The organism is Magnetococcales bacterium (assembly GCA_015232395.1).
Taxonomy (GTDB): Bacteria; Pseudomonadota; Magnetococcia; order Magnetococcales; family JADFZT01; genus JADFZT01.
In genome coordinates, this window is record JADFZT010000039.1 from 1 (window position 1) to 41,462 (window position 41,462).

Consider the following 41,462-nt stretch of genomic DNA (forward strand, 5'->3'; position numbering starts at 1 on the left):
TTAAAAGATTAAAAGATTAAAAGATTAAAAGATTAAAAGATTAAATTCAAAATCAAAATCAAAAGACAGACCTTGGGGGGAAAGAATTCCCCCCAAATCCCCCCATCTTTTTTTTTAATAGTATAAAGTCAAAACCTATTTGAAAGCACTCCCCCAACCCCGCCAAAACACCACAATCCCCAACCCAACCAAAAACAAATTAAACCCCTCCTGAGGCATCCCAGTCACCAAATCAAGCCCCATATCCCCAACACCCAACACAAACAATACCCCACCAAAAGTCCGCATCTTAAAACCAGGAGCCGCCGGAACCGGTCGAATCCCAGATACTTCAGAACCCCCACTCATGGCACCAAAAAACCCAAAATAAAGGCCTTATAATAAACCATCACACCCGAAACATTCAGCCCGGCCAAAACCACCAATACCCCACCACAAACATCCAAAACCAACCGCTGCCGCCGAATCAACCAATCCTTCAAAGCAAAAATAAGTGCATAAGCCACCAACCCCATGGCAAAACTCATCCCAGACCCATAAAAGAAAGCGTAAAAAGCCCCCTCCAAAGCGGTCTCAGGACGCGAACCAATCCCCAAAATGATGGAAAGCTCCGGCGTAATACAGGGGGAATAGACAAAAGAAAAAGCACAACCAATCAAAAAAGCCATGCCCGTGCCAACCCATTTACCCCGAAACCCTTCAGGCCAATCCACCCGACCACTCAACAAAAAATAAAGACTCACCACCAACAAAAACCAACCCGAAGCCAACCCCAAAACGCTCAGGTTATAAGCAATCTCACGACCAATAGACCAACCCCTGGCATTCAAAGGTGCAAAAAGGATGGAAAACCCAATCAAATAACTCAAACTCGGCAGCAATACCCGAGCCTGCAAACAAGGAGCCCCCTGCCCCCGATAACCCACCAGATAAAGCCCCACAATAAAAAACATGAAGAAAGGCGAAATCTGTAAAATGCACACCTGCCAGATGGAAAAAAAGTTACCAAAGCCCCCCATCAACGCCTGAATACCAGTCACGCTACCAACTCCTCAATCCACAGATAATAATCCTCCACCACATCCTTGATATTGCCGTAAAAAATCCGCTTCACCAAACCATCCTTGCCAATAAAAACCGTGGTGGGCGGCGCGCTGACACCATAGGTGCGGGAGATCGGCTCCCCATCATCAAAACCAGCCGGAAAAGGAGGCGCCTGCTTTGCAACAAAATCCTCAAACTTACTCTCGGCATCCTGCAAACCCACCATCAGGAACTCAACCCCACGGTCGCTGAAACGCCCATGAGCTTCCTTGGTGAGAGGAATCGAATCGTGAGAACAAGGGCACCAGGAAGCCATGAAGGTGATCACCATGGGCTTGCCAGCATGGTCCGCCATGTTCCAGGTGGTTTTGCCATCCACCAGCTTCAGGGTAAAGGGAGGAGCCTGGGAGCCCACCTCCAGCAACGTACGCTTTTCACCCCCACAGCCACTCAACACCAGGCCGACGACCAAAAGCGCCGAAAAAAATCTAGATAAGCTTGTCCAGTTCATATTTCAACAAAGCCTCGGTCACCCCCCCCGCATGGAGATAGCTGACCCGGCCCTCCCGGTCGATAAAATAGGTGGTAGGCATGCCGTAGACCCCAAAATCATCCTTGATCTTGCCGGTCATATCGATGCCCGTAGGGAAGGTGATGCCCTTCTCCGACACAAACCCCTTGGCCTTCTCTTCAGTATCCTGCAAGGCCACACCCAAAAACTGAACCCCCTTGGGGCTATACTCCTGATATACCTTTTCCAGCGCCGAAGCCTCCTCGCCACAGGGAATACACCACGAAGCAAAAAAGTTGATCATCACCGGACTCCCCAGCTTCGTGGCCAGAGAAAATTCCGTACCGTCAAAAAGCACCAGATCCAACGGGGGAGAAGGCTCCCGGGCGACAGGCGACTCACCATTGGGACACCCCCCCAAAGGCAGGGCCAGGGTAAGCAGAAAAATGAGCGTCAAATGTTTGCGGACCCATTTCAACATCAAGGTTCCTCCTCAAAGGGGGGGACAGGCAGTTTCCAGTAATAACGTCTTGGCCGCATGGAGGGGGGTTGAATGATCAACTCCGCCCCGTTGGCCGTGCGGGCTTTTTCAGCCGCTTCCAAAGGAAAAGTGAGAATCCCCTGGCGATGATGACGTTGGACATCTTCATAGAGCATCTGCCACTCCGTCGCCTGAATCGGCTTGCCATCGCCATAATCGATGGAAGTGATTTTGGCCAGGTCCCAGTTGGGAACTATGCCGGAATGGGTGTTAAAATAGATCACAAAAAGCGGCCCATCGCCCATCTTTTCCGGTGTTTGCAGCAACAGATAGCGAATCAAACTCCGGTGGATGGTGGGAAGGTGGATCACATCGAAATAAAGATCCTCATCGCCAAAATCCATCTTCCACAGATGGCTCTTCAAAAACCGCATGATATTTTCCGGAAGCATCGTCGGAATATTGCTCAAAAAATGCTTCTGGAGATAACCGATAATCCCTTCAGCCTGGGGAGGGGTCAGATCCGCTCGATCCAATGCCCCCATGCGAGTGACGATCCACTCCCACTCCATGGCGGTTTTGGGATTGTTTTCCACCACCTCCCGGCTGTGACACTGGCGGGTGCAGCTCTTTTCGTAGAGGAGCTTGGTCTGCTTTTCCGACAGCCCCTCCGCCAACCCATGGCGATGGAGAGCCAGGGTCACCCGATCCCCGGCGTAAGCCAGATACCCCTCCGGCCCCGGCTCCACCAGCCAGAGAAAACCACCCATGGCCACCATGCCGAGGAATAGAACAAAGAGCCCCAGAGTCACCAGAAGAGTTTTCATTCAGCGGTCGCTTTGGCTCTCTTTTTGGCTTTGATCCGACCAACCCCCAAATAGATCCCAAAAAAGACCACCATCAGCCAAATGACCACCCCTCCCCAGAGCATCGCCCAATCCAGGGTGTCGAATCCCCGGGTGTATTGGTAAATTTTCCCTTCAATCCGTTGCAGGGGGGTGAGTTTGGCGGAATCTCCGTAGATGCTGGTAAAGTTGTCGATGATCTCCTGCTTGGTCATCCCCTTGGCGATCAGCTCACCGATCTGGTTTTTCCACGCCAAGCCGCAGCTCATGTTGCAATCTTCCAGCACCAGGGGGCACTGGCAGGGACAGGCAAGATCCCGGGCCACCTCGGTCACCGTCAGCGCCTCTGCCGCCACCCGCCCCGGCAGAATCAATACCATCACCAAAGCCACCAAAAAAAACCACCGCAGCGGAAATCCTCTGGTCATCTCAGGCCTCTCTGCGCTTCACGAAAAACCACGCCCCCATGCCGATCATGAGGATAACCCCGATACCAAACATCAGATAAACCAGCACCCGGGCCTGTTTTTGGGTTTCATAGGGAGAGCCCCACACCTTGGGACCGTCCATCCGGGAATATTTAATATCCACCGAAGGGCGCTGGTCGCTCTTGGCATAGCCCACAGTGATGACCTTTTGCTCCCCCGCTTTGATGTCGTTGAGTTCATAGCGATAGTGGTTGAACCCCTTATCCTCAGCTCGGGTGGCCCCGGGGGGATCGATGGTAAAACCGCTCGCCCGCAGAGGCTCCTGAACATCCACCTCCAAGGTTTGAATGGCGTGGTTGGAACGGATGGTATAATCCACCTTGCGCCACCCCGATTCCGGGTTGATCTGCTCGGGATCGATGGGCACATGGAAGCTCAGATAAAAGTTGGGATAGGGCATTTTCAGCATCACCTCATCCCACTCACCGTCAGGCTTGGTGGTGAAAAGCTGGCAAAAGTGCTGCCCTTCCGGGGAGAGGGAGCAGGCATCGCTCACCACCGCACCCTTGGGTATATAAAAGCTGGTCTCCATGGGAAAAGCCGAAACATCGGTAAACCGGCCATCATAGATCGCCAAAATGCCCGGATCGTCATATTCAGGCCAGATGGCCGCACGCATGCGCCCAATCACCTCTTCCCCGGCCATTCCCACAGCAGGCCAAAGCAGGCAGATCAGCGCAAAAAGGGACAAACCGAGACCCACGCCATGGGCTGAATCCCGGGAAAAGGAGATGGTGTTCATGGTTTAAAAGCTATCTTCCTTGAGGGTTGTCCGGGGTTGTTGCCCCCGATTTTTCCCACTTCGGATCCTTACACCAGGATCCGGGTTAGATTCCGTGGATTTTCAGGACTCCTCACCCGCGATGAGTTCCCGGATTTTGGTGATTTCGAAGGCGATCTTCCGGGGATATTGTTCTCCCTGGAAAAGGGCCACCAACCGGGCCCGGGGATCCACCATGAAGATACCCGAGGAGTGGCTCACCGTATAACCCTCCTCCCCTTCCTTGGGTGGATCGATAAAATAGCCCGCTCCCACCTGCTTGGCCAAAATATCGATCTGGGGTTTGGAACCGCTCACCCCGACAAAGCCGGGATTAAAATAGCTCACATACTCTTTGAGTATCGGGTTGGTATCCCGTTGGGGATCCACCGAAACAAAAATCACCTGAAGCTCTCGACCGATGAGGGTGTCGGTCTGCAAAATGTCATACACCTCGGTCAAAACCCCCATGGAAACCGGGCAGACATCCGGGCAGTGGGTGTAGCCAAAAAAGATCAAACTCCACTTGCCCCGCATCCGATCCCGATCAAAAAGGCGACCGTCAGCATCCTTGAGGGCGAAGGGTTTCAGGGGTTTGGGGCCGGGGAGCAAAATTCCGAACAGCTCTTCAGGCACATTTTCCCACACCGCCCCATCGTCTGAAGCATTCTCTCCACCGCTCATAAAAAAAACGGCGCTGCCGATGAGAGCGACCAGGGTCAAGGCGGCAACCGCCATCAGGAGTGTCTTGTTTTTCATCTGTCAAAGGGGTCCATTGCAATGGAGGGAACACAAACCCCGCCCACCGGAAAATTCATTCAGGGGAGAGGCAGAGTGATTGGAAGGATTTAAAAAACGTATATGAAGAGAATCCCCAGAATGACCACCACGTTGGTTGCCATGCCGAGAAAAATCACCGTGTCGGAAAGGTGTTCCTTTTTGAAAAATTTCATGATCATACCCCAGTAGTGGCCCGAAGCGTTGGTGGGTGGAGTCGTTTTTTTTACTAACCGGGCTTCTCCTCTTTGGCGGGTTGATCAACCTGAAAAGAGGTGCTGCTCTGGCCCGAACCAGGAAGTTTAACTGTCCACCGGGTTTGGTACAAGCGGGTGTAGGGGATTGTTGGCTGGGAGGTGATGTTTCGGGGAAACCTCTGACCGGGGGCGGTGGGGCGTGCCCCCGGTCGGGTGTTCGGATTCAGCTCACTCTTTTCTTCAGCCCATCAGTTCCTGAAGTTTTTTCAGGTTGGCTTTGATGAGGCTCATTTCTGCCGCAGGGATCAGGGGACGGGGCATGCCGGCGTCCACCATGGCGGTTTTCATGTTGGAGATGTGGGCATCCATCTGTGCGAGCATTTTGGCTTTTTGCTCTTTGGGGATGTTTTTGTCGTTTTCGATGCGTTTTCTCTGCTTGGCGATTTCAGTTTCCTGCTGCGCCATCATCCGGGCCATCATTTTTTTCTGCTTGGCCTGCATCTGCTCCTGGGTGAGGGGCTTGACGGGATTGTCGATGGCATCCAGAAGCCGCTTTTTCTCCGCCTGGGGAATCATGGGGTTGTTCTGGATCATCTGCTTGCGCCAGGCATTTTGACGGGCTTGCATCGCCTTTTGCTGGGCTTCCATCGCCTTTTGCATCGCCTTTTGCTGGGCTTGCCAGGGATTATTGGACTGCCAGCTGGGGGTTTTGTTCATATGGGCCATGCGCAGGGATTGGTCCATCTGGGCCAACATCATGCGCTTTTGGTGGGGGGGGATGGTGGGGTTGTTCATGATCTGCTTCTTTTGTGCCACCACCTGGGCTTTCATCTGACCGTGGGCATCCTGGGTCATCTCTTTCATCTTGGCTTTGCCCTCAGCCATTTTTTTCTTCAGGTCGGCAGATCCCTTGGTCATCATCGCCTGGCTTTCGATCACCCGCAGGCCGGTGGTGACGTTATCCAGCATATAAAAGAAGCGCTCGGCGTCCCACTCCTGGGCTTTGAGCTGCTTGCCGAAATCCTTGTCGTAGCGCATTCCGGCCATCATCCATGACCGATCCTGATCGGCCGGCCCCAGGTTTTGCTTGTTTACCCAGGCAGCGAGGGTGCTGTAATCACCAATAAATTTGGCCATTTCCTGTTCTGAAAACGGCTTTTGATCCCACGGATTACCAGCCTGCACCGATCCTGAAAAAGCCAGCACCAAGGCAAGCAACCCCCCCAACAACGCGATTCTTTTCATGTCGTCCTCTATCCTCTGATTTGGTCCGACCCCCAGCCCGGCACACCCGACCCTGGAGGCTTGTCATGGGCAAGGTGACATAATCGGCCCATTCGATTCGTTTTGCAACTTCAGAACTCGATTGGAGCCCCAATCCCGACAAAAAGTTCCACACCATCACCAGGGGAAAATCCCACCCCCAAGCGCCCTCCCCCATTCCACCCTCCCCACCCCTTGGATTGAGTTGTCCTGATGGCGGGTTGAGGTTACCTTTGGATCTCTAAAAGATAACGCTGCTCTCCGGTTGGATGCTGGGTCTGCACAGGAAGGTTCATAAGCCATGTACGTACGCAAAATCGAAGTCAAAAATCTCAAAATGCTGGAGCATTTCATCTGGGAGCTGCCGGAAGATGTCGCCGCTCCGGGATGGCATGTCTGGCTGGGAGATAACGGCTCCGGCAAATCGACCCTGGTTCGCGCCTGCGCAGCAACGTTGATCGGTCCCCGGGATGCCATGGCTTTGAGGCAACCCTGGGGGGGATGGGTGCGCCAGGACAAAGAAAGAGCCACGGTTAGACTCGAACTTACCTGGGATAATGAATGGGATAGATGGGCCAGTGTGGACGATATCTGTACTTTAGAAGTTGAGGCCCTAGCCCATGAAGGAGAAATGGTCGAAAAAAAAGATTTAGGAGCATATGCCGAAAGAGTACATTTAGACATTAATAGATGCCTCGAAGAAAAAATCATACCTCTCGAAATACAAATCGACAAAATAAACAGGTCTTTTTTTGAAAGCCAAGGACTTTTCCCACCCCCTTTTAATCATGCTTGGGGCTACTGGAAAGGGTGGTTTGCAGCAGCCTACGGCCCATTTCGTCGCTTTTCTGGAGGTGGACAAGAGTATAGAGAATTATTTAAAAACCAATCACGCATCTCTCGTTTTTTGTCAGCCTTCGGTGATGACGTAGCTCTGACTGAGGTAGAACACTGGCTTATGCACCTACGATTTGCCCAGCTGGAACGAAAATCTCTTTTTATGTCCGGCCATACTAAACCACCACCCGTATTGCTGGACAACCTGATCCACTTCATTAACCATCCTGGATTCCTACCCAACAGAGTACAACTCAAGGAAGTGAATTCTAATGGAATTCAATTTATTGATAGTAACGGCTGCCAAATTGACATGAACGACCTGAGCGACGGCTTCCGCTCCATCCTCAGCATGACCTTTGAACTAATCCGCCAGCTAGCTGCCACGTACAGAGAAGATCGCCTTTTCAATGAGGACAACACCCAGATCCTAGCCCCCGGCGTGGTGTTCATCGATGAAGTGGACGCCCATCTCCATCCCCGCTGGCAGCGGGATATCGGACCCTGGCTGACGAAGCTCTTTCCCAACATCCAGTTTTTCGTCACCACCCACAGTCCTCTGGTGTGTCAGGGTGCGGTGAAGGGGTCGGTTTGGCGTTTGCCTGATCCCGTTGGAGAGGGGGGGCATCCTGGGGGGCAGGTCAAAGGAGAGGCGCTCAATCGGCTGCTTTATGGCAACATTTTGGAAGCTTATGGATCCGGGGCGTTTGGTCCAGGGATCAATCGCTCTGAAGAGGGGCATCAGTTGCTGATGGAATTTGCCAAGCTGAATCAGAGGAGTTTCAGAGGGCAACTGTCACCGGAGGAAGAGGTCAGGAGGCAGGAACTGAACGGGATTTTCAGCGCCACCCTCCCGGAAGACGATTGACACCATGATCAAGCTCGCCAGCCCAAAGCTCGATCCAGCCAATCAAGCCTATCTGGACAAAAAACAACGGGAAGTAAATCAATCCGGGAGTTATGGCGATCAAGTTGATGCAGCGAAAACAAAATGGAAAAACAAAAGCGACAACCATTTTGGTGCCATCCGAAATGTATTGTCAGGAATGACCCATATCGGTCGGCGTTGCCACTATTGTGAGGACTCATACGCTGACGAGGTGGAACACATCAAGCCAAAAAATCTCTATCCGGATGAAGCCTTTCAGTGGTCCAACTATCTCTTTTCATGCGGCCCCTGTAACGGCAGCCACAAAAATGACCAATTCGCCGTCTTCGATGCCCAGGGACAATTTCACGACATCACTCGCGGCGACAAAGATCCCGTCATCCCTCCCATTCCAGGCGATCCCGCGTTCATCGATCCCCGAGCGGAAGATCCCATGGATTTTTTGTTTCTCGATCTCATCACATTCGCTTTCCTGCCCCATGCGGATAAAGGCAGGGATGCTCTGAAAGCGGATTTCACCATCAACACGCTGGGGCTGAACACCCGCACCGAGTTGGTCGATATGCGCAAAAAGGCATTTCGGGACTTCAAGGCCAGGCTGAAGGTTTATGTCCAGGAAAAACAGGCTGGCCGGGACATCTCTGACCTGGAAAAAATGCACGAACTGTTTTGGCGAGAGCCCCACGCCAGCGTCTGGCGGGAGATGGTTCGTAGCCAACCAAAAATCCCGGAACTCAAGAAACTCTTCCAGCAAGCCCCGGAGTTGATGCTGCCACCGTGAAAAAACACAATTCGGCCCAGCGGAGGCGTTATTTCCCCCCCGCACCCATCTTCCACAGCACCGATTGATCTCCGCCCATCATGGTTTGGGGGAGTGCGCCGTCCCAGTTTTGGGCGCGGACATAATCCACCATGTTGGTGGAATCCTTGAGGGCTTCGGCTTTTTTGACAATTGCTCCCAATAATCCATACATTCAAAAAAGATTTTGACTCTATACTATCAAAAAAAAAGATGGGGGGAATTGGGGGGAATTCCTTCCCCCCAAGGTCTGTCTTTTGATCTTGAACCTAATCTTACAGGTGAGCGCTTTCCATCCCCGGCAGGCGCACCCGGACCGACTCTTCCTGCTCCATCTCTTCCAGCCGCTGATCCATCTCGTGGATTGCCCCATCCAGCTCCGGCAAAATGACATCTTCCAAAGCCCGGGCTCGGCGTTCGGTGCGTTTATATTCATACAGCAGCCGTCGCAGGTTACCGGAAAGCACCGCCAGCTCCGAGAGCTTGGCCAAGGCTTTTTCATACCCTTCCCGGCAGGCGGCCACCTCTGGGGAGGGGTTGACCGCCGGGGGGTGTTCCACCTCTCCCGGGTGATCCTCAGCCTCCACCAGGCGCACACCAAAAAAGCGGCGCTCGGATTGAATAATCGTGGTGTCGTCGTTGGTTTGGGCGGGCTGAACCTGCACCCCTTCCAGGCCGTGGCGTTGGACCCCGTCAGCCAGGGCGCTGATGGCCTCCCCGTGGATTTCCCGGAAGCTTTGATCAAGCTTTTGATAGCGCTCCAGCAGGCGCATCATTTCAGCCGCCAGGAGCAGGCGCTTTTCATCCAAAAAGCGAAAGCCCTCTCCCATGACATGCCGTTCGTCCTTGGCTTCCAGGAGGGCGCTGCGGGTGGGGGTAATCTCCATCGATTGGTAACCCTTCAAACCCCTTCAAATGAAACCCCGGTGGGGTTGTTTTACTTCCGCCTGATATTTTGGGCGATCTGCTCGTCGGACAATCGGGAAAATTCCGAATCAGGCAGCAGGGACAACAGCTCCCAACCCATGGCCATGGACTCCTCCAAGGTACGGGAAGCCTGCTGGCCGACAAAACGCTCTTCGAAGACCTTGCCGAATGCCAGATAGGTGCGGTCGGTTTCGGTCAAACCATCCGTCCCCACCACATTGGCCAACAGCCGCACCTGGGTGGTTTGGGAATAGCTGGCGTAGAGCTGGTTGGAAAGATCCGGATGGTCCGGGTGGGTGAAGCCCTCGCCGATGCCATCCTTCATCAAGCGCGAAAGGCTCGGCAGCACCGAAATCGGCGGAAAAATCCCCTGGCGATCCAGCTTGCGATCCAGGGTAATCTGCCCCTCGGTGATATAGCCGGTGAGGTCGGGAATAGGATGGCTGATATCATCCGCAGGCATAGTCAAAATCGGCAGCTGGGTCAGCGTGCCCTTGCGCCCCTGGATGCACCCGGCCCGCTCGTAGAGTGTCGCCAGATCGGAATACATGTAGCCGGGATAGCCTTTGCGGCTGGGGATCTCGCCGTGGCTGGCGGAAACCTCCCGGAGGGATTCACAATAGTTGGTCATGTCGGTGATGATCACCAGCACATGCCGCCCCTCGACAAAGGCCAGATATTCCGCTGCGGTCAGGGCAAAACGGGGGGCCAGCAGTCGCTGGGTGGAGGAGTCGGAAGCGAGGTTTAAAAACAGCGCCGTATGACCCAAAGCGCCACTCTCTTCCAAAGTTTTACGGAAGGTGTCGGCGGTGTCGTGGGGCACCCCGAGGCCTGCAAAAACGATGGCAAACCCCTCCCCCTCCTCAGCACCATCCTTCTTTTTCCCCACCTCTCCCGGCAGCCGGGCGTGGAGGGCGATATCCAGAGCCAGTTTATTGTGGGGAAGCCCGCCCCCTGAAAAGATCGGCAGCTTTTGACCCCGCACCAGGCTGTTCAACAGATCAATGGAAGAGACCCCGGTCTCGATAAAATCCGCCGGTTTTGCCCGCCGCAGGGGATTGATGGCCGCGCCATCGATCGGCAGATTTTCCACCGCCGCGATCGGGGGACCGCCGTCGATCACCTGGCCCACCCCATTAAAAACCCGCCCCAGCACCCCCGGCCCCAAATTGAAGGAGATGGGGGCTCCGGAAAAACGCACCCGGGTTTCATCCAGAGCCAAACCGCTGGTCGCCTCCAGCACTTCGATGGTCATGTAGTCGTCGTCCAGAGCGGCGATGCGACCCAGACGCCAGCGGCCATCGTCTCCCATCACCTCCACCGCTTCGTTCAAGCCCACATCCACCCGACGCTTGGCGAAAAGCAGGGGGCCTTCAATCCGGGTGACCGCACCGGACTCCTGAAGATTGACCAATTCACTCATAACGACGCCCCCTCACCGCTGGCAAGCCCTTCCAAGGCGGCCCCGACCTCTTCCATCAGTTTATCAAAACCTTCCGACATTTCTTCGCTGATCTCATCCCCCATGCGGCGCAGGCGGCGCACCACGGGCAGGGCGGCGATCTCTTCCACCTCCACCCCCCGTTGGACCACCTTTTCCGCCTGGTCGATAAAGCCGTTCAAAACCGCCATCATCCGCCCCTGCCGCTCCGGGGAGCAGTAACGATCATTGACCGAAAAAGCGGATTGCCTGAGGAAGGCATCATTGACCAGATCCGCCGACAGCAAAATCAGCTGTTGCTGGGGCGGGAGTGCATCCTTACCCAAAATCCGCGCCATCCGCTCCAGCCGGGTCTGCTGCTCCAGCAGGGTCAAAAAGCGCCGCCGCTGCTCCGCCCACTGGGGATGCCCCTGTTTATGCCACCAGGGAGCCAGGGCCATGGCATCCTCGGAATAGCTGGCCAGAGGATCCACCGCCGGATAAAAACGCGCCTGGGCCCGCTTGCGATCCAGCGCCCAAAAGTTGCGCACATAGCGCTTGGTGTGGATGGTGACCGGCTCGGAAAAATCGCTCGATGGGGGACTCACCGCACCGATAATGGTCAAGGATCCCCCCTTACCCGACAGCGTCCGCACCCGGCTGGCCCGCTCATAAAATTCCGCCAGGCGGGTGGTGAGATAAGCCGGATAGCCCCCCTCGCCAGGCAGCTCTCCCAACCGCCCCGACACCTCCCGCAAGGCTTCGGCCCAGCGGCTGGTGGAGTCGGCCATGATCGCCACATGCAGCCCCTGATCCCGGAAATATTCCGCCACCGTCACCCCGGTATAGATGCTCGCCTCCCGAGCAGCCACCGGCATGTTGGAGGTGTTGGCGATCACCACCATCCGCTCCATCAGGGCGCGCCCCGTGCGGGGATCTTCCAGGTGGGGAAATTCATCCAGCAGCCCCGCCATCTCGTTGCCCCGCTCCCCGCAACCGAGATAGACGATCACATCGGCGTTGCACCATTTGGCGATGGTCTCCAACAGCACGGTTTTACCCGTCCCAAACCCACCCGGCACCGCCGCCTTGCCCCCCCGGGCGACCGGAAAGAGCGCATCCAAAATCCGCTGGCCGGTCAACATCGGCGGGCCGCTGCCCAGGCGCTCCCCAACAGGCCTGGGGGTGCGCACCGGCCAGAGCTGACTCATGGCGATGTCGTGGATTTTTCCCGAGCCATCCTTCAGGCGGCAGACCGTTTCGGTTTCGTCATACTCCCCCTTGGGCTGAATCTCCATCACCTCGCCAGGAGAGCCCGGCGGCACCAGGCACCCCTGGGATTTGGCATCGGAGTTGGGTCGGCGGGCGGAGCCGAAAAGATCCCCCCCCTTTAAAATCCGCCCCGGTTTGACCTTGGGGTTGAAGATAAATCGAACCGGTGGCAGCTCCTCCAAACCCGCCTGGATAAAATCCCGATCCTTGCCTTCCAGGGGCCGCAGCAAACCATCAAAAATGCCCCCCAAAAGCCCCGGCCCCAGGCGCACGGCCAATGGCATGCCCTGGCCCACCACCCGATCCCCCGGACGCAGGCCCGTGGTGTCTTCGAACACCTGGACGGTGATCTCCTCGCCGTTTAAGCGAACCACCTCCCCCAGGAGCCTTTTTTGCCCCACCAAAACCGACTCGTTCAACCGAAACGGTGATTGGGTCCGGCCCTTCAACACCGGCCCGCTGATCCACTGGATGACCGCCTCGTTCATGTTTGACCCCCGGTGGTTTCCAAAAGCGCCAGCAGCCGGGCATCGATGGCCCCACGGTCGGCTTGCAGTCCCTCGGCGCTGCCGTCGATGCAGGTTCCCCCGCTACAGATGCAAAGCCCCGCTGAAAGGGTGGCATCCACCTCAAAACGGGTTGTCTCCCCAACCTCTTGCGTCACGCGCTCTCCCCCATCCTTATTATCACCAACCGCTCCCCCACGGCGCAGCTCACCGCTCTCCCACCCCTGGGGATGACGCACCCGCCAGGGGCCTGGTGGCAGGTGGGTGGTGGCCTGTTTTACCAGATGCCCGACCCATCTCCCCCGCGCCCGGGGATCTTCCCAGCGTCGCTGCAACTCCGTTCCCAGCAGCACCCGCCCTTTTTTGATCAGAGTGTTGGCCACCTGTAAGCGGTGTTGGCGAAATTCGGTTTCCTGCTGGGCCCGGGCGCTTTTCAAGGCGCGGGATTCCCGCTCCCGCTCCTCCCTGACCACCTTGTGCATGCGATCCCGGGCCTCCCGGTGGGCTGCCCGGGTGATTTGGGCCGCCTCCTGTCGGGCTTCGGCCAAAATCTCTTCACAGCGCGCCACCCGCTCCGCCTCCACCAGATCCAACATGGCGGTCAGGCGGTCGGGCTTTTTTTCAGCTTTACTCATGCCCCGATCCCCAGGCTGTTTTTGAGCATCACCGCAATATCCGGTGGCCCAACGCCCCCTCGGGCGTCCGGAATCACCAATACCATGGGATGTACCCCCATCAATACCTTGGCCAGATGCGCTTCGGCGATCTGCCCGGCCACCTCCCCGGTCAGGAGGATCAGGTCGGCGTGATCCATCCCCTTTTGCAGGGTCTGCCACTCTTCCCCCGCTGCCGGGATTTCAGTGCGCACCCCCGCCAACCGCCAACCGGCCGCAGAGACCTCGTCACCGATAAAAAGGGGGGCGGGCATCAGCCCAGACGGTTCAAAATGAGGATGGAGACGATGAGGCCGTAGATGGCGATCCCTTCCGCCAGCCCCACCAAAATCAACATCCGGCCCATCAGCTCCGGTTTTTCGGTGATGGCGCCGATGGCGGCGCTACCGACGGTCGCCACCGCATAACCCGCCCCCAGGGAGGAGACCCCGGTGGCGAGGGCGGCTGCCAGATAGCCCCATCCCGCATCCACCGGCGGGGCGCTGGGGAGTACCGCTCCCCCAGAGGCCAGGGCCGGAGAGCCCATCAACAACAGGGTGGCTCCAGCGGCCAAAATTCCGGTAAAAACAGTCAAGGCGACGATCAACTTGGTACGTGCGGGCATTTTTACTCCCTCCTGAAGGATCCTTCAAACCAACGCTTGATATCGAGTGAATGCTTATAAATCCCTAATTCTCAACGGTCCCTTGCTACCAGACCGGTTCAGTCATGCCAAGGTGTGCTTCGGCGGCTGTCGTTCAAGGCACGCTCTCATAACCCGGCGGTGGGGAGAGGGGCTTGAAGGGCCTGCCATCCCCGGTGAGAAAGCGCACAAAAAATTCAAACAGCACCAGCCGTGTGGTCTGCACCGAAACCACCAACCCTTCCAGCACCAATATCAGTAGATTACCCAATATCAGCACCACCAACCCGGCCACCCCCCCACCCACCACATCGGAAAGGGTCAAAACCGCCTGGGAGAGCCCCGCATGGGCCAGGGCGAAGGCCCCCACCCGGGAAAAGGAGAGGGTGTTGATCATCAGCTGCAGGCCTGTTTCCAGCAGATGGCCCAGCCCCGTCAGGAGCGTCATCACCCCCGGCTTGAGGCGCTGTCCCCCCAGCAGATACCAGACCACCCCCGCCCCTGCGATCCAGGGACCAGCCGGGTGGACGATGGTGGTGAGCAGCCCCAGATAGAGCAACACCTCGCCAACATCCTTTTTCAGCCATTTATCCTGCTGCCCCCGCCAAGAGGCCCCCAGGCCGTTTAAAGCCAACCCCGTCAAAATCACCAGCGCCCCCAATAACATGGGGGTACCCAGCACCTCCAGGGGGTGGGCCGTGGGGTGGAGCCAGAGGGGAGGCATGATATCCTCCCGACAAAAGATGGAGCCAAAGAGAAAACCAAACACGATGGCCATCGCGCCACCGCTGACCAAAAGCGCCCCCCCCGGAAGTTTTTTCTCCCGCAGATACCAACCGAGCCCCAAGAGTACCGCTCCCTGGCCCACATCGCCAAACATATAGCCAAAGAGCAGCGGGGCCAATATCGCCAATATCGGGCTCGGATCGGCCTCCTGCCCCCCAGGGGTGCCCAGCAGTTTGGGAAATATTTCGAAGGGTTTGGCCCACCAGGGATTGGCCAGCACCAGAGGGGGCTCTCCCGGGGGTTGGGCTGAAAATCCCAGCAATCCCCGCACGCCGGCCTTTTCCAAAGCCCGGTTTAAAACCGCCTCATCGTCCCGGTCGGTCCAACCGGTCACCAGGGCAAAGTGGCCACTGCCGGAGACCTTCTCCACCGTGGCATAAAACCATTGCAGCTCGGCCACAGCCCCCAAATATTCAGGGATCCGATATTGCTCCCCCAGAGCTTTGAGCTGCCGCTCCAGATCCGCCAATTGATGGCGTGCTGCCAGCGCTCTCTTTTCCAACTCGGTCAGCGCTTCATGGGGGAGGCCCCGCAACCAGTCGGGGAGGGTCAGGGGGCGCCCTTTGGCGGCGACCACCTGATCAGAAAGGCGCGCCATCGCCTCCCGGGGAGCGACGGCTGCCCAAAAATGGTGTTGCCGGGTCGTCACCCCATGCACCATCACCTCGGGCTCCACCTCCAACTCTTCGCCTCCTGTCGGAAGCAAAAAAAGGCCGCTTTCCAGAACGCCTTGAGCCCCCATGCCCCGCCTGAGCAGAGAGAGATCCAACGACCCCTCCCCCATGGCGATGAGCCACTCCTCCAGGAGTTTCAGCTCCAAGGCCTCCGCCCCCCGGGCCTGGTGCGCCATTACCAGAGGTTCCGCTTTCCCTTGCCACCCTTCCAGAGCCGCCACAGCCTGGGCCATCAGGGTTCGGGGATTGTTCAGCAGTGGGTCAGAACCCCTATTTTCAGCGGCAGGCCAGTAGGGGCGAAAGCGATCACTCAGGTGCTCAAAACGATCCAAAAGCGGGGCCAGCTCCGGCAGAAGCGTCGGATGCATCTCCCGGCCATCCGCTTCCAGCTCCACGGCTCTGCGGGCTGCCAGCAACGCCACCGAACGGGGCAGGTCGTCCCTGGTGACCACCAATCGAAACCAGCGGGCCGGTTTGGGGCGGGAGATGATCATGAAGCCCCCCCACCAGGGGCAAAAAGCAGTCGCCTGGCCAAAGCCCCCCGCAGCCGTTCCAGCTCCAGCGCGGTGAGAAAAAGATGAATGAACACAGCAGAAGGTTTCAGCAGATGACGGCGAAATCGCAACACCAGCTGTCGGCGCAGCCCCTCTCGACCGGTTTCACTCCCCGGAAGGGCTGCCGCCAACGCTTCCAAATGGGACTCCACCAGCTGGATCAACCCCTTGAAGGCTGCCTTTTGATGACGATCCAGGGCGGGCATCAACCGAAAAAAATGGGTTCCCCAAGCTGTCAGCATCGAAGCCTCAGAGCGATCATGGGTGAGAAGGAGTCCCAGGTCGGCGACGCCTGCCCCCCCTTTGGCCCCCTCCGCATCCACCAGAGGCCCCAACAGGGGATCTTCAAACATCCAGGAAAGAGGCGTCCCCCCCCCCTTGAGATAGGCCAAGGCAGGCAGCTCCGGCAAAACCCCGGTCCACTGCACGGCTGGTTGCCAGGGGATGGGCAGCCAGGAGGCGACCTCGGATACGTGGAGGCGGAATCCTTCCCGCAGACGCCCTTCAAGTTGATGGATGGTGGTTTCCGGCGCGATGTTGAGTAACCAGGGAGCCAGGTCCGTCTCCCGGGCTTGCTGGAGAAAGGGTGAAAACGCCTCAATGGCCAGCAGCCGCTCCCATTCGGTTTCGTCCAGATGGCGTTTGTGGCGGGCCTGAATCCGGGCCTGGGCATATGGAAAACCCACCCCCCCCATCATGACACGCTCCCATTGACGGCCTCAATTGCAACGCTGGATTCAACCTGAACAGAAACAGCTGTGATGACCCCAGAGATGGCCCAGCCTAAAATCCGGCTTGAACGCCCAAACGCGATGCCCATCAAGCTGACTCACCACCGGTCAGCTGGTCGGCCAGGATGGCTACCGCTTCGGCCAGGGGTTGGTCGGCGGCGCTGGGGCGCACCTTGTGACCCATGGCTCGTTGGTTGTCCAGGAGCATGTGATCGATGCGGTTGTTGATTTTTTTGTTCCGGCGCTTGCGCAGGCGGCTGATGCGCTTGTCGAGCCGCTCTTCAATCCGTCGAGCCTCTTCCCGGGCGATCAACAGCAGACGTGCGGACTCTTCCCCACACCTGGCCACCGATTCCCGAGCCGACTCCTCAGCGGCCAGCACCTGGTTGATGGCGGCTTCCACCGATTGACCCCCACTCCCCCCCGATCCGGAATCAGCCATCCCCACTCCTCCAGCCAGCTTCATGAATACGCGCCACCATCTCCATGTATCGATTCCCCAAACCAAAATGATTTTTTCACGCAACCCATAAATTCATTTTTACTGGTTATGGGTCGGCTGACAACCTCTTTTGAACATCCCCAACTTCAAAAAACATCCCGACACCCGAACCTTTGCGGAGAAACTCAACCAGTGTGCTCTTTCAAAAAAGCCACCAGGGATTCATCAATGGGGGCATAGATCTCCCGAAGCTGGGCCAAAGCGTTGTCGGCTGCGGACCAATCCGTCGCCCGAATCGAGCGGTGGAGCTGGCGGGCGGGTTCCTTGAGCTGGGGAAAGAGCACGTTGGCCATGCTCCCTTTGAGCACATGGGCCTTGGCCCGGGCGGTGCCCTGATCCCGGACAGTGAGATCCTGCTCCAGGCTGTTCATCAGATCGGGAAGCTGATCATGAATCACCCCGACCACCTCCAGATGGTTTTCCTTGGGGAGCCCCATGGTTTCCAGGGCGACGACCAGATTCAAGGGGGCGGGGGCAGAGGGGTCAGCCGAAGTAAGAGAGGAGGTGTCGGGAAGAGCCAGAGGCTCTTTAAGGCCGGAAGCGGTGGGAAAAAACCGCTCCAACATGGCCAGGAGATTGGCCATGGTGACGGGCTTGGCCAAAAAGGCGTTCATTCCGGCACACGCACAGGCGTTGCGGCCCGCCTCGGTGATATCCGCCGTAAAGGCCACCACCGGCACCGGCGCCAACCCCTGGGCCAACTCCCACTCCCGGATGGCGCGGGTGGCCTGGATGCCATCCATCACCGGCATCTGGCAATCCATGAATATCAGATCGAAATCCCGCTGCTGACTCGCTTCCATGGCGAGCAGACCATCGGTAGCGGTCTCCACCAGCTCCGCACTACACCCCAGTCTGACCAGCATGCCCCGGGCTACCTTGAGGTTGGCGGTCTGATCATCCACCAGCAGGATGCAGGCTTGAGCCCAGGGACGGGGCGCCTCGCTCCCTGGTGTGGTCGCCGCAGTCGTCGCCGTCGCCACTGCTCCCGAAAGTTTGGGCGCCTCCCGGGTCGGGGGTTTATCTTTGGATTTGCCCTTGGACTTACCTTTGGATTTGCCCTTGGATTTACCCTTGGATTTGCCTGAAGATTCATCCGGGAGCTTGGCCGGGGTGCTGGTGGATGATGGGGCGGTGGATGACTCCCCAATCGCCAGAAACGTCTCACCACCAGGTCGCGCCTGAACCATGGCCGCATAGAGCTGATCGACGCTGAAGGGCTTTTGCAGACAGATGGCCGAACCGGGCAGTCCGGCAGCCTGATCCCAACCCCGGTCCAGTCGATCCGTCAGAAGAATGAAGCGGGTGTGCTCGTCGGAAAAATCCCGCAACCGGGAAAGATCCAGGCTCCCCTCCTCTCCGGGTCGCAGGTTGAAGATCACCATATGATAGGGACGCCCGGCATTGACCGCTTCCTGGAGAACACTCCAGGCGGTACCGGGCTCTTCCACATGGCCGAAACGGGTGCCCTTGGCGGAGAGAAAATTTTGCAGGAGGGCCAGCTGCAATCCGGTGCTGGCCACCACCATCACCCGCATCCCCCTGAGCGCGGTCTGATCGGGTCCGGGGACCGATATTTGCTCCTCCAGCTGGACGGTAAAATAGAAGCAGCTGCCCGAGTCGGTATAGGGGTTGTCGTCCACGCCGATCTCTCCCCCCATCATTGTCACCAGATGGCGACAGATGGAGAGCCCCAGCCCCGTACCACCAAACTCCCGGGTGGCGCTGTTGTCCACCTGGGTAAAACGCTCAAAAATGGTGTCCTGTTGAGCCTGGGGGATGCCCGGGCCGGTATCGCGCACCTCAAAGAGAAACTCCTTCCCCCGCTCCAAACGACACACCGGCCCACCATAAAGCTCCACCACCCCCCCCTCGGGGGTAAACTTGATGGCGTTGCCGATGAGGTTGGTAAAGACCTGGGCCATGCGGTTGGGATCCCCCCGCAGGTTCAGAGGCAGCTCGGTGGGCACAAAAACCGTCAGCTCCACCCCCTTGGCGTGGGCCATGGGGGCCAAAGTCATGGCCACTTCGTCCAGAAGCTCCCGGAGATCAAAATCGACGATATCCAGGGAGAGCTGCCCCGCCTCGATCCGGGACCAGTCGAGAATGTCGTTGATGAGCACCAACAGCCGCTTGCCGGAGCTGAAGGCAAGCTGTAGATATTCCCGAAAACGGGGTTCCAGGGGGGCCTCCTGGAGGAGTTCCATCATGCCGAGAACGACATTCAGGGGGGTGCGGATTTCGTGGCTCATGGTGGCCAGAAAAGCGCTTTTGGCCTGGTTGGCGGCCAGGGCATCATCCCGGGCCACAGCCAGATCCCGGGTGCGCTGACGGACGGTCTCTTCCAGCTGATTTTGTTGGCGAATCAGCTCTTCCTCCGCCTCCTTGCGCCGGGAAATGTCGGTCTGGATAGTGATAAACTGATAGGGTTTGCCCGACTCATCCAGGAAGGGGACGATGGTGGATTCCTGCCAGTAGAGGCCACCATCCTTGCGGCGGTTGCTGAAGCTGCCGTGCCACACCTCCCCCCCCAGCACCGTGCGCCAAAGCTTGTCAAAATAGGCCTGGGAGTGACGCCCGGAATTGAGCACCCGGTGATCCTTGCCGAGGATATCGTCCAGACTGTATTGGCTCACTTCCTGAAACTTGTCGTTGATGTAGACGATGCGACCTTTTGCATCGGAAATGGAGACGATGGCGTGCTGGTTGAGGGCGAAGAGCAGGCGCTCCTGCTTGGCCAAGGATTCCCGCAGCTCCCGGGTGGCGTCGTTCACCCGCTTGGCCAGGTCCAGATTGGAGCGGCGCAGGGTCTCCTCCATCTCCCGATTGCGGACCACCGCCGGAACCCATTTCAGCAGTCCCAACGCCAGACAGACAAATCCCGGAAAGTTACCCAGAATCTCTTCCAAAATTTCGAAGGGCTGAAAAAAAGCAAATTCGTCGAGGACATCAAAAATCCGCCCCAGACAGAGGAAGGCAAAGCCCGCCAGGATCAGATACCAACCCGGCTGCTCCTTAAGCCCGGAACGCCAGCTCATGGGGAGCAGAAAGCCCAGGGTGGCCATGAGGGCGATCGCTACGAAGGATTCGAGAAAAAGGTCGATCATATGATGTGCTTCCCGGCGTCCCCCCCGGACTGAACCACGATTTTAATGAAGTGCCCCGTCATAAAGCCCATTTCCCATCATGACATGAGCCGAATATGGCACCAACCTGGCCGATCTGGCGTAATCTGGCCAATCTGGCGCAATCTGGCCAATCTGGCGCCAACCGACCTCTATCAAAATACCCACTTGGAATAAATAGAACGCAAACCGATATTTTATAACCCAAACCGGTTGCCGCAAGGGAGGGAATTGGCTTAACCTGCACCGGTATGAAACTCTGGAAACCATCCCCCCTGATCCGCCGCCGGTGGCGTCGATTCAAAGCCCATCGACGCGGCTACCTCTCCCTGTGGCTTTTCGTCGCCCTGTTCGGACTTTCCCTGGGCGCTGAACTCATTTCCAACGATAAACCCCTGCTGGTTCACTTCCAAGGAACCTTTTATTTTCCTTTATGGAATACCTATCCCGAGACCACCTTTGGTGGGGACTTCGAAACCGAGGCGGATTATAAGGATCCCTATCTGACAGAGATCCTCAACGCTGGAGAAAACTGGCTGATCTTTCCCCTGAACCCCCATAGTTTTGATACCATCAACACCGAACTCAGCCAGCCCGCCCCTTCCGCCCCTGATGGACAAAATTATCTCGGTACCGACGACCGCGCCCGGGATGTGTTGGCCCGATTGATCTACGGCTTTCGCCTGTCGGTGCTCTTTGCCTTGGGCCTGACCATCATCGGCGTCGCCATGGGTATCGTGGCCGGGGCGGTACAGGGCTATTTTGGTGGCCGCACCGATCTTTTTCTCCAACGCTTTATCGAAATTTGGGGATCGATGCCGGAGCTTTATCTGCTGATCATCTTTGCCGGTATCTTCAACCCCAGCGTCTTGCTGCTGATCATTCTACTCTCATTGTTCGGTTGGATGGGACTGGCAGATTACGTTAGAGCTGAATTTTTACGTGCCCGTAACCAAATCTACGTCAAAGCGGCCCGGGCGATGGGTGTGGGGGATCGCACCATCATGTTTCGACACCTGCTCCCCAACGCCATGACCCCGGTGATCACTTTTCTGCCGTTTCGCATCTCAGGGGCGATCTTAGCACTCACCAGCCTCGATTTTTTGGGCCTGGGCGTGCCTCCCTCCACCCCTAGCCTGGGAGAGCTGCTCCGCCAGGGCAAGGCCAACATCGAAGCGTGGTGGCTCTCTCTCTCCACCTTTGTGGTGCTGGTGGTGATGCTGCTGCTGCTCAATTTTATCGGCGAAGCCCTGCGGGATGCCTTGGACCCCAGGAAGGAATAGAGAATCAGCATGCCCCTTCTCCTCGACGTAAGGGATCTCTCCGTCACCTTTCACACCGAACTGGAAACAGTCGCAGCAGTGAAGGGCATTTCTCTGCAGCTGACTCCGGGAGAGACCCTGGCGGTGGTGGGGGAATCGGGAAGCGGCAAGACCGTCGCCGCTCTCTCCCTGCTGAGACTCCTGCCCCCCTCGGCCAAGATCACCGCCCGTTCCATCCAATTCGACAACCGAAATATCGCTGATTTGGATGAGGAGGGGCTCCGCCGGCTCCGGGGCAACGACATCGCCATGGTGTTCCAGGAGCCCATGACCGCGCTGAATCCGGTCTATCCCATTTTCCGACAGCTGGCAGAACCCCTCACTCTGCATCAGGGACTGGCATCGAAAGAGCTTCGGCAACGGGCGGTGGGGTTACTGGAGATGACCGGTATTCCGGATCCCGAAAGCCGCCTGGACAGCTTTCCCCATCAACTCTCCGGGGGACAGCGGCAGCGGGTGATGATCGCCATGGCCCTGGCCTGCCGCCCCAAGCTCCTGATTGCCGATGAACCCACCACGGCTCTTGATGTCACCATCCAGGCACAAATATTGACCCTGCTGAAAAAACTCCAGCAGGAGCTGGGCATGGCCATGCTGCTGATCACCCACGACCTGCCCATGGTGCGCCATGTGGCGGATCGGGTGGCGGTGATGCGGCTGGGGGAGGTGGTGGAGAGCGGGGCGACCCAAACGGTCTTCGATCATCCCCAGCACCCCTACACCCAAATGCTCCTCTCAAGCCTTCCCAACGCCAACCCACCGGAGCGGCCCCAGAAGAGCACCCCCCTCTATCAAGCCCGGAATGTGCGCTGCCATTTTCCCATCAAAAAGGGATTGTTCAAACGCACCGTCGGTCACATCAAAGCGGTCGATGGGGTGAGCCTCACCTTGCGCCGGGGAGAGACCGTCGGGGTGGTGGGAGAGTCGGGCAGCGGCAAAACCACCCTGGGTGAAGCCCTTCTGCGTCTGAACGACAGCCAAGGGGAGCTGCTGTTTGACCGGCAGGATCTCATCACCGTCAAACGGGGGGCTCTGCGTGCCCTGCGTCGGCGCATTCAGGTGGTCTTCCAGGATCCTTTTTCCTCCCTCTCCCCCCGGCTTACCATTCGGGAAATCATGGAAGAGGGGCTGCTGGTGCATGGCTTGGAACCGAACCTGGAAGCCCGAAACCTGCGCATCGACCGGATATTGACCGAGGTGGGACTCTCCGGGGAGATTGGGGAGCGCTATCCCCATCAATTTTCCGGGGGGCAGCGCCAGCGCATCGCCATTGCCCGGGCCATGGTGTTGGAACCGGAACTGCTGGTGCTGGACGAACCCACCAGCGCCCTGGATCTCTCGGTCCAGGCCCAAATATTGACCTTGCTGGGCAACCTGCAAAAAAGCCATCACCTGGCCTATCTCTTCATCTCCCATGATCTCAGGGTGATCCGGGCGCTCTCCCATGAGGTACTGGTGATGCACAACGGTCAAGTGGTGGAGCACGGCCCCACCCGGGAGCTGTTCGACTCCCCCCAACACCCCTACACCCGGAGGCTCCTGTCAGCCGCCCTTGATCTATCCGCCTGAGCCCCTTTTGGGTGGATCGATTCTCTCCTGTTGGATAAACAGCTGCCAGGGATGAATGAAACCAGGCCACAAAAGGCTTAAACCCGCTTTTTTGCTTGACAAAACAGCCCCCTGCTGCGTTCATGAACAGGCAGGAGCAAGGGGCCAAAATCGGCTGTAACAGGCTCTTCAATCAATCAGACCACTCCCTTCAAGGCGATCATCATGAAACAGGGTAAAAAAGCACTCCGGAAGATGGAGCAAACCGGCAAACCGCTGCAAAAAACCGCAGAGTGGATCGCCCTTGAAAACCATTACGATAAAATCCGGGATATCCATCTGCGGGATCTCTTTGACAAGGATCCGGAACGGTTCAGCCGTTTTTCCCGTTCCTTCCCCGGATTTTTGGTGGATTTTTCCAAAAACCGCCTGAACAACAAAACCCTCTCCCTGCTGCTGGATCTGGCCAAGCGCGCCGGGGTGGAAAAAGCCCGGGACCTGATGTTCCAGGGGGCGGCCATCAACTGGACTGAAAAACGCCCGGCACTCCATCCGGCCCTACGCAATCGCTCTGATTCGCCCATGGGTCCGAAGGATCAGGATGTGATGCCGGAAGTGACGGCCACCCTGGACCGGATGAAAGCTTTTGCTGAAGGTGTGCGCACCGGCAAGCTCAAGGGGAGCAGCGGCAAGCGTTTTCGCACGGTGGTCAATATCGGCATCGGTGGCTCCCATCTGGGTCCGGAGATGATCACCCGGGCGCTCCATTCCTATGGCCAACCCAAGCGGGGCAAAGGAATAGCAGTGCGCTTTTTGGCCAACATCGATCCCACCGCCTTCAAAGAAACCGTTGAGGAACTCAATCCCCAGGAGACCCTTTTCATCGTCTCCTCCAAATCCTTCACCACCACCGAAACCCTGACCAATGCCCGCTCTGCCTGGGAGTGGGCGGAAAAGAGCCTGGGGGAAAAGACCGGTCACCATTTTGCCGGAGTAACCGCCCAAGTGGAACGCGCCCGGGAGTGGGGTATCGATCCGGAGCGGGTTTTCCCCCTCTGGGAATGGGTTGGAGGGCGCTACTCCTGGGCCTCGGCCATCGGTCTGTGTGTCGCCTGCCGCATCGGTTTTGACCATTTCGAAGAGCTGCTGCAAGGGGCCCACGAGATGGACCGCCACTTCCAGGAGGCCCCCCTGGAAGAAAATATTCCGGTGCTCATGGCCATGATCGGTATCTGGTACCGCAATTTTTTCAACACCCAGACCCAGGCCATCCTCCCCTACAGCCACGCCCTGGGTGCCTTTCCGGCCTTTGTGCAGCAGCTGGATATGGAATCCAACGGCAAGTCCATTGACCTCAACGGCGAGCGGGTCCGCTATCAGACCGGTCCCGTCGTCTGGGGGGAGAGCGGCACCTTGAATCAGCACTCCTTTTTTCAGCTGCTCCACCAGGGCAAATTCCTGGTGCCAGCTGACTTTATCGGCTTTGTGGAGCCTCTGGAGGAAGCTTCGGAGTCACATGGGGAGCTGATGGCCCACTTTTTTGCCCAGAGTCAGGCCTTGATGCTGGGTCGCAATCCCAAGGAGGTCAAAAAGGATCTCCTGGCCCGGGAGATGTCCCCCAAGGAGATCGCTCCCCTCCTCCCCCATCGCACCTTCCGAGGCAATCGGCCCTCCACCACCCTGCTCATCGACCAGCTCACCCCGCGCAATCTGGGGGCTCTGATCGCCCTTTATGAGATGAAGGTGTTTGTTCAGGGAATCATCTGGCGGATCAACAGCTTTGATCAGTGGGGGGTTGAACTAGGCAAGCAGCTGGCTGAAAAAATTCTCAATGAGGGGAGCTTGGTAGCGAACAACGGCGGGGCCGATCTCTCCCATCACGACCCCTCGACCCGGGGATTGCTGCAACATTTTGCCCAGCACCTGGAATAGAGCAGTTCTATCTCAAAATTGGATACTCTTCCCTGACTCGTCATCCCCGCGAAAGCGGGGATCCAGGGAGGTCCAAATGGCCCTTAAGAAAAAATCAAATCCTCTGAAAGCCCGTAACTTTGCAGAAAGTTACAGAAGGTTTGGGAAGGTTCGTGCCAGACATCCTGGATTCCCGCTTTCGCGGGAATGACAGCAAAAGGGTAACGGAATATGTCCAGTTTTTGATTGGAATGACTATAAACTTCCAAACCCTGGAAAACCCTGAGATTCCAAACCGTTCAAAAAAAAAGAGCCGCACTTAAAACGGCTCCCAATCATTCATCCACCTTTCAGATCAGGCTCACCACTCCATAAGGAGCCCCTGAACGATCCGCTTGGTATTTTCACCATTCTGATCCATGGAAGGATCGAGAATGGCGTGAATCTGACTTAAGGCTGCCAACGCGAGCCGAACGCTTCTGGCATCAAGCTGTCGCAACCCCTGGCAGGCCGGTTCCAAAACCCGCGCCACTTCCCCGGCCAACTCTTCCGCCTCATGGAAACCATGGCGGCCAACCATTTGGCCAAGCCCCTGCATGGCCCGGCAGGCCCGTTCCGTCAAATCCTGATCATCGGGGGCCTGTTCCAGGATCAAGAGCAAAAAATCCAACTCCTGCAAAAGCGACAATACATCACTCTCAACGACCCCCTTGGAAAAGCCCGGAGGCACCTTCAACGCCTGTTTTCCCCTCAAAGGCAAGACATTCATGTGATTCCTTTCAACCTGTGCGCCCCCAATCCAAACCCGATTTGCAGCGTTTGTTTGGTAGGCAACGGCTATGATACCCCTCTGATCCGTGATGGCTCATCCCAGCCCTACTCCACCGGCTGATCGACTTCCCCTGTCTGGATGAGTCCATCACGTTTACAAAAACTTCATTCCGGCATTCTGGGAACCGGCAACCAATGGCTGGGATTTTCCATCCCTTTACCCAAGGCCACTCTGTTCCTGAACACCCCCTCCTGATCAAAGTGACCGATCTCCACATCCTTGCCGTCGGTCACCAATACTTCCATTTCCACTTCCGGTGCATATCCCTTGATATCAATCCACAATCTTCCCAACACCTTGCGCAGCTTTTTGGTTTTCATTTCAACTGATTCGTACCCCACAGACCTGTGCCGAGTACCCAACTCCCGAGTCTCCACACCATCGGTCCAGGAATACCCCCTGGTCCCGCTATCCATTATTTTTTCGTTTTTAAACACCTGCCCCCCCACCCCAACTCACTGACCCATTATCGACACCCCAGCCCCCGTCCAACTTCAAAATAGATATTTAAAACACCCTGCCTGCTCACCTGCTGCCTGTTGAAGCTACTGATATCAAAAAACCCTGCCTGCTCACCTGCTGCCTGTTTTTAGACGTAAAGAGACAACGCCCCCTTACGCCAACAACTGTCCGCACAAAATGGGCCAACCGCTAAAAACATGCTTTTTCCATTTGTTTTCATATGGATACAGACGAAAAACCCAATCCTTCCACGCCCTGCCAAGGATTGAAAGAGAAGTTGACAGATCACGTGTTTATGATTGATTAACAGCCAGTTGCAGAAGATGTCCAAAAAATTGCACCCGCAAGAAAAGTTGCACCCATTTGCAGATGTTCTTTGGCCTATTGGGAGATATGAAATGGTGGCAGGTGAATCAGGAGATCGATTTGGAGATATGAAATGGTGGCAGGTGGATCAGGAGATCGATTGGCGGGGTTTGAAAAAAATAAAGCAAGACCTTGGGGCTGCGCCCCAAACCCGCTGGATATGGAAAATCAAAAGATAAAATCAAAAGATAAAATCAAAAGACAAACCGTGGGCTCTGCCCACACCCGGAAGGGGGATAATCCCCCTTCACCCCTAACAGTAAAAACAAAGTCGGTTTGTAAATTGTCAGCCAGGGCTGGTTTTTTTCTTGCGCAAACGCTGATTCAAAGCTTGGCGGGAAATACCCAACAATCCAGCAGCTATCCCCTGATTGTCGTTGGAACGCTTCAAAGCCTCCCGAATCAATACATTTTCCGACTCCTTCAAAGTAGGAAAACGCCCGGGAAAAGTAAGAAGCTCTTCACTCCTTCCAGAAACCGGCAAATTTTCTCCCAAAGGAAGCTCCCCAGCCTTGGGCGTCATCACCTTGCGGAAAGTTTTGGTGGAAAGAATGCCCGATTTGTGCCGAGCAACCGCATCGTAGATGAGAGAACGCAACTCCCTGATATTGCCAGGAAAATGGTAGCTGTCAAACAGCATGAAAAGCTCCGGGGGCGGGGTGGGTGGAGACTTGTCCATGGAACGGGCCGCCTCCTCCAGATAGTGACCCACCAAAGCCGGAATATCCTCCCGCCGCTCCCGCAACGGAGGAACTTCAATCTGATGCACCCCCAGACGATAGTAAAGATCAGAACGAAACCGCCCCTGATGCATCAACTCCGGTAAATTGCGGTTGGTGGCACAAAGAATACAAGCGTCGCTGGCCCGGGGAACGTCAGAGCCCAGAGGATAATATTTATGATCCTGGAGCAGACGCAAAAGCTTTACCTGAGCCCCCGGCCCCAAATCACCAATTTCATCCAAAAACAGCGTCCCCCCAGCCGCCTGGGTAATAAGCCCTTCCCGTGGCGACTCCGCCCCGGTAAAAGCCCCCTTGCGGTGACCAAAAAGCGTATCGGAAAACATCACATCATCAAGACCGGCCACATTGAGAGAGACCAGCTTCCCCCCCCGACCACTCAGCCGATGGACCGCCTCGGAAATCAGCTCCTTACCCACCCCGGTCTCACCCGTGATAAGGATGGTCTCACAGGTGCCCGCAATGGACTCCATATATTGAAAGAGCGCCCGCATCTTACGGCTTTTGGTGATGATCGCGGCAAAGGCGTCGCCATGCTCCAGACGATCCGAAAGAAGATAACGCTTAAGCGCCCCCACCTGCTGGCGCAAAGCACGCATCTCCATCGCCTTGTTGAGACAGGAAAGAAAACGGCTCTCCTCCACCGGTTTGACCAGATAATCGAAAGCGCCATCCTTCATGCAGGCAACAGCAGTCTCCACCTCGTGGGCGGCAGTCATGACGATCACCGGAATTTCCGGATAGGCTTCAACAACCAACGGCAACAGCTGCAAACCAGGCAGGTGGGGCATGAAAAGATCAAGCACAATCACCGCCGCTTCCTTTTCCTGCAGAAACGGCATCAGCTCCCGACTGTCTTCCAGAGTGTGCACATTGCGAATACCTGCACTTCGCAGCAAGGAACGGGTGCTCAATAGAACCGTTGGGTCGTCATCAACCAGCACCACCGGCAGGTTTGCAGCGGGTGTTTGAGCCATTTTTCCCTCTTCCCTCCTCATGATTCAACAATCAAATGCAAACTATAAATCATGAAAATAATCTCTACAAAGCCTGTCGAATCAAACAGGATCCCCCACCGGAAGCCTGACCGTCACCCGGCTCCCCTCTCCGGGTTGGGACTCGAAATAAATTTCTCCCCGATGTTTTTGGATGATGGCGTTGGAGATGGAAAGCCCCAACCCCGTGCCGCCGGTTTCGGTGCGGGTGGTATAGAAAGGTTCGGTCAGATGGGGGAGATGTTCGGAATCGATGCCGTGGCCTTCATCTTCCACAATCACCAGCACAGACCCACCCGCCTCTTCCCCCTCACGCCCCCCTTCCCTGACCGTGGAGACCGTCACCCGGGAAGAGCGATCCGGTAGGGACTGCAAGGCGTTTAACATGATATTGATAAACACCTGCTCCAGCTGTTGGGAGTTGCCCCGAATTTTGGGATGACCGTCCATAAAACGCACTGTCCAATGATCGGTATGTTTGCGGATGCGATTTTGCAAAATCATCGCCGCAGCCCGTACCGCTTCGTGGAGATCCACTTCCTGGTTCAGCTCCCCGGCATCCTGCTTGGCCATGTGTTTGAGGTTGCCGACAATATTTTTGATGCGTCGGGCATTATCCCCCACCCCTGAAAGGAGCTGGGGAAAGGTGGTCATCGCCTCTTCAAAATTAAATCCAGCGATGGAAATGGCCCCATTTTCCTCCTGAAACTCCTTGAGAATGGGCTCAATATCCGCCCACGCCTTGACGAAAAGGCCCGCGTTGAAAAGGATCGCATTGTTGGGATTGTTGATCTCATGGGCAACCCCTGCGGCCAAGACACCGATGGTGGCCAGGCGGGCATGGCGGACCGACTGGGCCCAGAGAACCCGCTTTTCGGTCTCATCAGCGGCAATCACCATGGCAGCGGTGACCTCGTCACCCTGGCCGTGGATGGGCACCATGCGCACTTCCCACCAGGCGGCCCGACCCGTTGAATAGTGAAAGCGATCCTCCCCCCCCTCCTCAAAAACCCGGGAAAACCCCCGTTGAAAACAGCCCCGCAGGCGACCCGGAAAAAGGGCTTTGGTCCGGGCATCAAAAATCCCCCATTCAGTCAACTCCTCCAGGGAGCGGTTCATAAACAGCAACCCCCCTTTGGGATCAATGGTGAGGATGACGTAGGGGGAGTGATCAAGGAGGGCACGCAGTTTTTCCTGGGAGCCGAGCAGCGCCTCTTCGGCCCGACGGCGCTCCTCGATCTCCCGGGAGAGTTCCCGGTTGGCCGACAACACCTCCCGGGTGCGTTCCATCACCCGGTTTTCCATCTCCTCATTGGCTTGGCGCAAGGCCCCTTCCACCCGTTTGAGTTCGGTAATGTCCCGCCCCACCGATTGATATTCCAGAAGACGCCCTTTGGAGGTAAATATCGCCCGATCACTCCACTGCTGCCAACACCGCTCCCCCCCGGGGAGAAACCCCTGGGATTCCCGAGTCAGCACCGGAGATTCAGGGGTGAGTCGGTTGAGGGATTTTCGCAGTTTCAGGCCATCCTCTCCGGGGAGCAGAGAAAAAAAAGAGCGCCCCAGCAACGCCGCATCGGGTTGACGATAATGGTGGCAAAAAGCGCTGTTGACAAAGGCCAGCACCCCGTCAGGCCGATAACGACACACCAGATCGGTCTGATCCTCCACCACCGCCTTGTAGCGGGCCTCACTGACCCGCAAAGCCTTCTTGACCTCTCTGCGGTCCGACTTGTCCCGCTTGGATTGATCCTGCACCTTCTTGGCCATGGGCGCTTTCCTAAAATAGAGCCGGTCACCGATATAACCCGATCACCTACACACAATGCGTCATCAATATAAGCGTCATCAATATAACTGGGCCACCAACACCAAACAGCCTCTCAGTTGGTGGTCACCTGCCAGCCGGACTCGAAGACCGGTCAACCCCGAATCAGGCCAAAATCCAGTTAATGTCGAATCCGCTTGACTTGACAAGGGATCCATTGGAATCTAAAAGTTTCATGGTGTCATCATTTATCAGGAGGGCCACATGATAATGAACGCCCGTTTCAAAACCAATCCAAGGCCCCTGGCGAGCATAACTCCGGAAACCGCTAACGCATGACTTCTGACGACCCCATCGAACCATTATCCGTCTCCCCTTCCCCCCAACGGAAGGGTCAAACAGTGGAAATTCATACCGATGGTGCCTGTAGCGGCAATCCCGGCCCTGGTGGCTGGGGGGCTCTGCTACGCTATGGCAAACACCAAAAAGAACTCTCCGGATTTGCCACCAAAACCACCAACAACCGCATGGAAATGCTGGCTGTCATCCACGCCCTGGAGTCCCTCACCCGGCCTTGCAGCGTTGAGGTGACCACCGACTCCACCTATGTTAAAAATGGTATCACCCAGTGGATTCACCAGTGGAAAAAACGCAACTGGCGCAAGTCCAGCGGAGGCGCTGTGAAAAATTCCGATCTCTGGCAAAGATTGGATTCGATTTCCAAGCAACATGATGTAACATGGTCCTGGGTTAAAGGCCACGCAGGCCACCCGGAAAATGAAATGGCAGACCAGTTGGCGCGTCATGCCATCGTACTCGGCCGGGAAGGCTCCATGCCATCCGACCCCGCCGGTTGATTGATTTGGTTTAGGTTACCCGTATCGTTTCATTCCGCAAAAAGGAGGTATGTATGTTCGAGGACCAGCAACAAGCCGTCGATGAGTTGTTGTCCAGCAATGAAACCTTCAGAACACTCCACGAACAACATAGTGACCTCAAAAAGAGGATCGCCGAAATTCGTAGTGCAGGCACCAATGATTTTCATGTCGAACGCATGAAAAAGGAAAAACTTTTTCTCAAAGACAAGATGGCCGTCATCCTTGCAGATCACAAGAGTGCCTGAGCCTGAGTTTGGATTGCGGGGTGGGCCGCGTCTGTGGCCCACCCCACCCCACGCACCCCCCGGCTCCACCCGTCATTCGGTGGCAGCCAATCCCTGCTTGAACGTCCTCCCTCCCCTGATAGGGACGTAACAGTCACTCACAACATTAAATCAACCTGAGAAAGCAAGTCCCATGGCCACTGCCGACGCTCCGGGGACCCTTCCCGAAATCGATACCCTGATGACAGCCGCCTGCAAACGGGTTCCTGAAAAGGAACGCCCCGGTCTGGCGCTCTTTCTCCGGCGAGTTACCGCAGATTTTTTGGCTACCCGGGTTCCCCTGCCCACCTCCCTCAACACCGTTTCAGGCTTGCTTGAGCTGTACCGATTCTTCCGCAAGCCCCTGGAGGACGAAAAAGAAGGGGTCAAGGTACAGGTCACCCGTGGAACCCCTTCCCAGGAGTCCGACAAACCGTCGGAAGAAACGCAACAGCTGGATGAGACCCGCATCGTGGTCCACCTGCTGGACACCCCCTTCATTTTGGAAACCCTGGGCAACTATCTCAAGCAGAGCCGTCTGACCCTTCACGTCCGGATCCACACCACCTTCACCACTCAAAGAGATGACGAAGGGGTACTCAAAAACCTGGTGGAAAACGACCCCGGCAAGGAGGGTTTCCAACGGGAAATGATCCTGGTGATTCTCACCGAAGTGGATCCGGGGGGAAGTGCCTTACGTAAGCTGCGGGAAGATCTCAAGGCGGTGCTCACTTCGGTCAAACGCTCGGTGGATGATTTTGCCGGCATGTGTCAAACGGTGGTCAATCAGGCGGAATTACTGGAACAGGACCAACGCCCCAGGGAGGGACAGTTTTTACGTTGGATCGTCAACGACAATTTTGTCTTCATGGGGGTTCAAAACCTGTCCATCGAAGGGGGAAAGCTGATTCCCAGCCCCGGCAAGGAGCCTCTGGGCATCTTCCGTGGCCCCAAGACCGAGCCCCTCCTGGATCGCATCATGCCCGGCATGCTCGATGAAATTCACACCATCCTCCACTCCCTGGAAGAGTGCCACAGCAGTGAACGGCTCTCCATCGAATATTGCCAGCACGGCCAATCGATCATCTACGCCTCGGAAGGGGTCGATTTTTTTGCGGTGCATGGTCCGGGCAAAAAGAAAAACAGCTGGGAGGTGATGCTGGTCCTGGGCCGTTTTTCCCGCACAGCCCTGGCCAATCGCGCCTCCACCATTCCGCTTCTCTCCGATCAGCTACACAACACCCTGGCCCTTTCAGGCTACAGCCAAGGCACCTATCTCCACCACGAATTTCGTTCCCTCTACGACCGCATGCCCCTGCGGGAGCTGTTCTATTCGGAGCCGGAGGTGATCACCCGGTGGATCCAGGAAATTCTCAATATTCAAGGGGATATAGATGTCCGGGTCAATGCCCGTCTGGGCCACCACGGCAACTATGTCTCTATTTTGACGGCCCTTTCCCGCAACCGCTACCACGCCCACCTGGAAGAGGAAGTGGCCGCCCTGCTGTCGGGACATCTGGACTATCCGGTCTCCTCCATTACCGTTTCGGAAACCGGAACCCTCTTTTTTATCGTCTGTTATGCCAACCACGATCCAGGCAAGCCCCTCACCTTTGACCACGGGGCCATGGAAGCCCGGGTGCGGCGTCTGGTGATGACCTGGGAGGATAAACTCCGGGACGAACTGGCTGCCACCCTCCCCCCCACCACCGCCCTCCACCGCCACAACCGCTATGCCACCGCCTTCCAACAGATTTTCAAGGAGGCCACCCCCCCGGAGGAGGCTGCGGCAGACATTCGGGTGTTGGAAGAGTTGAGAGGGGAAAAATGTTTTGAATCCCGCATCGTCGAAGAGCCCAACGATGGGGTTTTCATCAAGCTATACAACAAATCCCCCCTGGATCTGACCGGCATCATCGGCACCTTCAGCCATTTTGGCATCACCTGCCTGCATGAACTCTCCACCCGGGTGGTGGTGGGGGATGAAACCATCACCATCCAGCGTTTTGAGGTGGGGGGCAGCACCAAGGAACGCCAACTGCTCACCGCCAGTTCCGATCTCTTTTGTGCAGCACTGGAGGCGATTCATCTGGATCGCCTCTCCGACGATGAACTCAACCGCCTGGTGCTGCTCCAGGGCATGACCCCCAAGGAGGTTTTTTTGGTACGGGGTCTGCGCCAATATCTGCTCCAGGTGGATCCCAAGCGGGCGCTTTCCCAGGTCAACCGGGTTCTCACCCATCACCATCACATTACCCGGCTGCTGCTGGAAGCCTTTCTGGTGCGCTTCGATCCCGGACAAAAAGGGCGCATCAAAACCGAAGCCAAGCTCCGCAAGGGGTTTGAGCAGGCCCTGACCGAAGTGGTCAATCTCCAGGACGATCAAGTGCTCCGGGGGATTTACAATATTGTCGAATCCTGCCTGCGGACCAACTATTTCCAGCAGGAACACCCCCACGCCCTCTCCTTCAAGGTCGATTGCCAAAAGGTCTACTGCATGCAGACCCCCCGTCCCTGGCGGGCCATCTTTGTCATTGGCCGTCATATGGAGGGGATCCACCTGCGGGGGGGCAAGGTTTCCCGGGGGGGAATCCGCCATTCCGACCGGGATGAGGATTTCCGCACCGAGGTGCTGGGGTTGATGAAAACCCAGATGGTCAAAAATTCCATCATCGTTCCGGTGGGGGCCAAAGGGGGTTTTGTGGTACCCCAGCTGCGCCAACAGCCCCCTGCTGAACGCAAGGCCTGGGTGGCCGAACAGTATAAAACCCTCATCCGGGGGATGCTTGATATTACCGACAACTGGGTGGATGGTGCGGTGGTGCACCCGGCGGATACCGTCATTCACGACGATGAGGATCCCTATCTGGTGGTAGCGGCGGACAAGGGGACGGCCACCTTTTCGGACCTGGCCAACCAGATCGCCCAGGAGGAGTATAACTTTTGGCTGGGCGATGCTTTTGCTTCCGGGGGCTCCAACGGCTACGACCACAAAAAAGTGGGCATCACCGCCCGGGGCGCGTGGGAGTGCATCCGCCTGCACTTTCACGAGATGGGCCGGGATATCGAAAAAACCCCTTTCACGGTGGTGGCCATTGGCGATATGTCCGGGGATGTCTTTGGCAACGGCATGCTCGCCTCCCGACAGATCAAGCTCCTGGGAGCCTTCAACCATCGACATATTTTTCTCGATCCCGATCCCGACCCCGAGGCCTCTTATGTGGAACGGGAGCGGCTCTTCCAAAAAGCCCGCTCCTCCTGGACCGATTATGATCCTGAACTGATCTCTGAGGGGGGGGGTGTTTTCGAGCGGACGGCGAAAACCGTGCCCATCAATGATCGTCTGGGCAAACTATTGGGAACCAAGGCCAACCATCTTTCCGGGGAAGAGCTCATTCGGCATCTGCTCACCGCCCGGGTGGATCTGCTCTTCAACGGCGGCATCGGCACCTACATCAAGGCCGCCGGGGAGACCCATCTGGAGGTTTCCGACAAATCCAACGACAACGTGCGGGTCAACGCCGATGATTTACGGGCGCTCATCATTGGCGAGGGGGGCAATCTGGGGATCACCCAAAAAGGCCGCCTGGAGGTTTCCCAAAAGCACCATCAACGCCAGGCCGCCCGGGTCAACACCGATGCGGTGGACAACTCCGGCGGTGTGGATCTTTCCGACCATGAGGTCAACCTCAAGATTCTGTTCAACCACCTGCTCCAGATCGGTGAAATTCCCTCCCTGGAGTCCCGCAACGCTCTTTTAGCCAAACTTTCGGAAGAGGTCGCCGACCGGGTGCTTGAGGATAATCACATGCAGCATCAGGCGATCAGCCGGGATGTCATCCATTCAGCCCAAAACCCGGAAATCTATCTGGAAGCGTTGGAAACCCTTGAGGAGAAGGCCGGGCTTGATTTTGTCAGCGAGGATATCCCTGATCGGGAAACCTTGAGCAAACAGTTGGAAGAAGAGGGGGGCTTGCCGAGACCCCTGCTCGCCATCATGCTGGGATACACCAAGCTCTTGACCTACAACCAGCTTTTGGCCTCGGATGTGGTGGATCTTTTTTACTGCGACCGCTTTCTCTCCGACTATTTTCCCACCACGGTCTCCCGGGAGTTTGGCAACCACCTGACGGATCATTTTTTGAAGCGGGAGATCATCGCCACCGGTGTCACCAACCGGGTGATCAATCAAACCGGGGTGGGGCCTCTTTTGGCGGTCTACAACAAGGTCCGTCACAGTCGGGTGGAGTTGAACCCCCTGCCCATGCTGATCAAGGCCTATCTGATTGCCGAAACGTTGGTGGAGGCTTCCAAATTTCGCAAACGGGTGCAAAAGTTGGGGCCGGCGGTGTTGGCAGAGGTGAAATATCGGGTTCTTTCGGAGATGGAAACGGTCCTGCTGCATCTTTCCAGCTGGATGTTGAGCCACCTGGATCACGACCGCATCACGGTGGATGTGATCAACCTTTACGGCAAGGTGATCTCCAATTTCCGCTCCACCCTCTGGGATTCCCTGCCCCAACTCTTGTCAGAGGGCCGTTTTGCCCAGCTTTCCAAGCAGCGTGAAAATTTACTGGAACAGGGTTTTCCCCAATCCCTGGCCACGGAAATTGTCCTGATTCCCTATCTCAAGGACACCATGACCATTCTCCACATCAAGGAGGCGCTGCACACCCGGTTTGAGCCGGTGGGGCATCTCTATATGCGGGTGGATGACTATTTTGGGATCTCCTGGGTGGAGGAGAGCCTGCAAATGGTGCGGCTGCGGGATAAATGGGGACGGATGAACCTGGAAAACGTCCGCAAGGAGCTGTGGGAGGTACGCACCCGGCTGGTGAAGGGCATCATCACCTTCAAGCGCCAAAACGAATCGGTCGCTGAAGCCTTCGACAACTATCTGCGGGAAGTCAACTCTGAAAACGAGGAATACCAGGAGCTGCTCAATCAATTGCGGGAGCAAAATCTCCATGATCTACTCCCCCTTTCGGTGCTGGTGCGCAAGCTCAGAGAGCTGCTGCTCCACGCCCAACAGGAAGAGATGTAGAAAATCAGACCACACCGCCGCCAGGGAGGGGGGCTTGCTTGGAAATCGGCCAGGGGTAGGATGCCCCTGACCAGCGCCATTCCAGATAAAATTTGCCTCGGAGGAGATGGCCGGAACCCATGATGGTGCCGTTCGTGCCTCCGCAAACGATCCTATTATCAGGAAGGATAAGAAACATGACTGAAAAAAGCTCCAATACCGTCTGGCACCAAGAGACCATTACCCGGGATCACCGGGAAAAGTTAAATGGTCACCAATCCATGATTCTCTGGTTTACCGGCCTTTCGGGTTCCGGCAAATCCACCATGATTCATGCGGTAGAGGAGCGCCTGCACCAAAAAGGGATGCGCACTTTTACTCTGGATGGGGATAACATTCGCCACGGTCTCTGTTCAGATCTCGGTTTTTCCCACCACGACCGTCAGGAAAACATCCGCCGCATTGGTGAGGTGGCCAAGCTGTGTGTGGATGGGGGGCTGATCGTGCTGGCCGCCTTTATCTCCCCTTTCCGCAACGACCGGCAGCGGGTACGCAATCTGGTGGAACCCGGTGATTTTGTGGAGGTGTATTGCAAATGTTCCCTGGAGGTGTGCGAAAGCCGGGATGTGAAGGGGCTCTATCGCCGAGCCCGGGCTGGAGAGATTCGTGATTTTACCGGCATCTCCTCCCCCTATGAAGAGCCCCGCCAACCGGAAATCATCCTACGCACCGATAAGGACACCATCACAGTCTGTGCCGATCAAGTGGCAGAAATTGTGATGAAACGAGCGGCCATCCCCGGAAGCTGAAGCTTTTTTTCGGCAGTGCGGCGTCCTGAATCTCAGGTTTTCAGCCCGCACTGCCGAAAACAACCCCCCTGCAACGTAACAAATCGTAATGGTTTGATTTCTCCTCTTTCCCAAGCCCCTCCTGGGCACCATAAAAAATTTCACCTTAAAATTCACCTATCTCCCCCCTATCCCCCCATCTTTTGCTTGAACTTGCCGCACAAATTGATATTCTTATGGGTAGATAAATGTTAACAGGGTGCAACTTTTAAAGCTTCTTTAACATTCAAGACTCATGTCCATTTTGTTTTACTCATATCCGCCCAAAGTGAGCCCGTCATGACTGTCAATGTTGATTCCCCGGCCACGCAACCCCATTTTGAAAAGCGGGATTTCAGCCGCATTCACTGTGATGGGGAGGTGACGTTCCATTTTTCGGGTTTGGGGCAATTTACCGGGCAGGTTTTCGATCTTTCCCCGACGGCTGGCTATTTTCGTTTTGAGGCCCCGGCCAAGTTGGAGAAGAACCTGGAGGGAAGTGCGACGGTTCGGGTTGGGGAAAAGATGTTTGTCTCTTACGGGTCCATCATTCGCAAAGATGCCTCCGGCATCGCCTTTCAGCTGCGGGATGGGATGCGGATATTTAAATATGTTTCCAAATTGATCCAGCAGGCTGAAAGCTCCCCCATCAGCCGGATACTCATGGGTCAGCAGGTGAACCAGATATTGGAAACCACCATCACCAACGAGCAGGTTCACCACAAGATCAACTGTTGGGAATTTAAAAAGTGTGGCAAAGAGGGCGAATGCATTGCTGGCACTTCTACGGAATATAATGGTCGCTTTGGTGGGAAAAATGGGGGTCGCTACTGCGCCTACATCGAAGGCACCATCTGCCTGGATGCTCCCGGAGCCAAGGGACTCGACAAGATGGCGGTCTGTTTGAAGTGTGATTTTTACCAGATATTGATGGAAGAGATTTTTTCCGCCTCCCGCTGACCCCCCACCCCCTCAGGGATTTCCCCCACCCCCCAGCTGTCGATTGGGGCGGATCATTTTTACCAGGGGGTGTTTGAGAATTTCCCGGGTTTGCTCTGCTGTCGCCAGCACCACCACCGCCCCTGCCGCTTTGAGCCGTTTGGCTTTGAGACTCAGTTTGTTTTTAATAAACCCTTCCAACTCCTGGAGCAGGAGATCACGCTCCTTCAGGGAGGGGCCTTCTATGCCCATGGGGATGGCGTGCCTGTCGGAGATCAGCCGCATCTGGACTTCACGCCGGGGCAGTTCGGCTTCGACGATGAGTTCCAACGCCTCACCGTTGCCATCGAACCACCCTTGGAGTTTTGGATCGATTTTGGTGGCCATGGTCCCGTGGTATTTTTTTAAGAATGGGCCGATCAGCTGGTGTGCAGACCGGCCCATGTGGTTTGATAGTCTACTCCCCATTCCCTCTGGCTCGTCATTCCCGCGTAGGCGGGAATCCAGGGAGGTTACCGTTTGCGCTCAAAAAAACTCAAACCTCCAGGACGCTTGGGGAAGACTGAAAGCGATATATGATTGGAAGCCATTCGTGCCGGGCTCCCTGGATTCCCGCCTACGCGGGAATGACGCCTCTCAAGATACTGCGCGGGTCTTATTTTCAGGAAAAACCGCTTTAGTATCCCCGATCCAGGGCAAAGTCGATGGCTCGCAGGATATCCAGCCGACCGAAGCCGTAGCGGTGGTCCTGGCCTGATTCTCCCATATCCTCCAACGAACCCATGATCAGATCCTTGATCAGATAAGCAAGGTCTGCGCCATGTTCCTTGTTACGGATGGTGGTGGCGGAGAGGAGCAGGGCGATGGCTCCGGCGACGTGGGGGGTGGCCATGGAGGTGCCGTTCAGAAAAGAGTATCCCCCACCGGGCACACTGGAGCGCACGCTCACCCCGGGGGCGGTCAGCTCCGGCTTGGAGTAGGGTAGGGGCAGGACGGCAGGGTTGATATAATTGCTCTGGTAGATAATCTGGGTGCGGCCTCCGGAAAAACCGGCCACCCGATCCTGGGGGTCGGTGGCGCCGACCGCGAAGACAAAGGGATCGCTACCTGGTGCCCCCGAGGTCTGTTCTCCTTCGTTGCCGATGGCTGCCACCACTGGAATACCCGCCTGGAGGCAGGTAAGCATGGCCTCTGTGTAGGTCGAGGGGGTGACGGGATCCATATCGAGAGCCCCCAGGGACATGGAGATCACATCCACCCCTTTTTCCATGGCCCAGTCGATACCGGCCAGCACCTGGGCGTCGGTTCCGCCCACTTCCCCATCCAGCACCAGGGCGGCTGCCAGTTTGGCTTCTGGGGCGACGCCGATGTAGCGGCCTGATTGGTTGCCCCCCACCAGGGTACCGGCACAATGGGTTCCGTGGATGTCGGAATCCCGGGGTTGGGAGCCGGGAATTTCCTCGCCCATGGAGTTAAACTCCGCCCAGTGGGCCACCTTATCCTTCAGATCCGGATGGCTGGCATCCACCCCGGTATCCAGCAGACCGATGGTGACCCCTTTACCCTTGGATCCGTAGGTACCCCAGGCGGCCAAGGCGTTCATTTGATCCAGCCCCCAGGTGGAAGAAAGGATGGAATCGGTCTCGATGCCGAGGGCTTTGGTCTCCATGATTCTGGGGACGCTCAGGCGGCGGTTCAAGTGAATCGCCTGAATGTTTTCCACCTCTTTGGGCAGCCTGGAGAGTTCGTCGCGCATGAGGCGCAGGGGCATGGCGCGGGAGGACCAGAAACGCTGGGGGCTGGGTATCTTTCCCCCTTTGGTGAGGGGTTGCAGGGTTCGCTCCAGGGCTTTGGCCACCAAGCCTGCTTCCAGGAGGGAGTTGGTGGGTTGCAGTCCGGAATTTTTGATGGCGGCCAGGGTTAGGGCGGCGCTTTTGGCGGCGGTGCGCAGGATGGTGGCGGTGCTGGCGCTTTCGGATTTGACTTTTTTGGAGGCGACCTTTTTGAAGGGTTCCGGGAGCAGATCCCGGGAAGAGAGGGAAAACCGCCGCCGGGAGATGGCGGTGCCTGCGGCTTCCAGGAGTTTTTTCTTCTGCTTGGGATCGGAAGCCATCTGCACGATCACTTCCATCTGCTCGCCACCCTCATCCAAAATTTTTTCTACTTGTTGTTTTAAGCCACTAAAATCAGCCACATCGTCCCCCATTGGTTGTTATTTCAGACAAAACAAAACACCCGCCAATCTCCACAAAAAGGCTCCCTGAGCTTGGCTTGATCATCCATCCAAAACCTCACGGATCCACCCAGTAGGCCGCGACAAAAATTTCCCGAAATTTGGGATCCTGAGAGTGGATCATGCCTTTCAAATCCTCAACCCGTTGTTCCTGGCCATAAGCGACATCCCGAATGCAGTGGGCGATTTGCAGGCCGGGATGATCGCTGTCTCGGGTTAGTTGAGATAGTTTTTCAAACAAGGGCGGCCCCTCTTCGTCTTCCCGAACCAGTCGATACCAAACATCCAGGAAGAGCTGGCAAGCCGCTTCCCAATGATCAGATGGTGTCGGGTTTCCCTGAGAAAAGGCGATCACAATTCGCTCCCATTCTTCAGGATCAACCAGGGTGATTCTCTCTGGAATCTGGGGCAACACTCCTACACGTAATGCTTCCAGCCACTGGATTTTCGGGGTCAAATTCAACAGCTCACAAACTGTTTCCAGAATAGGATGATAGAGAGATTCATCCTCCTGAATAGTCTGAAATAAACTGAACTTATCTTCATTCCCACCTTTTATTGATTTCTTGTGAGCCAGATCCCGAGCCCGAGCCCGATCCAGATCCCGATCCCGATCCCGATCCAGAGCCCGATCCAGAGCCCGAGCCAGATCCAAATCCAGAGCCCGAGCC

Annotated in this window: 37 protein-coding genes; 11 read left to right on the forward strand and 26 right to left on the reverse strand. The window is 56.5% G+C overall.

The annotated features are described in order from the left end of the window. Positions 1–344: 344 nt before the first annotated feature. The 8 genes from HQL52_11760 to HQL52_11795 all read right to left on the reverse strand — a co-directional run bounded on the left by HQL52_11760 (position 345) and on the right by HQL52_11795 (position 6,348). Positions 345–1,040, reverse strand: a complete 696-nt coding sequence (locus HQL52_11760) for a hypothetical protein (GenBank protein ID MBF0370121.1) — start codon at positions 1,038–1,040, stop codon at positions 345–347. Continuing rightward, positions 1,037–1,516: a TlpA family protein disulfide reductase gene (locus HQL52_11765; protein MBF0370122.1), complete on the reverse strand. Its 480-nt coding sequence runs from the start codon at positions 1,514–1,516 to the stop codon at positions 1,037–1,039. The genes HQL52_11760 and HQL52_11765 overlap by 4 nt, the downstream gene beginning before the upstream one ends. A gap of 16 nt (positions 1,517–1,532) precedes the next feature. Continuing rightward, a complete protein-coding gene (locus HQL52_11770) occupies positions 1,533–2,036 on the reverse strand; it encodes a TlpA family protein disulfide reductase (protein ID MBF0370123.1) in 504 nt (167 codons plus the stop codon). Beyond that, on the reverse strand, positions 2,036–2,863 hold the full coding sequence (locus HQL52_11775; GenBank protein MBF0370124.1) for a hypothetical protein: 828 nt from the start codon (positions 2,861–2,863) through the stop codon (positions 2,036–2,038). The genes HQL52_11770 and HQL52_11775 overlap by 1 nt, the downstream gene beginning before the upstream one ends. After that, positions 2,860–3,309 carry a cytochrome c-type biogenesis protein CcmH gene (locus tag HQL52_11780; protein MBF0370125.1) on the reverse strand — a complete coding sequence of 150 codons (450 nt, stop codon included), beginning with the start codon at positions 3,307–3,309 and terminating at the stop codon, positions 2,860–2,862. The genes HQL52_11775 and HQL52_11780 overlap by 4 nt, the downstream gene beginning before the upstream one ends. Before the next feature lies 1 nt (position 3,310). Next, positions 3,311–4,111: a hypothetical protein gene (locus tag HQL52_11785; protein ID MBF0370126.1), complete on the reverse strand. Its 801-nt coding sequence runs from the start codon at positions 4,109–4,111 to the stop codon at positions 3,311–3,313. Between the two features lie 102 nt (positions 4,112–4,213). Further along, on the reverse strand, positions 4,214–4,888 hold the full coding sequence (locus HQL52_11790) for an SCO family protein (protein MBF0370127.1): 675 nt from the start codon (positions 4,886–4,888) through the stop codon (positions 4,214–4,216). A 455-nt stretch (positions 4,889–5,343) separates the two neighbouring features. Continuing rightward, complete coding sequence (locus HQL52_11795; protein ID MBF0370128.1) at positions 5,344–6,348, reverse strand: hypothetical protein; 1,005 nt, start codon at positions 6,346–6,348, stop codon at positions 5,344–5,346. 319 nt (positions 6,349–6,667) lie between these two features. On the opposite strand from HQL52_11795, the gene HQL52_11800 reads away from it, so the two are divergent. Continuing rightward, positions 6,668–8,071 carry an ATP-binding protein gene (locus tag HQL52_11800; protein ID MBF0370129.1) on the forward strand — a complete coding sequence of 468 codons (1,404 nt, stop codon included), beginning with the start codon at positions 6,668–6,670 and terminating at the stop codon, positions 8,069–8,071. Positions 8,072–8,075: 4 nt separating this feature from the next. Next, positions 8,076–8,873, forward strand: a complete 798-nt coding sequence (locus HQL52_11805; protein ID MBF0370130.1) for an aminoglycoside phosphotransferase — start codon at positions 8,076–8,078, stop codon at positions 8,871–8,873. Positions 8,874–8,901: 28 nt separating this feature from the next. On the opposite strand, the gene HQL52_11810 is transcribed toward HQL52_11805, so the two are convergent. From HQL52_11810 to HQL52_11860, 11 genes are all read right to left on the reverse strand, one after another. Continuing rightward, the gene (locus HQL52_11810; protein MBF0370131.1) at positions 8,902–9,054 is read right to left on the reverse strand and encodes a hypothetical protein; all 153 of its coding nucleotides are present in this window, start codon (positions 9,052–9,054) and stop codon (positions 8,902–8,904) included. A 112-nt stretch (positions 9,055–9,166) separates the two neighbouring features. Beyond that, positions 9,167–9,778: a V-type ATP synthase subunit D gene (locus tag HQL52_11815; GenBank protein MBF0370132.1), complete on the reverse strand. Its 612-nt coding sequence runs from the start codon at positions 9,776–9,778 to the stop codon at positions 9,167–9,169. Between the two features lie 50 nt (positions 9,779–9,828). Continuing rightward, positions 9,829–11,241, reverse strand: coding sequence for a V-type ATP synthase subunit B (locus HQL52_11820; GenBank protein MBF0370133.1), 1,413 nt, complete (start codon positions 11,239–11,241; stop codon positions 9,829–9,831). After that, a complete protein-coding gene (locus tag HQL52_11825) occupies positions 11,238–12,998 on the reverse strand; it encodes a V-type ATP synthase subunit A (GenBank protein ID MBF0370134.1) in 1,761 nt (586 codons plus the stop codon). The genes HQL52_11820 and HQL52_11825 overlap by 4 nt, the downstream gene beginning before the upstream one ends. Then, positions 12,995–13,651, reverse strand: a complete 657-nt coding sequence (locus tag HQL52_11830) for a hypothetical protein (GenBank protein MBF0370135.1) — start codon at positions 13,649–13,651, stop codon at positions 12,995–12,997. Before HQL52_11830 ends, HQL52_11825 begins: the two co-directional genes overlap by 4 nt. Then, positions 13,648–13,944, reverse strand: a complete 297-nt coding sequence (locus HQL52_11835; GenBank protein ID MBF0370136.1) for a hypothetical protein — start codon at positions 13,942–13,944, stop codon at positions 13,648–13,650. Before HQL52_11835 ends, HQL52_11830 begins: the two co-directional genes overlap by 4 nt. Then, positions 13,944–14,294, reverse strand: a complete 351-nt coding sequence (locus HQL52_11840) for a H+transporting two-sector ATPase C subunit (protein MBF0370137.1) — start codon at positions 14,292–14,294, stop codon at positions 13,944–13,946. Before HQL52_11840 ends, HQL52_11835 begins: the two co-directional genes overlap by 1 nt. Positions 14,295–14,427: 133 nt before the next feature. Further along, on the reverse strand, positions 14,428–16,266 hold the full coding sequence (locus HQL52_11845) for an ATPase (protein ID MBF0370138.1): 1,839 nt from the start codon (positions 16,264–16,266) through the stop codon (positions 14,428–14,430). Next, entirely contained in the window at positions 16,263–17,024 is a 762-nt protein-coding gene (locus HQL52_11850) for a hypothetical protein (protein MBF0370139.1), read from the reverse strand. The genes HQL52_11845 and HQL52_11850 overlap by 4 nt, the downstream gene beginning before the upstream one ends. A gap of 121 nt (positions 17,025–17,145) precedes the next feature. Beyond that, the gene (locus tag HQL52_11855) at positions 17,146–17,499 is read right to left on the reverse strand and encodes a hypothetical protein (GenBank protein ID MBF0370140.1); all 354 of its coding nucleotides are present in this window, start codon (positions 17,497–17,499) and stop codon (positions 17,146–17,148) included. Between the two features lie 185 nt (positions 17,500–17,684). Continuing rightward, entirely contained in the window at positions 17,685–20,666 is a 2,982-nt protein-coding gene (locus HQL52_11860) for a response regulator (GenBank protein ID MBF0370141.1), read from the reverse strand. Between the two features lie 269 nt (positions 20,667–20,935). Between HQL52_11860 and HQL52_11865 the strand changes: the two genes are divergently transcribed. From HQL52_11865 to pgi, 3 genes are all read left to right on the forward strand, one after another. Continuing rightward, complete coding sequence (locus HQL52_11865) at positions 20,936–21,967, forward strand: ABC transporter permease (protein MBF0370142.1); 1,032 nt, start codon at positions 20,936–20,938, stop codon at positions 21,965–21,967. A 9-nt stretch (positions 21,968–21,976) separates the two neighbouring features. Beyond that, positions 21,977–23,575, forward strand: coding sequence for an ABC transporter ATP-binding protein (locus tag HQL52_11870; GenBank protein ID MBF0370143.1), 1,599 nt, complete (start codon positions 21,977–21,979; stop codon positions 23,573–23,575). A 234-nt stretch (positions 23,576–23,809) separates the two neighbouring features. Beyond that, positions 23,810–25,486, forward strand: a complete 1,677-nt coding sequence (gene pgi / locus HQL52_11875) for a glucose-6-phosphate isomerase (GenBank protein ID MBF0370144.1) — start codon at positions 23,810–23,812, stop codon at positions 25,484–25,486. 340 nt (positions 25,487–25,826) lie between these two features. Here pgi and HQL52_11880 read toward each other — a convergent pair whose 3' ends face one another. Both HQL52_11880 and HQL52_11885 read right to left on the reverse strand, forming a co-directional pair. After that, positions 25,827–26,234, reverse strand: coding sequence for a hypothetical protein (locus tag HQL52_11880; GenBank protein MBF0370145.1), 408 nt, complete (start codon positions 26,232–26,234; stop codon positions 25,827–25,829). Positions 26,235–26,401: 167 nt separating this feature from the next. Next, on the reverse strand, positions 26,402–26,617 hold the full coding sequence (locus HQL52_11885; protein MBF0370146.1) for a hypothetical protein: 216 nt from the start codon (positions 26,615–26,617) through the stop codon (positions 26,402–26,404). 465 nt (positions 26,618–27,082) lie between these two features. Between HQL52_11885 and HQL52_11890 the strand changes: the two genes are divergently transcribed. Beyond that, entirely contained in the window at positions 27,083–27,304 is a 222-nt protein-coding gene (locus HQL52_11890) for a hypothetical protein (GenBank protein MBF0370147.1), read from the forward strand. A gap of 107 nt (positions 27,305–27,411) precedes the next feature. On the opposite strand, the gene HQL52_11895 is transcribed toward HQL52_11890, so the two are convergent. Both HQL52_11895 and HQL52_11900 read right to left on the reverse strand, forming a co-directional pair. After that, entirely contained in the window at positions 27,412–28,842 is a 1,431-nt protein-coding gene (locus HQL52_11895) for a sigma-54-dependent Fis family transcriptional regulator (protein MBF0370148.1), read from the reverse strand. A gap of 81 nt (positions 28,843–28,923) precedes the next feature. Further along, positions 28,924–30,630 (reverse strand): PAS domain S-box protein, encoded by a 1,707-nt coding sequence (locus HQL52_11900; protein ID MBF0370149.1) that lies wholly within the window; start codon positions 30,628–30,630, stop codon positions 28,924–28,926. 333 nt (positions 30,631–30,963) lie between these two features. On the opposite strand from HQL52_11900, the gene rnhA reads away from it, so the two are divergent. The 5 genes from rnhA (at position 30,964) to HQL52_11925 (ending at position 38,579) form a co-directional block, all read left to right on the forward strand. Next, the gene (gene rnhA, locus HQL52_11905) at positions 30,964–31,485 is read left to right on the forward strand and encodes a ribonuclease HI (protein ID MBF0370150.1); all 522 of its coding nucleotides are present in this window, start codon (positions 30,964–30,966) and stop codon (positions 31,483–31,485) included. A gap of 53 nt (positions 31,486–31,538) precedes the next feature. Beyond that, complete coding sequence (locus HQL52_11910; GenBank protein ID MBF0370151.1) at positions 31,539–31,751, forward strand: YdcH family protein; 213 nt, start codon at positions 31,539–31,541, stop codon at positions 31,749–31,751. A gap of 172 nt (positions 31,752–31,923) precedes the next feature. Next, positions 31,924–36,813, forward strand: coding sequence for an NAD-glutamate dehydrogenase (locus HQL52_11915; protein MBF0370152.1), 4,890 nt, complete (start codon positions 31,924–31,926; stop codon positions 36,811–36,813). Between the two features lie 176 nt (positions 36,814–36,989). Continuing rightward, on the forward strand, positions 36,990–37,601 hold the full coding sequence (cysC, locus tag HQL52_11920; protein ID MBF0370153.1) for an adenylyl-sulfate kinase: 612 nt from the start codon (positions 36,990–36,992) through the stop codon (positions 37,599–37,601). Positions 37,602–37,919: 318 nt separating this feature from the next. After that, a complete protein-coding gene (locus tag HQL52_11925; GenBank protein MBF0370154.1) occupies positions 37,920–38,579 on the forward strand; it encodes a hypothetical protein in 660 nt (219 codons plus the stop codon). 12 nt (positions 38,580–38,591) lie between these two features. Here the strand turns inward: HQL52_11925 and HQL52_11930 are convergent, their stop codons facing one another. The 3 genes from HQL52_11930 to HQL52_11940 all read right to left on the reverse strand — a co-directional run. Further along, positions 38,592–38,945, reverse strand: coding sequence for a hypothetical protein (locus HQL52_11930; protein ID MBF0370155.1), 354 nt, complete (start codon positions 38,943–38,945; stop codon positions 38,592–38,594). Positions 38,946–39,234: 289 nt separating this feature from the next. Beyond that, positions 39,235–40,752: a S8 family serine peptidase gene (locus tag HQL52_11935; GenBank protein MBF0370156.1), complete on the reverse strand. Its 1,518-nt coding sequence runs from the start codon at positions 40,750–40,752 to the stop codon at positions 39,235–39,237. Positions 40,753–40,849: 97 nt separating this feature from the next. Then, positions 40,850–41,462, reverse strand: a 613-nt coding sequence (locus tag HQL52_11940; protein MBF0370157.1) for a hypothetical protein, incomplete at its 5' end; no start/stop codon positions are given.

Excerpts from the sequence above, each read along its gene's own strand:
- HQL52_11900 (MBF0370149.1), bottom strand. The coding sequence starts at position 30,630 with ATGGCCAAGAAGGTGCAGGATCAATCCAAGCGGGACAAGTCGGACCGC.
- HQL52_11785 (MBF0370126.1), bottom strand. The coding sequence starts at position 4,111 with ATGAACACCATCTCCTTTTCCCGGGATTCAGCCCATGGCGTGGGTCTC.
- HQL52_11855 (MBF0370140.1), bottom strand. The coding sequence starts at position 17,499 with ATGGCTGATTCCGGATCGGGGGGGAGTGGGGGTCAATCGGTGGAAGCC.
- HQL52_11840 (MBF0370137.1), bottom strand. The coding sequence starts at position 14,294 with ATGCCCGCACGTACCAAGTTGATCGTCGCCTTGACTGTTTTTACCGGA.
- HQL52_11895 (MBF0370148.1), bottom strand. The coding sequence starts at position 28,842 with ATGGCTCAAACACCCGCTGCAAACCTGCCGGTGGTGCTGGTTGATGAC.
- HQL52_11885 (MBF0370146.1), bottom strand. The coding sequence starts at position 26,617 with ATGAAAACCAAAAAGCTGCGCAAGGTGTTGGGAAGATTGTGGATTGAT.
- HQL52_11910 (MBF0370151.1), top strand. The coding sequence starts at position 31,539 with ATGTTCGAGGACCAGCAACAAGCCGTCGATGAGTTGTTGTCCAGCAAT.
- pgi (MBF0370144.1), top strand. The coding sequence starts at position 23,810 with ATGGAGCAAACCGGCAAACCGCTGCAAAAAACCGCAGAGTGGATCGCC.
- HQL52_11860 (MBF0370141.1), bottom strand. The coding sequence starts at position 20,666 with ATGATCGACCTTTTTCTCGAATCCTTCGTAGCGATCGCCCTCATGGCC.
- HQL52_11800 (MBF0370129.1), top strand. The coding sequence starts at position 6,668 with ATGTACGTACGCAAAATCGAAGTCAAAAATCTCAAAATGCTGGAGCAT.
- HQL52_11915 (MBF0370152.1), top strand. The coding sequence starts at position 31,924 with ATGGCCACTGCCGACGCTCCGGGGACCCTTCCCGAAATCGATACCCTG.
- HQL52_11770 (MBF0370123.1), bottom strand. The coding sequence starts at position 2,036 with ATGTTGAAATGGGTCCGCAAACATTTGACGCTCATTTTTCTGCTTACC.
- HQL52_11880 (MBF0370145.1), bottom strand. The coding sequence starts at position 26,234 with ATGAATGTCTTGCCTTTGAGGGGAAAACAGGCGTTGAAGGTGCCTCCG.
- HQL52_11890 (MBF0370147.1), top strand. The coding sequence starts at position 27,083 with ATGTCCAAAAAATTGCACCCGCAAGAAAAGTTGCACCCATTTGCAGAT.
- HQL52_11825 (MBF0370134.1), bottom strand. The coding sequence starts at position 12,998 with ATGAACGAGGCGGTCATCCAGTGGATCAGCGGGCCGGTGTTGAAGGGC.
- HQL52_11845 (MBF0370138.1), bottom strand. The coding sequence starts at position 16,266 with ATGATCATCTCCCGCCCCAAACCGGCCCGCTGGTTTCGATTGGTGGTC.
- HQL52_11795 (MBF0370128.1), bottom strand. The coding sequence starts at position 6,348 with ATGAAAAGAATCGCGTTGTTGGGGGGGTTGCTTGCCTTGGTGCTGGCT.
- HQL52_11820 (MBF0370133.1), bottom strand. The coding sequence starts at position 11,241 with ATGAGTGAATTGGTCAATCTTCAGGAGTCCGGTGCGGTCACCCGGATT.
- HQL52_11775 (MBF0370124.1), bottom strand. The coding sequence starts at position 2,863 with ATGAAAACTCTTCTGGTGACTCTGGGGCTCTTTGTTCTATTCCTCGGC.
- HQL52_11790 (MBF0370127.1), bottom strand. The coding sequence starts at position 4,888 with ATGAAAAACAAGACACTCCTGATGGCGGTTGCCGCCTTGACCCTGGTC.
- HQL52_11930 (MBF0370155.1), bottom strand. The coding sequence starts at position 38,945 with ATGGCCACCAAAATCGATCCAAAACTCCAAGGGTGGTTCGATGGCAAC.
- rnhA (MBF0370150.1), top strand. The coding sequence starts at position 30,964 with ATGACTTCTGACGACCCCATCGAACCATTATCCGTCTCCCCTTCCCCC.
- cysC (MBF0370153.1), top strand. The coding sequence starts at position 36,990 with ATGACTGAAAAAAGCTCCAATACCGTCTGGCACCAAGAGACCATTACC.
- HQL52_11870 (MBF0370143.1), top strand. The coding sequence starts at position 21,977 with ATGCCCCTTCTCCTCGACGTAAGGGATCTCTCCGTCACCTTTCACACC.
- HQL52_11830 (MBF0370135.1), bottom strand. The coding sequence starts at position 13,651 with ATGAGTAAAGCTGAAAAAAAGCCCGACCGCCTGACCGCCATGTTGGAT.
- HQL52_11925 (MBF0370154.1), top strand. The coding sequence starts at position 37,920 with ATGACTGTCAATGTTGATTCCCCGGCCACGCAACCCCATTTTGAAAAG.
- HQL52_11805 (MBF0370130.1), top strand. The coding sequence starts at position 8,076 with ATGATCAAGCTCGCCAGCCCAAAGCTCGATCCAGCCAATCAAGCCTAT.
- HQL52_11865 (MBF0370142.1), top strand. The coding sequence starts at position 20,936 with ATGAAACTCTGGAAACCATCCCCCCTGATCCGCCGCCGGTGGCGTCGA.
- HQL52_11815 (MBF0370132.1), bottom strand. The coding sequence starts at position 9,778 with ATGGAGATTACCCCCACCCGCAGCGCCCTCCTGGAAGCCAAGGACGAA.
- HQL52_11850 (MBF0370139.1), bottom strand. The coding sequence starts at position 17,024 with ATGATGGGGGGGGTGGGTTTTCCATATGCCCAGGCCCGGATTCAGGCC.
- HQL52_11835 (MBF0370136.1), bottom strand. The coding sequence starts at position 13,944 with ATGCCCGCCCCCCTTTTTATCGGTGACGAGGTCTCTGCGGCCGGTTGG.
- HQL52_11780 (MBF0370125.1), bottom strand. The coding sequence starts at position 3,309 with ATGACCAGAGGATTTCCGCTGCGGTGGTTTTTTTTGGTGGCTTTGGTG.